This is a genomic window from Streptomyces sp. NPDC036764, from assembly GCF_055609385.1.
This window is the reverse complement of the sequence record NZ_JBVJPT010000019.1, coordinates 1-56,133: the sequence shown is the minus strand read 5'-3', so window position 1 is coordinate 56,133 and position 56,133 is coordinate 1. Positions and strand designations below refer to the sequence as shown.

Below are 56,133 nucleotides of genomic sequence, written 5' to 3'. Positions count from 1 at the left end.
GAGGCGGTCCGGCCAGGCGGCCAGCGCCGGGGCGTAGAGGACCGAGGCGCCCGAGGCCGGGTCGTACAGCCGCAGCGCGACGACCCAGGCGTCGTCGTCCGGGGCGTCGGCGGCGTACCGCGGGCGCTTGGAGGAGACCGGGATGCCGCTGATCCGCAGGCCGCCGGCCGTGCCGTCCAGTGGCTCGTCGCCGCGCCCGGGCAGCTCCCGCCAGGTCACGTCGGTGTACGGCGCGAGGACCTCGCCGAGCCGCAGGCGCTCCAGCAGTGCCTGCCGGACCGGGGCCGTCGCCAGCACCTGGAAGCCGTCCGCCTCGCGGAGCCGGGCGATGCCCAGGGTGTGGTCGAGTTCGGCGTCGGTGAGGATCACTCCGGCGAGCGGGGTCTGCCGGGGGCCGGGCCCCGGGTGGAGCTCGGGCCGGGCCTCGATCTGGTCGCCGATGTCGGGGGTCGCGTTGACGACGTACCAGCGGCCCTCGCCGGTCCGTACGGCGAGCGAGGCGTGCCGGCGGCGCCGGTGCGGGTGGGCGCGTGCCCCGGAGCACCCGGGGCACGCGCAGTTCCACTGGGGGATGCCACCGCCGGCGGCGGTGCCGAGTACCAGCAGCAGCATGACAGCGGCTAGCGGGTGCTGAGCGAGTAGGCGGTGACCTCCAGCGCGGTGTCGACGACCTCGAAGGCGGGGGCCTGCCAGGTGGTCTCGTCCGGTCGCGTCGAGGCGGCCTGCTCGACCGGCTTCAGGGGTTCCTTGGTCTCGTGCATCGGTCGTACGTCCCTTCTTTCGGGGTTACTTGAGGGGGAAGGGGCCGGCGTCACTTGATCGGGACACGGAGGATCTTGTCGTTGCCGTACCCCAGGTCGCTGGTGCCGACCCACAGTTCGTCCGCGCCGGGCACCTTGGCGATGGCGCGCAGCCGGCCGTATGTGCCGGGGTAGAAGGCGGACTTCGTACCGAGGCGCTCGCTGTTGCCGTCGATCGGGACGCGCCACAGCCGCTGGCCGCGCAGCGACGACACGTACAGGACGTTGCGCACGACGGCGAGTTGGGCCGGGACACCCTTCTCGGGGCTGAAGACGGCCTTCGGGCCGGTCATGCCCTTGACGGAGCAGGCGCCCTCGCAGTTCGGCCAGCCGTAGTTGGCGCCGCGCTTGATCAGGTTGAGCTCGTCGTGGGTCTGCTGGCCGATCTCCACCGACCACAGCCGGCCCTTGCGGTCCCAGGCCAGGCCCTGCGGATTGCGGTGGCCGTAGCTGTAGACGTGGTTGCCGAACGGGTTGCCGGGTGCCGGCTTGCCGCTCTTGGTGATCCGCAGGATCTTGCCGTTGACCGAGTTCTTGTCCTGCGCGAGCTTGGGCTGAAGGGCCTCGCCCGTCGTGACGTACAGGTACTTGTCGGGGCCGAAGGCGATCCGGCCGCCGTTGTGGTCCCCGCCCCGCCGGATGCCGGTCAGGACCGGCTTGTAGTTGCGCAGCGAGGAGCCGTCGTAGTCCATCCTGACGACTCGGGTCTCGTTCTTCGTGGTGTGCATGAAGAACACCTGCTTGTCCTTCTTGCCGTCCCACGTCGGCGACGGAGCGACGCCCAGCAGACCACCGGCGCCCTCGTCGTACGGCTCCGGAACCGTGTACGGCACCTCGCCGACCCATTTCTTGGTGCCGTTCCGGTCCAGGCTGTAGACCTGGTAGGACAGCCGCTCGGTGATCAGGGCGGTCCGGCGGTTCGGCAGGAACGAGATGCCCCAGGGGGTGTGCCATCCCTTCGACAGTGTCTTGACGCCGGCCGGTGCGCCGCCGTCGGCGGCCGTCGGGGCGGCAGTCACCGGCTGGGCCAGAGCGGTCGCCAGCAACGCGGTCGCAGTGGCGAGCGAGGCTATGCCGAGCCGGGATGAATGCCGCATCGAGCGGCGTATGTCGGTCATGTGGACGTCCTTCGTCGTTGCTCGGTCTGACGGCCGGGGAGCGCTAGCCGACGGTCACGCGGAGGATCCGGTCGCCGTCCGTCTGTCGCGCGGTGCCCAGCCAGAGCTCGTTCCTGCCGGGGACCTTCGCGAGGGCGCGCAGCGCATATCCGGAGAAGACCTTGGTCTTCGCACTGTCGCCCTTGCCCTGGAGGGCCGCGGCGACCGGGACGCGCCAGAGCTGGTAGCCCCGCAGCGACGACACGTAGAGGTCGTCGCCCACGACGGCGACCTGGGCCGGGGCGGTGGTGTGGTCCCAGGTGGCCTTCGGGTTGGTCATGCCTTTGACGGAGCAGGCGCCCTCGCAGCTCGGCCAGCCGTAGTTGGCACCGCGCTCGATCAGGTTGAGCTCGTCCTTGGCTTCCTGCCCGATCTCCACCGACCACAGCCGGCCCTTGCGGTCCCAGGCCAGGCCCTGCGGATTGCGGTGGCCGTAGCTGTAGACGTGGTTGCCGAACGGGTTGCGGGGCGCCGGCTTGCCGGTCTTCGTGATCCGCAGGATCTTGCCGTTGACCGAGTTCCTGTCCTGCGCGAGCTTCGCGTGCGTGGCCTCGCCGGTGGCGACGTAGAGGTACTTGTCGGGGCCGAAGGCGATCTTGCCGCCGTGGTGGTTGGAGCCCCGCTTGAGACCGCCGAGGACGACGGTGTAGCCGCTCAGCGACCTGCCGTCGTAGTTCATCCGCACCACCCGGCTCTCGGACGCCGTGGTGTGCATGAAGAAGACCTGCCTGTCCTTCTTGCCGTCCCATGTCGGGGACGGAGCGACGCCCAGGAGCCCGCCCTTGGCGGCGTCACCGGGCTGGAAGACGGCGACCTTCGGCACCTTGCCGATCAGGGTCCTGCTGCCGTTGTCGCGCAGGCGGTAGACACGGGCGCTCTCGTTCTCCGTCACCAGTGCCGAGCGCCCGTCCGGCAGGAAGGAGATGGCCCACGGATTCGACCAGCCCGTGGAGAACCGGGTCACGTCGACGGCGGCTCGCGGAGCGAGATCAGTGGCCGCGGCGGTGGTGGACGGCACCGCGCCGGCCAACAGGGCGGCCGCGGCGGTGAGCGAAGTTATGCAGAACCGGGACGAATAACGCACCCAGTGGCCTGAATGTGCCATGCCGACACCTTTCTTGATCCCCCACACAATCTTTGCGAGGCGTGATCGGCATGCCACTTCTGGTGAGCCGCGAGGGTGAGACCTCGATCATCCCGAGCTCGTGACGGTCATTCAGAAACAGCGAAGGGGCCCGTACGACCGAAGTCGTACGGGCCCCTTCAGGAGCTCGCGCTGGAGCTACCAGGTCAAGCCAACAAGCTTACTTGTTGATCTTGGTGACCTGGCCGGCGCCCACGGTCCGGCCACCCTCACGGATGGCGAACTTCAGGCCCTCCTCCATGGCGACGGGCTGGATGAGCTCCACCTTCATCTCGGTGTTGTCACCCGGCATGACCATCTCGGTGCCCTCGGGGAGGGTCACAACGCCGGTCACGTCCGTCGTACGGAAGTAGAACTGCGGACGGTAGTTGTTGAAGAACGGCGTGTGGCGGCCACCCTCGTCCTTGGACAGGATGTAGGCCTGGGCCTCGAACTCGGTGTGCGGCGTGACCGAACCGGGCTTGATGATGACCTGGCCGCGCTCGACGTCCTCGCGCTTGATGCCACGGAGCAGCAGACCGACGTTCTCACCGGCCTGGCCCTCGTCGAGCAGCTTGCGGAACATCTCGATGCCGGTGACCGTGGTGGTGGTCTTCTCCTGCTTGATGCCCACGATGTCGACGGTCTCGTTGACCTTCAGGACACCACGCTCGATACGGCCGGTGACGACCGTACCGCGACCGGTGATCGTGAAGACGTCCTCGATCGGCATCAGGAACGGCTTGTCGACGTCACGCTCGGGCTGCGGGATGTTCTCGTCCACGGCCTTCATGAGCTCGAGGACGGTGTTGCCCCACTCCTTGTCGCCCTCAAGGGCCTTGAGCGCCGAGACCTTGACGACCGGCAGGTCGTCGCCCGGGAACTCGTACTCGGAGAGCAGCTCACGAACCTCGAGCTCGACGAGCTCCAGGATCTCCTCGTCGTCCACCATGTCGGCCTTGTTCAGGGCGACGACGATGTACGGAACGCCGACCTGGCGGGCCAGGAGCACGTGCTCCTTGGTCTGCGGCATCGGGCCGTCGGTGGCGGCGACCACGAGGATGGCGCCGTCCATCTGGGCAGCACCGGTGATCATGTTCTTGATGTAGTCCGCGTGACCGGGGCAGTCGACGTGGGCGTAGTGACGCGTCTCGGTCTGGTACTCGACGTGCGCGATGGAGATGGTGATACCGCGCTGGCGCTCCTCGGGAGCCTTGTCGATCTGGTCGAAGGCCGAGGCCTCGTTCAGGTCCGGGTACGCGTCGTGCAGCACCTTGGTAATGGCGGCCGTAAGGGTCGTCTTACCGTGGTCGATGTGACCGATGGTGCCGATGTTGACGTGGGGCTTAGTCCGCTCGAACTTCGCCTTCGCCACGGGGTCCTCCTGTGGAGTGGTTCTGAACGCCTTGCTTCATCGGCGCCAGGTGATCTTTGCTGGAAAGCCCGGGCCCGAGGGCATTCCCCCACGAATGCGGGTGAATGCCCCTCCAGGCTCCGGAGTCAAGCCTAAAGCGTGTGAACGCGGAGCGTTACTCGCCCTTGGCCTTCGCGATGATCTCCTCGGCGACGTTCCGCGGAACCTCGGCGTAGGAGTCGAACTGCATGGAGTAGCTGGCCCGGCCGGACGTCTTGCTGCGCAGGTCGCCGACGTAACCGAACATCTCCGAGAGGGGCACGAGGCCCTTCACGACGCGAGCACCCGCCCGCTCCTCCATGGCCTGGATCTGGCCACGGCGGGAGTTGATGTCGCCGATGACCTCACCCATGTAGTCCTCGGGCGTGGTGACCTCGACGGCCATCATCGGCTCGAGCAGCACGGGGCTGGCCTTGCGCGCGGCCTCCTTGAAGGCCTGCGAACCGGCGATCTTGAACGCGAGCTCGGAGGAGTCGACCTCGTGGTAGCCACCGTCGATCAGCGTGACACGCACGCCGGTCATCTCGTAGCCCGCGAGGATGCCGAACTGCATGGCCTCCTGCGCACCGGCGTCGACCGAAGGGATGTACTCCTTCGGGATACGGCCACCGGTCACCTTGTTCACGAACTCGTACGAGGCGTCGCCGCCCTCGATCGGCTCGATCGCGATCTGCACCTTCGCGAACTGGCCGGTACCACCAGTCTGCTTCTTGTGCGTGTAGTCGACGCGCTCGACGGCCTTGCGGATCGTCTCGCGGTAGGCCACCTGCGGCTTGCCGACGTTGGCCTCGACCTTGAACTCACGGCGCATACGGTCGACCAGCACCTCGAGGTGCAGCTCGCCCATGCCACCGATGATGGTCTGGCCGGTCTCCTCGTCCGAGTGGACCTGGAAGGAGGGGTCCTCCTCCGCGAGACGCTGGATGGCGACACCCAGCTTCTCCTGGTCACCCTTGGACTTGGGCTCGATGGCGACCTGGATGACCGGCGCCGGGAAGTCCATGGACTCCAGGATCACCGGGGCCTTGTCGTCGCTCAGCGTCTCACCGGTGGTGGTCTGCTTGAGGCCCATGACGGCGACGATGTCGCCGGCGCCCACCGACTCGATCTCCTCACGCTTGTTCGCGTGCATGCGGTAGATCTTGCCGATGCGCTCCTTCTTGCCCTTGACGGAGTTCAGCACGGCGGTGCCGGACTCCAGGCGGCCCGAGTAGACCCGGACGAAGGTGAGCTTGCCGAGGTGCGGGTCGCTCATGATCTTGAACGCCAGCGCGGACAGCGGCTCGTCCTCGGACGGCTTGCGCTTGACGACCAGCTCGGGGTCCTTCACGTCGTGGCCCTCGATGGCCTCGACGTCGAGCGGGGTCGGCAGGTAGCGCACGACCGCGTCGAGCAGGGGCTGGACGCCCTTGTTCTTGAACGCGGTGCCACAGAACACCGGGGTGACCGTGGTGTCGCTGGACTTGCCGGACGCGATGGTGATGCGACGGATCGCGGCGTAGAGCTGCTCCTCGGTGGGCTCCTGGCCCTCCAGGTACAGCTCCATGATCTCTTCGTCGTTCTCGGCGACGCCCTCGATCAGCTTGCCGCGGTACTCCTCGGCAGCCTCGGTGTGCGTGGCCGGGATGTCGACGACGTCGTACATCTCGCCCTTGGCGGCCTCGGCGGACCACACGAGCGCCTTCATGCGGACCAGGTCCACGACGCCCTTGAAGTCGGCCTCGGCACCGATCGGGAGCTGCATGACCAGGGGCTGGGCGCCCAGACGGTCCGAGATCATGTCCACGCAGCGGTGGAACTCGGCGCCGGTACGGTCCAGCTTGTTCACGAAGCAGATACGGGGCACGCCGTAACGGTCGGCCTGACGCCACACCGTCTCGGACTGCGGCTCGACACCCGCGACACCGTCGAACACCGTGACGGCACCGTCGAGCACGCGGAGCGAACGCTCCACCTCGACCGTGAAGTCGACGTGACCCGGGGTGTCGATGATGTTGATCGTGTAGTCGTTGTCCTCAAGCGGCCAGTGACAGGTGGTGGCAGCAGAGGTGATCGTGATGCCACGCTCCTGCTCCTGCTCCATCCAGTCCATGGTGGCAGCGCCGTCGTGGACTTCACCGATCTTGTAGCTGACGCCGGTGTAGAAGAGGATCCGCTCGGTGGTGGTCGTCTTGCCCGCGTCGATGTGGGCCATGATCCCGATGTTGCGGACCCTGGCCAGGTCAAGTGAAGTGGTAGCCATAAGGCTTCAGTCTTCTCTCGGTCTCGATGGGGGTAGCGACTACCAGCGGTAGTGCGCGAAGGCCTTGTTGGACTCGGCCATCTTGTGGGTGTCCTCGCGCTTCTTCACAGCGGCACCGAGGCCGTTGGAGGCGTCGAGGAGCTCGTTGAGCAGACGCTCGGTCATGGTCTTCTCGCGACGGGCGCGGGAGTAACCGACCAGCCAGCGCAGCGCGAGCGTGTTGGCACGACCGGGCTTGACCTCGATCGGAACCTGGTACGTCGCACCACCGACACGGCGGGACTTGACCTCGAGGGTCGGCTTGATGTTCTCCAGAGCGCGCTTCAGCGTGATGATCGGGTCGTTGCCCGTCTTCTCACGCAGGCCCTCCATGGCGCCGTAGACGATGCGCTCGGCGGTGGAGCGCTTGCCGTTCAGCAGCACCTTGTTGATGAGCGACGTGACAAGAGGAGAACCGTAGACCGGGTCGATGATGACCGGGCGCTTCGGGGCGGGGCCCTTACGAGGCATTCTTACTTCTCCTTCTTGGCGCCGTAGCGGCTGCGGGCCTGCTTGCGGTTCTTGACACCCTGGGTGTCAAGCGAACCACGGATGATCTTGTAGCGAACACCCGGCAGGTCCTTAACACGGCCGCCGCGCACGAGCACGATGGAGTGCTCCTGCAGGTTGTGTCCCTCACCCGGAATGTAAGCGGTGACCTCGATCCCGCTGGTCAGACGCACACGCGCGACCTTACGCAGGGCCGAGTTCGGCTTCTTCGGGGTGGTCGTGAACACACGCGTGCAGACGCCACGACGCTGAGGGGAACCCTCGAGTGCGGGCGTCTTGTTCTTCTCGACCTTGTCCTGCCGGCCCTTGCGGACCAGCTGCTGGATCGTAGGCACTACTTCTCCGGTTTCTGTGTGCCGAATGGTGAAGCTAACCTGGAACGTCGCCGACCCACGCGGTCGGGTGTGTCGAATCCGGCGGACTTCCGCCGCGAGGCGAAAAGAGCACAGATTACGGTGGCCACTCACAGCTCGCTATGCGGTTTGAAGGCACGCACGAGAGCCAGGGCACACCCCAGGCACAAGGTCTGAGCGTACCTACCTCATTCGCTGCGGTCAAAACAAATGGGCCTCGCCCGCATCGGCATACAGCCGATGTCAAGACCGCAGGGCGCGTTTGATCTTCGAATCCGTGTTTGTGCGGCTCCGCCGCGTGGGCGCGACCAGCCACGACGAAGGCCGCACACGACCGACGACCCGACGCGGCCCTCCCTGCGGAGCGCTTACGCGGACATCGCGGCGGCCACGAGCATCAGCGTCACCAGGATCGCCCAGGCCGCGTTCGACAGCCACCCGAGCACGAGCCCGGTCAGGGCGAGCGCGTCACCGCCCTCCCCGGTGCGCCGTATCTCGGCACGCGCCGCGTGTCCGAGCACCACGGCCGGGATGCCGGTCAGTCCGAAGCTCACCAGACACAGCACACCGCAGACGGCGGAGCCGACCGCCTTGCCGTTGGTCTGCGGCCGGGCGACGGGCAGAAAGGTCCGGGGCACGGACGTCACGGGTGCAGGCAGCGGAATCGGGCCCTGGGGCAGATCGGCGACGAGGAGGGCCAGTTCGCCCACCGTACGGGCCGTATAGGCGCGCGTGACCCGCTTCTCGAACTCGGGCTGCTCCAGCCGCCCCTCGCCGTAGCCGGCCCTGAGCACGTCCACGGCCCGCTCGCGGTCGGCGTGCGAGGCGAGCATCGCCGGGGTGGCGGACCCGGGCCACGGCTGCGGCGCACCGCCGCCCTGCCAGGCCTGCGGGACGCCCTCGGCGTGCCACGGCCGTGGTGTCCCGCTCCCCTGTCCCGGCTGCCCCGGTTGCCAGGGCTGCCACGACGGTTGCGCCATGGAGAGCACCTCCCCCGTACTGGTCGGAGTCTCTCCATGATGCGCCGAACCGGCATTCCAGGCATCGGGGTCCACCCCGAGAAAACCCCGAGGCCCCCCGGACAACGCCGAAGGGCGGCCACCCCGAGAGGTGACCGCCCTTCAGTGCGTCAAGCGGACGCTCGCTTACTGGTTGTACGGACCGTAGTCGTAGTCCTCCAGCGGAACGGCCTGGCCGGAGCCGGTGCCGAACGGCGAGTAGTCGATGTCGTCGTAGCCGACGGCCGAGTACATCGCGGCCTTGGCCTCCTCGGTCGGCTCGACCCGAATGTTGCGGTAGCGGGACAGACCCGTACCGGCCGGGATGAGCTTACCGATGATGACGTTCTCCTTGAGGCCGATGAGCGAGTCGGACTTGGCGTTGATCGCCGCATCCGTGAGGACTCGCGTCGTCTCCTGGAAGGACGCCGCCGACAGCCAGGACTCCGTGGCCAGCGAGGCCTTGGTGATACCCATGAGCTGCGGACGACCGGAGGCCGGGTGACCGCCCTCCTGGACCACACGACGGTTCTCGGTCTCGAACTTCGAGCGCTCGACCAGCTCGCCGGGCAGCAGCTCGGCGTCGCCGGACTCGATGATCGTCACGCGGCGCAGCATCTGCCGGATGATGATCTCGATGTGCTTGTCGTGGATCGACACACCCTGCGAGTTGTAGACCTTCTGGACCTCGCCGACCAGGTGGACCTGGACGGCACGCTGACCCAGGATGCGCAGCACGTCGTGCGGGTTGGTGGCACCCACGGTGAGCTTCTGGCCCACCTCGACGTGCTCGCCCTCGCTGACCAGGAGTCGGGCACGCTTCGAGATCGGGTACGCCGTCTCGTCGCTGCCGTCGTCCGGGGTGACGACGATCTTCTTGGTCTTCTCGGTCTCCTCGATCCGCACGCGGCCGGTGGCCTCGGAGATCGGGGCGACACCCTTCGGGGTACGGGCCTCGAAGAGCTCGACGACACGCGGCAGACCCTGGGTGATGTCGTCACCGGCCACACCACCGGTGTGGAAGGTACGCATCGTGAGCTGGGTACCGGGCTCACCGATGGACTGGGCGGCGATGATGCCGACCGCCTCACCGATGTCGACCAGCTTGCCGGTGGCCAGCGAACGGCCGTAGCACATCGCGCAGGTGCCGACCTGGGACTCACAGGTCAGGATCGAACGGGTCTTGACCTCCTCGACACCGTGGTGCACGAGCTGGTCGATGAGCACGTCGCCCAGGTCCACGTTGGCCGGCGCGATCACCTTGCCGTCGATGACGACGTCCTCGGCGAGCATGCGGGCGTAGACGCTGGTCTCGACGTCGTCCGCCTTGACCAGGACGCCGTTGGCGTCCTTCGAGGCGATCCGCAGCTTCAGACCGCGCTCGGTGCCGCAGTCCTCCTCGCGGATGATGACGTCCTGGGAGACGTCGACCAGACGACGGGTCAGGTAACCCGAGTCGGCGGTACGAAGGGCGGTGTCCGCCAGACCCTTACGGGCACCGTGCGTGGAGATGAAGTACTCCAGCACGGACAGGCCCTCACGGAACGAGGCCTTGATCGGACGCGGGATCGTCTCGTTCTTGGCGTTCGACACCAGACCACGCATACCGGCGATCTGACGCATCTGCATCATGTTGCCTCGTGCACCCGAGTTCACCATCATGAAGATCGGGTTGGTCTTCGGGAAGTTCTCGTTCATGGCCTCGGCAACCTCGTTGGTCGCCTTGGTCCAGATCGCGATCAGTTCCTGGGTGCGCTCGTCCTTGGTGATCAGACCGCGCTCGTACTGCTTCTGGACCTTCTCGTCCTGCGCCTCGTAGCCCTTGACGATCTCCTTCTTCGCCTCGGGAACGACGACGTCGGAGATGGCCACGGTGACACCGGAACGGGTCGCCCAGTAGAAGCCGGACGCCTTCAGGTTGTCGAGCGTCGCCGCCACGATGACCTTGGGGTACCGCTCGGCGAGGTCGTTGACGATCTCGGAGAGCTGCTTCTTGCCGACCTCGTAGTCGACGAACGGGTAGTCCTCGGGCAGCAGCTCGTTGAAGAGCGCACGGCCCAGGGTCGTCCGCAGACGGAACGAGTCACCCTGCTGCCACTCCGGCTCGCCCTCCTCCTGCGCCGGCGGCATCCAGCCGCGGGGCGGGATGGTGCCGACCGGGAAGCGGATGTCGATCTTCGACTGGAGCGAGAGCTCGCCCGCGTCGAAGGCCATGATCGCCTCGGCCACGGACGCGAAGGAGCGGTCCTCGCCCTTGACGTTGCGCATCTCGGAGTCGGTGGTGAGGAAGAACAGACCGAGGACCATGTCCTGGGTCGGCATCGTCACCGGACGACCGTCGGCGGGCTTGAGGATGTTGTTCGAGGACAGCATCAGGATGCGGGCCTCGGCCTGCGCCTCCGCGGACAGCGGCAGGTGCACGGCCATCTGGTCACCGTCGAAGTCCGCGTTGAACGCGGTGCAGACGAGCGGGTGGATCTGGATGGCCTTGCCCTCGACGAGCTGCGGCTCGAAGGCCTGGATGCCGAGGCGGTGCAGGGTGGGAGCACGGTTCAGCAGAACCGGGTGCTCGGCGATGACCTCTTCGAGGACGTCGTACACGACCGTACGGCCGCGCTCCACCATGCGCTTGGCGCTCTTGATGTTCTGCGCGTGGTTCAGGTCGACCAGGCGCTTCATCACGAACGGCTTGAAGAGCTCCAGCGCCATCGCCTTGGGCAGACCGCACTGGTGCAGCTTGAGCTGCGGACCGACGACGATCACGGAACGCGCGGAGTAGTCCACACGCTTGCCGAGCAGGTTCTGACGGAATCGACCCTGCTTACCCTTCAGCATGTCGCTGAGGGACTTCAGCGGACGGTTACCGGGACCGGTGACCGGGCGACCACGACGACCGTTGTCGAACAGCGCGTCGACGGCCTCCTGGAGCATGCGCTTCTCGTTGTTCACGATGATCTCGGGCGCACCGAGGTCGAGAAGGCGCTTCAGTCGGTTGTTGCGGTTGATCACACGGCGGTACAGGTCGTTCAGGTCGGAGGTCGCGAAGCGGCCACCGTCGAGCTGCACCATCGGGCGAAGGTCCGGCGGGATGACCGGGACGCAGTCCAGCACCATGCCCTTGGGGCTGTTGCTGGTCTGCAGGAACGCGGAGACGACCTTCAGGCGCTTGAGCGCACGGGTCTTCTTCTGGCCCTTGCCGGTACGGATGATCTCGCGGAGCTTCTCGGCCTCCTCGTCGAGGTCGAAGGACTCCAGGCGCTTCTGCAGCGCCGCGGCACCCATCGAACCGTCGAAGTACGTGCCGAAGCGGTCACGCAGCTCGCGGTAGAGGAGCTCGTCGCCCTCGAGGTCCTGGACCTTGAGGTTCTTGAACCGGGTCCACACCTCGTCGAGGCGGTCGATCTCGCGCTGCGCACGGTCGCGCAGTTGCTTCATCTCGCGCTCGGCACCCTCGCGCACCTTGCGGCGCACGTCGGCCTTGGCGCCCTCGGCCTCGAGCTCGGCCAGGTCGGTCTCGAGCTTCTTGGCGCGGGCCTCGAGGTCGGCGTCGCGACGGTTCTCGACCTGCTGACGCTCCACGGAGACGTGCGCCTCCAGGGAGGGCAGGTCGCGGGTACGGCGCTCCTCGTCGACGAACGTGATCATGTACGCCGCGAAGTAGATGACCTTCTCGAGGTCCTTCGGCGCCAGGTCCAGCAGGTAGCCGAGGCGCGAAGGAACACCCTTGAAGTACCAGATGTGCGTGACAGGCGCGGCCAGCTCGATGTGGCCCATCCGCTCACGGCGCACCTTGGCGCGAGTCACCTCGACGCCACAGCGCTCACAGATGATGCCCTTGAACCGGACACGCTTGTACTTGCCGCAGTAGCACTCCCAGTCCCGGGTCGGACCGAAGATCTTCTCGCAGAAGAGTCCGTCCTTTTCGGGCTTGAGGGTGCGGTAGTTGATGGTCTCGGGCTTCTTGACCTCGCCGTGGCTCCACTGACGGATGTCGTCAGCGGTGGCCAGACCGATCCGGAGCTCATCGAAGAAGTTGACGTCGAGCACTATGCGTCAATCCCTCTCAGGGTTGTAAGTCTTGGGGTCTGAAACGGGGGCCTGGGGGTCGGCGGGGCCCTGTGGGTAAGGGCCCCGCCGGACTCCCGTCAGACCTCTTCGACGCTGCTCGGCTCGCGCCGGGACAGGTCGATGCCGAGCTCCTCCGCTGCGCGGAAGACGTCCTCGTCGGTGTCACGCATCTCGATGGACATACCGTCGCTGGACAGCACCTCCACGTTCAGGCAGAGCGACTGCATCTCCTTGATGAGCACCTTGAAGGACTCGGGGATGCCGGGCTCGGGGATGTTCTCGCCCTTGACGATGGCCTCGTAGACCTTCACGCGGCCGGTGACGTCGTCGGACTTGATGGTCAGCAGCTCCTGGAGGGCGTACGCGGCGCCGTAAGCCTCCAGCGCCCACACCTCCATCTCACCGAAGCGCTGGCCACCGAACTGGGCCTTACCACCCAGCGGCTGCTGGGTGATCATGCTGTACGGGCCGGTCGAACGGGCGTGCAGCTTGTCGTCGACCAGGTGGTGCAGCTTCAGGATGTACATGTAGCCGACCGAGATCGGCTCCGGGAACGGCTCGCCGGAGCGGCCGTCGAACAGCGGTGCCTTACCGGTCGGGAGCACCATGCGCTCGCCGTCGCGGTTCGGGATCGTGTGCTCGAGCAGACCGGCGAGCTCGTCCTCACGCGCACCGTCGAAGACCGGGGTGGCGACGTTGGTGCCGGGCTCGACGCTGTCGGCGCCGATCGCCTGGAGGCGCTGCGCCCACTCCTCGCCGAGACCGGAGACGTCCCAGCCGCGGCTGGCGAGCCAGCCGAGGTGGATCTCCAGGACCTGTCCCGGGTTCATTCGGGACGGCACACCCAGCGGGTTGAGGATGATGTCGACCGGGGTGCCGTCCTCCAGGAACGGCATGTCCTCGATCGGCAGGATCTTGGAGATGACACCCTTGTTGCCGTGACGGCCGGCGAGCTTGTCACCGTCGGTGATCTTGCGCTTCTGCGCCACGTACACGCGCACCAACTGGTTCACACCGGGGGGAAGCTCGTCGCCCTCCTCGCGGTCGAAGACGCGAACGCCGATGACCTTGCCGGTCTCGCCGTGCGGCACCTTCAGCGAGGTGTCACGGACCTCACGGGCCTTCTCACCGAAGATCGCGCGCAGCAGGCGCTCCTCCGGCGTCAGCTCGGTCTCACCCTTCGGGGTCACCTTGCCGACGAGGATGTCGCCGGCGATGACCTCGGCACCGATGCGGATGATGCCGCGCTCGTCGAGGTCGGCGAGGACCTCCTCGGAGACGTTCGGGATGTCCCGGGTGATCTCCTCGGGGCCGAGCTTGGTGTCACGGGCGTCGACCTCGTGCTCCTCGATGTGGATCGAGGAGAGGACGTCGTCCTGCACGAGGCGCTGCGACAGGATGATCGCGTCCTCGTAGTTGTGACCCTCCCACGGCATGAACGCGACCAGCAGGTTCTTGCCGAGCGCCATCTCGCCGTTCTGGGTGGCCGGACCGTCGGCGAGGACCTGGCCCTCGATGATCCGGTCGCCCTCGAGGACGATGACCTTCTGGTTGACCGAGGTGCCCTGGTTGGAGCGGGCGAACTTGGCCAGCCGGTAGGTGATGTAGGTGCCGTCGTCGTTGGCGGTGGTGATGTAGTCCGCGGAGACCTCCTGGACCACACCCGCCTTCTCGGCCTTGACCACGTCGCCGGCGTCGACCGCGGAGCGGTACTCCATGCCGGTGCCGACGAGCGGGGCCTCGGACTTAATCAGCGGCACGGCCTGACGCATCATGTTCGCGCCCATGAGGGCACGGTTGGCGTCGTCGTGCTCGAGGAAGGGGATCATGGCGGTCGCGACCGACACCATCTGGCGCGGCGAGACGTCCATGTAGTCCACGTCGTCACCGGCGACGTAGTCGACCTCGCCGCCACGGCGGCGGACCAGGACGCGGTTCTCGGTGAAGCGCAGGTCGTCGTTGAGCGTGGCGTTGGCCTGCGCGATGACGAAGCGGTCTTCCTCGTCGGCCGTCAGGTAGTCCACCTCGTCGGTGACCTGACCGTCGACGACCTTGCGGTACGGCGTCTCCACGAAACCGAACGCGTTGACGCGGCCGTAGGAGGCGAGCGAACCGATCAGACCGATGTTCGGGCCTTCAGGGGTCTCGATGGGGCACATACGGCCGTAGTGAGACGGGTGCACGTCACGGACCTCGAAGCCGGCCCGCTCACGGGAGAGACCACCCGGGCCAAGCGCCGACAGACGGCGCTTGTGGGTGAGACCCGACAGCGGGTTGTTCTGGTCCATGAACTGCGAGAGCTGGCTGGTGCCGAAGAACTCCTTGATGGAGGCGACGACCGGCCGGATGTTGATCAGGGTCTGCGGCGTGATCGCCTCGACGTCCTGGGTCGTCATGCGCTCACGCACGACGCGCTCCATACGAGCCAGACCGGTGCGGACCTGGTTCTGGATGAGCTCGCCGACGCTGCGCAGACGACGGTTGCCGAAGTGGTCGATGTCGTCGGTCTCGACGACGATCGTCTGACCGCTGTCGGCGACCGTCTCGGTCTCGCCCGCGTGCAGCTTGACCAGGTACTTGATCGTCGAGATGACGTCCTCGACGGTCAGGATGCCCGCGTCCAGCGGGGCGTCCGCACCCAGCTTCTTGTTGACCTTGTAGCGGCCGACCTTGGCGAGGTCGTAGCGCTTCGGGTTGAAGTACAGGTTCTCCAGAAGCGTCTGCGCGGCCTCACGCGTGGGGGGCTCGCCCGGACGCAGCTTGCGGTAGATGTCGAGCAGCGCGTCGTCCTGGCCCTGGGTGTGGTCCTTCTCCAGGGTGGCGCGCATGGACTCGTACTCGCCGAACTCCTCAAGGATCTGCTCGGTCGTCCAACCGAGAGCCTTGAGCAGGACGGTCACGGACTGCTTGCGCTTGCGGTCGATGCGGACACCGACCATGTCGCGCTTGTCGATCTCCATCTCCAGCCAGGCACCCCGGGACGGGATGATCTTGGCGGAGAAGATGTCCTTGTCGGACGTCTTGTCGATGGAGGAGTCGAAGTAGACACCGGGCGAACGGACGAGCTGCGACACGACGACACGCTCGGTGCCGTTGATGACGAAGGTGCCCTTGTTCGTCATGAGCGGGAAGTCGCCCATGAAGACCGTCTGGGACTTGATCTCACCGGTCTCGTTGTTGGTGAACTCCGCCGTCACGAAGAGCGGGGCGGCGTAGGTGAAGTCGCGCTCCTTGCACTCGTCGATCGAGTTCTTCGGAGGCTCGAAGCGGTGGTCGCGGAACGTCAGCGACATCGACCCGGAGAAGTCCTCGATCGGAGAGATCTCCTCGAAGATCTCCTCCAGACCGGACTTCGTGGGGACGTCCTGACCGGACTCCAGAGCCGCCTCGACCCGACTCTGCCAGGCGGTGTTCCCGAGCAGCCAGTCAAAGCTCTCGGTCTGCAGCGCGAGCAGGTTGGGAACCTCGAGGGGCTCCTTGATCTTTGCAAAGGAGATGCGCAGCGGGGCGGTGCTGGCGCCGTTGTTCGTATTCGCGGTCGAGGCGTTGCGCGAGGCGGCCAAGAGGGGGTCCTTCCGAGGGCTCGGACTCACTACGCGCGTACCGGCCCCTCACCGGGGCACAGAGACAGGTGTTTCCTTCTCCAACCAAAGAGTGGCCAGGTCAGGGATGGTCCGGTCATCGGTGCTCAAGCGAGGGCATGCCCCTGGTGACGGGCAGGGGACAGCTAACAGGCAGCGCAAAGGGTCAGTGTAGCCACTTGGCACACTGATGTCCAGTGCGGGTTTTTCGCGACCCTCGTTGTTCTCAACGCCCTCGGCCTGCTTGCCCTCAATGCACGTTGATACTGCCCTCTTCGTCGCCGATCCATGCCTCGGATTCGGATCCTTGTGGCGACGCGTCCTGAGAATTGCGCGCTGCGTGCGGTTCGTCAAGGCCCCCATCCCCGAACCCTGGGAGGCCCGGAGACACGACGAAGATCACCATACCCCCCGCCATAGCGGGCGCAAGGCAACCGTGGCCGCGCCCCCAGGAACGCCGAAGAGCGACCACCCGAATGGATGATCGCTCTTCGGTGCGACTGCGTTACAGCCTCAGGAGGCCGGATTCAGCAAGCGCGTCGGTCGTGCTCGACCGAGAGGTGTTACTTGACCTCGACGGAGGCGCCGGCGCCCTTGAGGGACTCGGCGGCCTTCTCGGCGGCGTCCTTGGCGACCTTCTCGAGAACGGGCTTCGGGGCGCCGTCCACGAGGTCCTTGGCCTCCTTCAGACCCAGGGAGGTCAGCTCACGCACGACCTTGATGACCTGGATCTTCTTGTCGCCGGCGCCGGTGAGGATGACGTCGAACTCGTCCTTCTCCTCAGCCTGCTCGGCGGGGGCGGCCGGACCGGCCGGACCGGCCACGGCGACCGCGGCGGCGGCGGTGACGTCGAACTTCTCCTCGAACGCCTTCACGAACTCGGAGAGCTGGATGAGGGTCATGCCCTCGAACTCGGCGAGCAGTTCGTCCTGGGTGAGAGCCACGATGGCTTTCCTTCCACTAATTTCGGCTGGTGCCGGGATGTACATGTCTGGCGGGCGTACGTTCGGCCCGCTACGACCTCTGCCTGCGGCGCGAGCGCCTCAGGCGGCGGTCATTTCGCGAGCCGAATTACTCGGCACCGCCCTGCTCGTCCTGCTTGGCGCGAAGCGCGTCCACGGTGCGGACGAGCTTCGACGGGAGCGCCTGGAAGACCTGAGCAGCCTGGGTCTGCTTGCCCTTCAGGGCGCCCGCCAGCTTGGCGAGCAGAACCTCGCGGGACTCGAGGTCCGCAAGCTTCTTGATCTCGTCGGCGGACAGCGCCTTGCCGTCAAGGACACCGCCCTTGATGACGAGGTTCGGGTTGTCCTTGGCGAAGTCACGAAGACCCTTCGCCGACTCCACCGGGTCACCGGTGACGAAGGCGACCGCCGTCGGACCGTTGAACAGGTCGTCGAGCGTGTCGATCCCGGCCTCGTTGGCCGCAATCTTGGTCAGCGTGTTCTTCACCACGGCGTACTGGGCGTTCTCACCGAGCGAACGACGCAGCGTCTTGAGCTGCGCCACGGTGAGACCCCGGTACTCGGTCAGCACAGCGGCGTTCGAGCTGCGGAACTGCTCCGTCAGCTCGGCTACCGCGGCAGCCTTGTCGGGCCTTGCCATAGAGCGTCGGCCTCCTTCCGGGTGATGGGACCGCTCAGAAGGGGCTGAGGAAAACGAAACGCCCCGGCGCAGGCGCTCGGGGCGTAGCTCGACCGGGCATTCACAGCGTGAGCAGCGAACTCCGGGAGCACTTCCACAGTCACCTGCGCGGGTCGTCCGCGGTTCAGCGGATCCTTCGGTCACCGCACTCTCTTGCGAGCGCACGGCAACGACCAGCGGTCTTTGGCTTCTGTAGGAGAGTACGGGACGCGGTCACCGTGAGGCAAATCGGTCCCTACGGCCGTCAGCTCCCCTTCTTCTCCAGCGGCTTGCGCAGGTCCGCGGTGTCGTCGGGGCGGGGTGCGCGGACCGTCACCGGCTTGCCGTAGTCGAGGAAGGCGAAGGTGAGGTCGAGCTCGCCGTGCCGGCCGAAGCCCTGGGTGCGCAGCCGCCTGACGTGGTCGTCGCCGTCGACCCAGACGTCCAGGGCGAGTTCGTCCACACCCGCCTTCTCGTACTGGTCGAGGCTGCGCTTGCGGCCCTCGCGGGTGGCCTTGTCCTCGATGTCCTTGAGCTCGGCGCGGAGCTCGTCGACGGCGGCCGTTCCCGTGTAGTGCGTGGTCTCGGTGCCGTCGATCCTCTCGCCGCCGACCCGCTTCACGTCCGGCGCGCCGGCCAGGAAGGCGGCCTCCCGGGCCGGGTTGCGGCCGACCGAGTCGCGCAGGGCGCCGACGTCCATGCGCAGCCCGCCGTGGGTGGTGAAGTGGGCGGCCGGGCCGTAGCCGATCCAGTGCCGGCCGCCGATCTCCTCGACCATGTCGCCGGTCGCGCTGCCGTACAGCACCCCGCCGACCAGGCGCAGCTCGGTCTCGCCCCGCTCCTCGCCGCTCAGGTTGGCCGTCGTCAGGCTGGCCGTCAGCGGCTTCGCGCGGACGGTTCCCTCGTCGGCTATGCGCCCCCGCTCCGGGAAGCGGCCGGTCACCTTGTAGTGCAGCGACGTGACGCCCTCGGTCTTCTCCACGGCCCGCGCGACGGCGTCGGCCGCCGAGGAGCCCGCGCCGGCCTGCTCGGCGCCGGCTCCCGTGCCGCAGCCGGCCAGGAGAAGCACGACGACGGGCACTGCGGCCCACGCGGCGGCAGTGACGGAAAGCCTCATCGATTCCCCCCAAGGAACGCTTGGCCGGCGCACGGTGGGCGCCCGGCAAGATCGGGAGCGTAGCCCAGGAACCCCGAACAGCTCTGCGAATACCTACGCGCGCAGGCTCACGTGGTCCCGCCGAGGGTCCCTTCCTTCAGCAGTTGCTCCAGGTCCGCGGTGTCCCCCGCCGGAGGCTTCTCGACCGTGGCCCGCACGCCGTAGTCGCTGTAGTAGGCGGTCTGGGTCAGCCGTCCCGTGGCCGTGCGGCCCTTCTCGACCTTCTTGACCAGCAGGTCCCGGTCGTCGACCCATATGTCGACGGTCTGCGAGGTGGCGTCCGTGACCCGGACCGTGCCGGAGTAGCGCGTGGTGCGCTCACCGCTCACCGTCTCCTCACCGACCTTGCGTACGTCCGTGGAGGACAGCAGCAGCTTCACCGAGGTGTGCGGGGCGGTGCCGCGCATCTGGTCGGCGAGATCGGCTCCGGAGCTGCCTGCGAGGCGCTCCAGGTCGTCGTAGGCGTACTTGATCCAGTGCTTGCCGTCGGTCTTCTCGGCGAAGGCCTCGCCCATGCGGGCGTAGTAGGCGTCGGGGAGATAGCGGGCCTGCATCGAGGTGGTGCCGAGGCGGCGCATCGTCTCGGCCGTGGTGCCGCCGGTGTAGGTGATCGTCAGGGCGCCGGTGAGGCCGTGGTGCCAGGCGAGGGTGCCGTGGGCCTTCATGGACAGGGCCGAGCCGACCGTGGTCGTCGAGCGCACGCGCGCGGAGTCGGCACGGTCGGTGGACCGCTCGACGGTGCGCAGGGCGGCCGTCACGGCCCGGGAGGGCGTCGGGCGGTCCCGCTGCTCCTCGGAGCGGTCGGAGGAGGTGCAGGCGGCCAGGGCCGTCAGCGCGGTCAGCAGCGCTACCCAGAACGCCGACCGGCGCGCCCTCGTGCTCGTCATCCGTCCCCCCTGTGCCAACCCCGTGAATGCACGTTAACCCAGGGCACTGACAAGCGGGGGAGGCAAAGGGGACGGGCCCCGCACCCGGGAAGGGTGCGGGGCCCGTCGTCGAGCCTGGTGAGCCGTTGGCTCAGACCGCGGCCGGGTCCTCCTCGACGAGGAGGTTGCGGGTGCGGTTCGGGTCGAGCGGAATGCCGGGGCCCATCGTGGTGGTGATGGCGGCCTTCTTGATGTAGCGACCCTTGGCGGCGGACGGCTTCAGACGGAGGATCTCCTCCAGCGCGGCGCCGTAGTTCTCCACCAGCTTGGCGTCGTCGAAGGACGCCTTGCCGATGATGAAGTGCAGGTTCGAGTGCTTGTCGACGCGGAACTCGATCTTGCCGCCCTTGATCTCGGTCACGGCCTTGGCCACGTCCGGGGTCACGGTGCCGGTCTTCGGGTTCGGCATCAGACCACGCGGGCCGAGGACACGGCCGAGGCGGCCGACCTTGCCCATGAGGTCCGGGGTGGCGACGACGGCGTCGAAGTCCAGGCGGCCCTTCGAGACCTCGTCGATCAGCTCGTCGGCACCGACGATGTCGGCGCCCGCGGCACGCGCGGCCTCGGCACGGTCACCGGTCGCGAAGACCAGGACCCGGGCGGTCTTACCGGTGCCGTGCGGAAGGTTCACGGTGCCACGGACCATCTGGTCGGCCTTGCGCGGGTCGACACCCAGACGGAAGGCGACCTCGACAGTGCCGTCGAACTTGGTCGTGGACGTCTCCTTGGCGAGACGGACGGCCTCGAGCGGGGCGTAGAGCTTGTCCCGGTCGACCTTGGCGTCCGCAGCGCGGAGAGACTTGCTGCGCTTGCTCACTACTGCTCCTGGGTTTTCTTAGGAGTTGTGGTCCGGGCCGAGCAGGCCCCGCCACTCACTTCTGCTTGGGGGGTTGAGATCAGCCCTCGACCGTGATGCCCATGGAACGGGCGGTGCCGGCGATGATCTTGGACGCGGCGTCCAGGTCATTGGCGTTGAGGTCGGGCATCTTGGTGGTGGCGATCTCGCGGACCTGCGCCTGGGTGATCTTGGCGACCTTGGTCTTGTGCGGCTCGCCGGAGCCCTTCTCGACACCAGCGGCCTTGAGGATCATCTTCGCGGCCGGCGGGGTCTTGGTGATGAAGGTGAAGGAACGGTCCTCGTAGACCGTGATCTCCACCGGGATGACCCAACCGCGCTGCGACTCGGTCGCGGCGTTGTAGGCCTTGCAGAACTCCATGATGTTGACGCCGTGCTGACCCAGCGCGGGGCCGACCGGCGGAGCCGGGTTGGCCGCACCGGCCTGGATCTGGAGCTTGATAAGCCCCGTGACCTTCTTCTTCTTGGGAGGCATGCTCTCTCCGGGTCCTTAGTGAGAGGTGTTCCGCCGCCATCCGTACCGCTGGTCACCTTGGACGGTGAACGACCGGATCATCCGGATGGAGGCATACCGCACAACGATAACGGGTAACGCGTCAGGGCCAAAACCGGCAGCTCAGGCCACCGGTCGCCCGCCCCCTGACAGCGGTCGGCCCATACGGCCCGTGCCCCGGACGGGAACGGGCCCCGGCCGCCACGCGTCGGCCCGGGCCCGCAGGGGGCGGGAGCGGGGTCAGCAGCGCTTGGCCGTGGTGGCCTGGCCCGGTACCGGGTCGCCGGGGGCACGCAGCGAGCCGATGGCCGAGGTGCACTCGCTGATCGTGTCGGCGGGGAAGGACCAGAACTCCTGGCTGTTGGTGGCGTTCCACCAGTCCTGGCCGACGATCTCGTCACGGGAGTAGCTGTAGACACCGGCGCTGACGTCGTAGTCCTTGATCTTGTCGCGGAAGCTCTGCCAGACCCAGACGTAGCCGTAGTTCGCCTTGCACCTGGGCGAGTAGAACTGCTTGACCGAGGCAGCGTGCGCGCCGCCGCGGTTGATGTAGGCGGTGGCGCCGATCTGGTAGGCGTCGGAACAGACTCCGGCCGCCTGCGCCTTGGCGCTCAGCGGGTTGCCCGCCTCGGACGGGGCGGCCGAACGGGCGGTCAGGTTCTGCTTGTTGGGAGACGGGGCGGGCCCGGTGCCGGCGACCGCGGAGGTCGTCGGCAGCAGGACGCAGGCGGACGCGGCCGCCACGACCAGGATGGTGCGAGTGCGCATGAGGAAGTTCCCCCACTTCTTGGTCGGCGCGGGCAGCGAGCAGCGCAGGGCAAACCGCCACAAAGAGTTGGAGATCACCGTGAAGAACGCTGTCCACGCGTTTCGGTCATCAAGTCAGACCGGCAGGGGCGTCCGATGGTTGTGGTGCAGCACACATTTATTGGGAGCGAGGTCGGTACATGCGCTGACGCACACGACGAAAGGGCCCCCCACCAGCGGAATCCGCCGGCCGGAGGCCCTTCGTGAGAGCTGCTGTGCCGCTAGTTCTTCTGAATCTGGTCGAAGGAGAGCTCGACCGGAGTCTCGCGACCGAAGATCTCCACGAGGCCCTTGACCTTCTTGGAGTCGGCGTTGATCTCGTTGATCGTGGCCTGGAGCGTGGCGAACGGGCCGTCGGTGACGGTGACCGAGTCGCCCACCTCGAAGTCCAGGACCTGGACCTCGACCTTGCGCTGCGGGGCGGGCTTGCCCTCGGCCTCGGCGGCCTCGCGGGCGGCCTTCTCCTCGGCCTCCGGGGCGAGCATCTTCACGATCTCGTCCAGGGTCAGCGGGTACGGGTCGTAGGCGTTGCCCACGAAGCCGGTGACGCCGGGGGTGTTGCGGACGACGCCCCAGGACTCGTTCGTCAGGTCCATGCGGACCAGGACGTAACCCGGCAGCTTGTTCTGCTTGATCGTCTTGCGGTCGCCGTTCTTGATCTGGACGACCTCTTCCTGCGGCACCTCGGCCTGGAAGATGTAGTCCTCGACGTTCAGCGAGACGGCGCGCTGCTCCAGGTTCGTCTTCACGCGGTTCTCGTAACCGGCGTAGGTGTGGATGACGTACCACTCACCGGGCAGCGTGCGAAGTTCCTCGCGCAGGGCGGCGACGGGGTCGACCGGCTCGGTCTCTTCCTCGGCGGCCTCTACCGCGTCCTCGACGTCCTCTTCAGCGTCCTCGACGTGCAGCGCGGCCTCCTCGGCCGGCTCACCCGCCTCGGCGTCGGCAACCTCGACCTCGTCCAGGTCCTCGTCCGCGCCCTCGACGATGTCGAGCTCGTCTTCCACGGACTCGTCCGGCTCGACGGCGTCGTTCAGGTTCTGGTCAGACACGGTGGCTGCTTCTTCCTGGATACATAGGGGTGGAACATGCGAAAGGGGCGCCGGTAACCAACGGCGCCCTTCGCTCTCGGCTCAGCCAAAAACGTACTTGGCAGCGTGGTCGAGCCCATAGTCAATCACGGTCACCAGGGCGATCATGATGGCGACGAAGAAGATCACCACGGTGGTGTACGACGTCAACTGATTGCGCGTCGGCCAGACGACCTTGCGAAGCTCCGCGACGATCTGGCGGTAGAAGACGGCGAGCCGCTTCAGCGGGCCCTTCTTCGCGCGCTTACCGCCCTTGCGGGCCTTCTTCTTCTCCTGCGCCTCATCCTGGGCGTCAGGCGTATCGATGGAGCCCACGGCGTCCGCCATCCGTCCTCACCTGATCCCGGGTCGTGGCCGTGCCGCGCCCGGTCTGAGCCGCACGGCGTTGCAGTGCTGTACGTACATGCGCACACATCCTGGCGAAGGTGTGTGTAGCAGGGCCGGAGGGACTTGAACCCCCAACCGCTGGTTTTGGAGACCAGTGCTCTACCAATTGAGCTACGACCCTTTGTGTGCCCCCCAACGTACCGCATCCGGGCGAGTGCTCGCTGTGCACCGTCCGAGTGCGGCCTGCTGAAGGCCAACGAGGTGAGAGTGTACGTGGTCCTGGGCGCGTCGTCGAACAGAAAGTGCCCGCTGGGGGCTTGATAGCCGAAAGATCGCCGGGGGTTCGGCGGGGTCGCGACGCAAGATCGCCCAGGCCGCGGGCCGGATCCGGACGGATGTTCAGCCGGTGTTCAGTCCGTGAAACCCGTGTGCCGCGCGCGTTTCCTGTCTGAAACGATGGGTCCCATGAGCGCTGCAACCCCTTCCACCGAGCGCCGGGTCTCCGCCCGAGTCGGCGCGATCTCCGAGTCCGCCACTCTCGCCGTGGACGCCAAGGCCAAGGCCCTCAAGGCCGCCGGGCGTCCGGTGATCGGCTTCGGCGCCGGTGAGCCCGACTTCGCGACCCCGGACTACATCGTCGAGGCGGCCATCGAGGCCTGCAAGAACCCCAAGTACCACCGCTACACGCCGGCAGGCGGTCTGCCCGAGCTGAAGGCCGCGATCGCCGCGAAGACGCTGCGCGACTCCGGCTACGAGCCCGACGTCTCGCAGATCCTCGTCACCAACGGCGGCAAGCAGGCCATCTACGAGGCCTTCGCCGCGATCCTCGACCCGGGCGACGAGGTCATCGTCCCGGCGCCGTACTGGACGACCTACCCGGAGTCGATCCGCCTCGCGGGCGGTGTCCCGGTCGAGGTCGTCGCCGACGAGACCACCGGCTACCGCGTCTCCGTGGAGCAGCTCGAGGCGGCCCGTACGGAGAAGACGAAGGTCGTCCTCTTCGTTTCGCCGTCCAACCCGACCGGCGCGGTCTACACCGAGGCCGAGACCGAGGCGATCGGCCGCTGGGCCGTCGACAACGGCCTGTGGGTGCTGACCGACGAGATCTACGAACACCTGGTCTACGGCGAGGCGGCCGCGGTCTCCCTGCCGGGGCTGTTCCCCGAGCTGCGGGACAAGTGCATCGTGGTCAACGGCGTCGCCAAGACATACGCCATGACGGGCTGGCGGGTCGGCTGGGTCATCGGCCCGAAGGACGTGGTCAAGGCCGCGACCAACCTCCAGTCCCACGCGACGTCCAACGTCTCGAACGTGGCGCAGGTGGCCGCCCTGGCCGCCGTCTCCGGCGACCTGGAGGCGGTCGCGAAGATGCGCGAGGCCTTCGACCGCCGCCGCAAGACGATCGTGCGGATGCTCAACGAGATCGACGGCGTGGTCTGCCCGGAGCCCGAGGGCGCCTTCTACGCGTACCCGTCGGTGAAGGCCCTGCTCGGCAAGGAGATCCGCGGCAAGCGCCCGCAGAGCAGCGTCGAGCTGGCCGAGCTGATCCTGGAGGAGGCCGAGGTCGCGGTCGTCCCGGGTGAGGCCTTCGGTACGCCGGGCTACCTGCGGCTGTCGTACGCGCTCGGGGACGAGGACCTCGTCGAGGGCGTGAGCCGGATCCAGAAGCTGCTCGCGGAGGCCACGGACTGACGTCCGCCTTCCGCCCATGGGGTCGCCTCCGAAATTTCGGGGGTGACCCCATTTCTTTGTGCGAGCAAGACCACTAATGGGGAAACGGCTACCGGGACGGCGCGGGCGTACGGCAGGATCCTGGAATGGAGCGTGTACGTGATGTCTCTGAGCTGCCGAAAGCCCATCTGCACCTGCACTTCACCGGTTCGATGCGGCCGACGACCGTGCTGGAACTGGCCGACAAATACGGTGTGCGCCTGCCCGACGCGCTGACCGACGCACTGACCAGTGGGGAGCCGCCGAAGCTGCGGGCCACGGACGAGCGCGGTTGGTTCCGCTTCCAGCGCCTGTACGACGCGGCGCGCTCGTGCCTGCGGCAGCCGGAGGACATCCAGCGGCTGGTCAGAGAGGCCGCGGAGGAGGACATCAAGGACGGCTCGGGCTGGCTGGAGATCCAGGTCGACCCGACGTCGTACGCGCCCCGGCTGGGCGGTCTGATCCCGGCGCTGGAGATCATCCTGGACGCGGTGGAGACGGCGTCGCGGGACACGGGCCTCGGGATGCGCGTCCTGGTCGCCGCGAACCGTATGAAGCACCCGCTGGACGCCCGCACACTGGCCCGGCTCGCGGTGCGCTACGCCGACCGCGGGATCGTCGGCTTCGGGCTGTCGAACGACGAACGCCGGGGCATGGCCCGGGACTTCGACCGCGCCTTCCACATCGCCCGCGAGGGCGGCCTGCTGTCGGCCCCGCACGGCGGCGAGCTGACCGGCCCGTTCTCGGTCCGGGACTGCCTGGACGACCTGGACGCGAACCGGATCGGCCACGGGGTGCGGGCGGCTGAGGACCCGCGGCTGCTGAAGCGCCTCGCCGAGCGGGGCGTGACCTGTGAGGTGTGCCCAGCCTCGAACGTCGCCCTCGGCGTGTACGAGAAGCCCGAGGACGTCCCGCTGCGCACCCTGTACGAGGCGGGTGTGCCGATGGCCCTCGGTGCCGACGACCCCCTGCTCTTCGGCTCGCGTCTCGCCGCCCAGTACGACCTCGTGCGCCACCACCACGGCTTCACGGACGAAGAGTTGGCGGAGCTGGCCCGGCAGTCGGTGCGCGCGTCGGCCGCGCCGGAGGACATGAAGGGCAAGCTGCTGGCGGGAGTGGACGACTGGCTCGCCTAGCCCGCGCCGAGACCGGCTAGCCCGATCCGCCCGGCTCACGGGGCGGCGGTCAGTCGGCGATGCCGGCGAGCAGCGTGCGGGCCAGCCGGGCGGCGAACTCGTCCACCGGCGGCCGTACCGCCTCCCTGGTCGCGTCGTAGGCGAACGCCCGCTGCGCGCAGGCCCCCATCAGCAGCGACGCCGCGGCGAACGTGTCCGCGTCCGTACGGACCCGGCCCAGCTCCTGCTCGGCCCGCAGGTATGTGTCGAGTTCCTGGATCGGCACATGCGGGCCGGCGCCCATCTGCCGTATGGCGTCGTCGTGCCGCCGCTTGAGCTCGGTCTGCGCGTACAGCGACGCGGCGATCGGGAAGCTCTGCTCGTAGAACAGCGCTGCCTGGCGGGCGATCTCGGTGAGGTTCTCCTGGAGGGAGTGCCGGCCGGGCTCGGCCGCGAGGTCGCTGATCAGCGGGCGGAGCGGGGGCAGCCGCTCGGTGAGCACGCGGATGAAGAGCTCCTCCTTGCTGGCGAAGTGCTTGTACAGCGCCGCCTCGGAGCACCCGGCCGCACGCGCGATCTCCTTCGTCGTGGTCCGCGCCAGCCCGATGGTGAGCATCAGGTCGTGGGCGGCGTCGAGCAGTCGAACGCGGGTGGGTCGGTTTTCCATGAAACGTCCAATCGCCCTTGACGGGTGGGTGAGTACTTACTCACTCTAGAAGAAATAGGGGTGAGTGAATACTCACCCACCCGAATCCGGGAGGCGTCATGAAACTCACCGTCTTCGGTGCCACCGGAGGCACCGGCAAGGAGATCGTCCGCCAGGCGCTGGACGCCGGTCACGAGGTCACGGCGGTCGTACGGGACCCCGCCCGCTTCCCCGTCACCGGCGACCGTCTGGAGGTGTTCCGCGCGGATCTGACCGACGCCGAGGCGTTGCGCCCCGCCGTCGCCGGACGGGACGCGGTGCTGTCCGGGCTCGGCGCCCGCAGCCGCAAGGACGCCGGGATCGCGGCGCGTCTGACCCGTACGGTGCTCGGCGCCCTGGAGGCCGAGGGGGTGCGGCGGCTGGTCGTGGTGAGCGCGGCGCCGGTCGGCCCCGAGGCGGAGGGCGACGGCTTCGTCGACCGGGCGGTGCGCGGCATCGTCTCGGCGGTCCTCAAGGACATCTACGTCGATCTGCGGGAGATGGAGGCCGAGTTGGCCCGCAGCGCCACGGACTGGACCGCCGTACGGCCGCCGCGCCTTCAGGACAAGCCGCTCACCGGCTCGTACCGGAAGGTCGTGGGCGGGTTCCCGGTGCGGGGACGCTTCCTGGCGCGCGCCGATGTGGCGCACGCCATGCTGGCGGCGGTCGGCGACCGGGCGACCGTGAAGCAGGGGGTGGGCGTCGCCTACTGAGCCGGGGCCGGGGGCCGGGGCTGCGCTACAGGCTGACGCCGACCGTCACCGGCTCGTTGACCAGCGTGATGCCGAAGGTCTCGCGGACGCCGGCGACGACCTCGCGGGCGAGCGCGAGGAGGTCCTCGGTGGTCGCCTCGCCGCGGTTGGTGAGGGCGAGGGTGTGCTTGGTGGAGATACGGGCGGGGCCGGTGCCGTACCCCTTGGTGAAGCCGGCCTTGTCGATGAGCCAGGCCGCGGAGGTCTTGGTGTGCCCATCCCCCGCCGGGTAGGCGGGCGGCTCGGCGCCGTCGCCGAGGTGCTCACGCACGCGCGCGTGGAACGCCGCGAACTGCTCGTCGGTGAGGATCGGGTTGGTGAAGAAGGATCCGGCCGACCAGGTGTCGTGGTCTTCGGGGTCCAGGACCATGCCCTTGCCGGTACGCAGCTTCAGCACCGTCTCGCGGGCGTCGGCCAGGGGCACGCGGTCGCCGACCTCGACGCCGAGGGCGCGGGCCGTCTCGGCGTACTTGACGGGGGCGGAGAGCCCGTCGGCATCCTCCAGCCGGAAGCGCACGCGCAGGACGACGTAGCGCTCGGGGTCGGCCTTGAAGCGGCTGTGGCGGTAGGAGAAGGCGCAGTCGGCGTTCGGGACGACGACCGTCTCGCCGGCCCGGCGGTCGTACGCGATCACCTCGGTGATCGTCGAGGAGACCTCCTGGCCGTAGGCGCCGACGTTCTGGATCGGCGTGGCGCCGGCGGAGCCGGGAATTCCGGCGAGGCACTCGACCCCGGCGAGACCGGCCTCGACGGTGCGGGCGACGGCGTCGGTCCACACCTCGCCGGCGGCCAGTTCGAGCGTGGCGCCGTCCAGCTCGAAGCCCTTGGTGGCGATGACGAGTGCGGTGCCCGCGAAGCCCTTGTCGCCGATGACCAGGTTCGATCCGCCGCCGATGAGCAGCAGCGGGGTCCCGGCGGCGTCGGCCTCGCGCACGACGTCGATCACCTCGGCGTCGGAGGTGGCGGTGACCAGGCGGGTGGCGGGGCCGCCCAGCCGGAAGGTCGTGAACGGGGCGAGGGGGGCGTCGTGGAGTTCCTGCACGCGCTCAAGACTACGAGACGGCACCGACAGCCCCGGCACCCGTGCGGAGTGCCGGGGCCGCCGCGCGCTCCACGCGCGCGTGGCGTTCACGTCAGCCGTCGGAAGGCCTCCGTCCAGTCGATCGGCAGCTCCTCGCTCGGCACCTGCCAGGTGGCGAACTTCGCGTCCCGCATCAGCCCCGCGAGACCCCGCGAGGTCGGGGCATGGGTGCCCGAGCGGGCGAAGTCCTTCAGCGCCGCGGGCGACTCCCATGCGGACAGCGTCCAGAAGGTCCGCTTGAAGGGTTCGGCCTTCAGGGAAGCGCCGTACGCGCCGGGCGCCCGGCTCACCTGCCACCACACGCCCGGCGTGCGGGCGAAGAAGCGGAGCGCCCCCCAGAGGGTGCGGGTCTCGAAGCGGGAGGCGAAGACGTGCGCCTCGGTGCCTGGCGGTGCAGGGTTCGGGACGGTCCAGGGAAGGGTGGGCATGACTGCTCCTCGTGTCCTCGTGGTCCGGGTCGGTATTGCCGTGGGGTGGGCTCAGCCGGCGGCCGTCTCCAGCACCCGCTCCGGGGCCTGCTCGGCCGGGCTCGCGTCGGCACGCCGCCGCGACGGGATGATCAGGGCCGCGACGCCGGCGAGGGCGACGACGGTGGCGCCGGTGACCAGGGCGGGCCGCAGGCCGTCGACGAAGGTCTGGCCGCTCTCGTAGCCGCCCTGCGCGGAGAAGATCGACGCCATGACGGCGATGCCGAGCGCGCCGCCGACCTCGCGCAGGGCGTTGTTGGCGCCGGAGGCGATGCCCTGTTCCGAGGCGCGGACGCTGGACATGACCAGGTGGGCGGCCGGGGCGAAGAACAGGGCCATGCCGACGCCGCTGATGATCAGGCCGGGAAGCTGGGCGGCGTAGGAGACGTCGACGGTGACCGCGGACGCCAGGTAGGCGAGGCCGGCGGCCTGGAGGAACAGTCCGGTGGCGACCACGGGCCGGCCGCCGATGCGGTCGGCGAGGATCCCGGCGATGGGCGCGACGAGCATCGGCATGCCGGTCCACGGCAGCATCCGCAGCCCCGCCTCGGTCGGCGAGTAGCCGAGCACGATCTGCATGTACTGGCTGAGCAGGAAGATCGACCCGAACATGCCGAGGAACATCAGCATGCTCGCGGCGTTGATCCCGGAGAACGCCCGGGAGCGGAACAGCCGCATCGGCAGCATCGGGTTCTTGGCGCGCGTGCTGTAGAGGACGAACCCGACCAGCAGCGCACCTCCGGCGAACAGGCCCGTCAGGACCAGGCGTCCGGTCCAGCCGTCGGCGGGGCCGCGCACCAGGCCGTACACGATCCCGAAGAGACCGCCGCTGGCGAGGAGCGTGCCGGGGATGTCGAGCCGGGCACTGGTGCCGTACGACTCGGCGAGGCGCAGCCGGGCGAGCGGCAGCAGGGCGATGCCCAGCGGAACGTTCAGCCAGAAGATCCACTGCCAGGAGATGTGCTCGGTGAGGCTGCCGCCGATGAGCGGCCCGGACGCGATCGCGAGCCCGTTGACGGCACCCCAGATGCCGTACGCCATCCCGCGCTTGGCCGCGGGCACGGCCGCCGTCAGCAGGGTCAGCGTCAGCGGCATCATGATCGCCGCGCCGGCGCCCTGCACCGCGCGGGCGGCGATCAGGGAGTCGATGCCGGGCGCGAGGGCCGCGGCGGCGGAGGCGACGGTGAAGATCGAGATGCCGATGACGAACAGCCGCCGGCGGCCGAAGCGGTCGCCGAGGGCCGCGCCGAACATCAGCAGGACGGCGAAGGTGAGTGTGTACGCACTCACCGTCCACTCCAGGTCGTGCAGCGCCCCGCCCAGGTCCTCACGGATGGAGGGCAGTGCGGTGGTGACGACGAGATTGTCGAGTGCGGCCATGAACCCGGCGACGCTGGTGATGACGAGAGCCCATACGGCCCCGCCCGCACGGGCTGTCCGCGCGTTCTGAACGGTGTGATGTGACATCGCTCCCCCTGGGGTGATGCGTTCCACTTACATGGATAGTTATTGATCACTAACTTTGGCGGTCATAAAAAAGCAGGGTGACCCTCGCCACCCCGCTCCTACTCCCGCTCCTCGTCCTGCCCCGCCGGATCCATCCCGGCCCAGACTCGGTGATCCGGCGGAAAACCCATGGCCACCAGGCAGTTGATGAGCATTCCGTACGCCATGAAGGTCGTCGTCTCGCCGACGTCGGCCCCCAGCGGCACATGGACGGTGTCCCACAGACGGGTCCAGCCGGCCCGCACCACCTCGCCGAACTCGTGGTCGCCCTCCTGCTCGGCGGCCGCCACGGCGAGATACATCTGCATCTGCATCATCAGCCGCTCGGGCTCTTCCGAGACGACCTTCCGGTAGGCGTCACCCATGGCATGCAGGGCCTCTTCACCCTCCAGCCCCTCGGAGGCCTCCTCGAACATCCGGATGGTGTCCTCCACGCAGCGCGCGGCCGCCGCCAGGAAGATCGCCTTCTTGCCCGGGAAGAGCCGGAAGAGATACGGCTGAGAGACCCCGACCCGCTTGGCGATCGCCTCGGTGGACGTGCCGTAGTAGCCGCCGCGGGCGAACTCGGTCATCGCCGCACGGACGACGCTCTCGCGCCTCTCCTCTGCACTCATCCTGGCCATGCAAGTAAGTTAGTACTCAATCACTAACTACGTCAAGAGGGCGGCTCACCGGCATGCGTAAGGGGCGCCCCACCATGGAGAACGCCCCTTACCTCGCGGCACGCGCGTGCCGTTCACGCGAGCTGTACGACCGCCCGCGACATGCCGAGCACCTTGCGGCCCTCGCTGACCACGGTCAGGTCCACGCGGACCTTGTTGTCGTCGAGCTTGGCCGCGACCTTGCCACTGACCTCGATCGTGGCGCCCTGGTCGTCGTTCGGCACGACGACGGGCTTGGTGAAGCGGACGCCGTACTCGACGACCGCGGCCGGGTCGCCGGTCCAGTCGGTGACCACACGGATCGCCTCGGCCATGGTGAACATGCCGTGCGCGATGACGTCCGGCAGCCCGACCTCCTTGGCGAACTTCTCGTTCCAGTGGATCGGGTTGAAGTCCCCGGAGGCGCCCGCGTACTGAACGAGCGTGGCACGGGTCACGGGGAAGCTCTGGGCGGGCAGTTCGGTGCCGACCTCGACGTCACCGTATGCAATCTTCGCCGTCATGGCCGCTCAGCCCTCTCCCTCTTCGGCGTCCGCCCCACGGGCCACGAGCTTCGTCCAGGCGGTCACGACGTGCTCCCCCGCCTCGTCGTGGACCTCGCCGCGGATGTCCACGATCTCGTTGCCCGCCATGGACTTGACGGCCTCGATGGTCGAGGTGACGGACAGCCGGTCGCCGGCGCGCACCGGGCGGCTGTAGGCGAACTTCTGGTCACCGTGCACGACCCGGCTGTAGTCCAGCCCGAGCTGGGGGTCTTCGACGACCTGTCCAGCGGCCTTGAAGGTGATGGAGAAGACAAAGGTCGGCGGGGCGATCACATCGGGGTGACCGAGCGCCTTGGCGGCCTCCGGGTCGATGTACGCCGGGTTGGTGTCCCCCACGGCCTCCGCGAACTCACGGATCTTCTCCCGGCCCACCTCATAGGGCTCGGTGGGCGGGTAGCTCCGCCCCACGAAGGACTGGTCGAGCGCCATGGCTCGGTACCTCCTGCTGTCTGCTGCGGTTGACCTGCTGGTTCGCCTGACTGATGCGCCTGGCTGATGCGCCTGGGCCGGCCGGAACCGGCCGGTAACCGGGCCCGAAACGACGCGAGGCCGCCCCCACTGTGGGGGCGGCCTCGCGTACGAGCCTGATTTATCGCGTTTCGCGGTGCGCGGTGTGCGCGTTGCAACGCGGGCAGTGCTTCTTCATCTCAAGACGGTCCGGGTTGTTACGCCGGTTCTTCTTGGTGATGTAGTTCCGCTCCTTGCACTCCACGCAGGCCAGCGTGATCTTCGGGCGGACGTCGGTGGCAGCCACGTGAGTGCTCCTTGACGAACGGATGGGACGGTTTAACGCATAAAAGAGTAGCCGATCGAAGGACCGACCCCGCAATCGGCTACTGTCAGTAGCGGTGACCGGACTTGAACCGGTGACACAGCGATTATGAGCCGCTTGCTCTACCGACTGAGCTACACCGCTGTGATGCGATCGGTCCCCGCCGAACGACGGGAACCTCCCACACCAGAGCCCCAATACGGAATCGAACCGTAGACCTTCTCCTTACCATGGAGACGCTCTACCGACTGAGCTATTGGGGCGAGCGATGAAGACATTACACGCTCAGCCGCCGTTCACCCAAATCCGTTTCGCGGCCCGGTTCTGCGGCCGATCGGCGGACGGCACGGACGCCTCGCAGGCCACCGCGGTACCGCGGACACGGTCCCGTTCGGCGGACCACACCGGTACGACTATTGCGCACCTGCGCTCCAGTGCCCCCTCGCCACCCTAGGCTCGACTCACTCTGCGTGATCTTGCCTCTGGAGCGCGATGCCCGACAGCCACCCCCAGCCGCCCCATTCGTCGTCCTCGTCGGGCTCGTCCGGACCGGCCGACCCTGGTGCTCTGCTGCTGTGCGGGGCACGGCTCACCGACGGACGGACCGTGGACGTACGGCTGGACGGCGGACGCATCGAGGCGGTCGGCACGGCCGGCAGCCTGGCGGGCGGCACACGCGCGTGCGGTACGCGCGTGGACCTCGGCGGCTATCTGCTCCTGCCGGCCCCGGCCGAACCGCACGCGCATGGCGACACCGCGCTCTCCGCCGACGAGGGCGGACCGGTCTCCTACGACCCCCATGACGTGCAGCGCCGCGCCACCGAGGCCGCCCTGCTCCAGCTCGGACACGGGGCGACCGTGGTCCGGGCACACGTGCGCGTGGACGAGATCCAGGAGCTGAACGCGCTCGCCGCCGTACTCCAGGCACGGCGTTCGCTGCGCGGGCTCACCGAGTTGACGACCGTGGCCATGCCCCGGCTGCTGACCGGCGTCGCCGGGGCCGACGGGCTCGCGATGCTGCGGGACGCCTTGAAGATGGGCGCGTCGGTGGTCGGCGGCTGTCCCGACCTGGACCCGGATCCGACGGGCTATGTGGAGGCCGTACTGGAGGTCGCCTCGGAGCACGGCTGCCCCGTCGACCTGCACACCGACGCCACCGACCCGGCGCGGTTGTCCCGCGTCGCCGCGATGGCCGGCGGACTGCGCCCCGGCGTGACGCTCGGTCCGTGCGGTGGCCTGGGGCGCCTGCCCGCCCAGGTGGCCTCCCGCGCCGCGGACCAGCTCGCCGCGGCCGGCGTGACGGTGGTGTGCCTGCCGCAGGGCGGCTGCGGGGGCGTGGAAAGGCGAGCGACGGCGCCCGTACGACTGCTGCGCTCCGCCGGCGTACGCGTCGCCGCCGGAAGCGGTGCCCTGCGGGACGTGTCGAACCCGGTCGGCCGCGGGGACCCGCTGGAGGCCGCGTACCTGCTGGCCTCCCGCCATGGGCTGCGCCCGGAGGACGCCTACGACTGTGTCAGCGCGTCGGCGCGTGCGGCGCTGGGTCTGTCCGAGGTGCGGGTGGAGGCGGGCTTCCCGGCCGAACTGCTGGCGGTCCGCGGGGACCGGCTGTCGGGCGCGCTGTCACTGGCGTACAGCCGCATCGTGGTGCACCGCGGGCGCGTGGTGGCGCGGACGAGCGCGGTGCGGGAGTACTGCAACTCGGCCGTGGACGCGGAGTTGGGGCTGCCCCGGCAGGGGCGGGGGGAGTTGTCGTGAGGCCGTGCGGGCGGACGTGGCTTGAGGGGCGCATGGCCGGGCGCGCGGCCACACGCACGCAGCCGTGCCAGACGTGGCTTGAGGGGCGCATGGCCGGGCGCGCGACCACACGCACGCGGCCGTGCCAGACGTGGCTTGAGGGGCGCATGGCCGGGGACGCGGCGACACGCACGCGGCCGTGCCGGACGTGGCTTGAGGGGCGCATGGCCGGGCGCGCGGCGACACGCACGCGCCGATGACTCGCGCCCCTGGCACCTACGCATGATGTGCGCGCCTCCAAGGCCACTGAGGCGTGGCTGAAGTCGTGCGGCGGATGCGGCTGTCCGGGCGTACGGTCGGAATCATGCGCATTGTCATCGCTGGTGGTCATGGTCAGATCGCGCTGCGGCTGGAGAAGCTGCTCGCCGCGCGCGGAGACGAGGTCGCGGGGATCATCCGCAAGGCCGAACAGGGCGACGATCTGCGGGCGGCCGGTGCCGAACCCGTCGTACTGGACCTGGAATCGGCCTCGGTCGAGGAGGTCGCCGCCCATCTCCAGGGCGCGGACGCGGCGGTCTTCGCGGCCGGCGCGGGCCCTGGCAGCGGAACGAACCGCAAGGACACGGTGGACAAGGGCGCGGCCGTCCTGTTCGCGGACGCGGCGGTCCGGGCGGGCGTACGGCGCTTCCTGGTGGTGTCGTCGATGGGTGCGAACCCGCAGCACAAGGGCGACGAGATCTTCGACGTCTACCTGCGCGCCAAGGGCGCTGCCGACGAGTACGTCCGGGGCCTGGACGCCCTGGACTGGACGATCCTGCGCCCCGGAATGCTGACGAACGACGCCGGAAACGGCCAGGTGCGCCTGGAGGCCCACACCGGACGCGGGCCGATCCCGCGAGACGACGTGGCCGCCGTACTGGCGGAGTTGCTCGACACCCCGGCGACGCACGGCCTGACACTCGAACTCATCAGCGGCTCGGCCCCGGTGGCGGTGGCGGTGAAGTCGGTGGCGGGGAACTGAGGATGGACGCCGCCGGGGCCCGATGCGGTCCCGGCGAAATCCGAACGAAGTACGGCCGCAGTACGGCGGCGAGGCGGTACGCGCGTACAGGGCACGGCAGTTCACTGCTGGGCGAGCCCGGCGTTCGGAACAGCGTCCCGGGCAGCCTTCAGAACAGCGGAAGCTGACCGGGGAACTCGGGCACGGCGTACCCGTCCAACGCGGGCTGAGCTGCCCCCAGTTCCGCCTGCCGACGCGAGCCGGGGCACGACACGAGCTCCCCGCTCTCCCGGGCGCCCGGCGGGTCGTGCCGTGCGAACCGGCCGGCGACGACCGCGATCTCCCGCCGGCACTCGGGGCAACTTCTGCGACGCGTGCTCATGGGATCAGTGTGCCCCCGGCGCACCCCGGGAACGCGAAAACCCCTCCGCGCTGCGTTTCCGCAGATCGGAGGGGTTTTCCCCAGTGTGGCGGCGCCAGGATTCGAACCTGGGAAGGCTGAGCCGGCAGATTTACAGTCTGCTCCCTTTGGCCGCTCGGGCACACCGCCGGGGTTTGCTGCCGTTCGAACCGCTCTATCGGCGGTGCTCCCTGGCAACGACGTAAACAATACCCGATGCGGAGGGGTGCTTCGCCACCCGATTGATCGCCTCCCGGGGGACGCGGGGTGGCTAGGCTTGTCCGGATGCGGTCCGGGGCCTGCCCCGGGCTCGGCGGCCACCCCCACGCCCGCCGATTCGCACCCCACACGCACCCCGATACAAGGAGCCACAGGACATGGCCGACTCCAGTTTCGACATCGTCTCGAAGGTCGAGCGGCAGGAGGTCGACAACGCCCTCAACCAGGCCGCCAAGGAGATCTCGCAGCGCTACGACTTCAAGGGCGTGGGTGCCTCGATCTCGTGGTCCGGTGAAAAGATCCTGATGGAGGCGAACTCCGAGGACCGGGTGAACGCTGTCCTCGACGTCTTCCAGTCCAAGCTGATCAAGCGCGGGATCTCCCTGAAGGCCCTGGACGCGGGCGAGCCCCAGCTCTCGGGCAAGGAGTACAAGATCTTCGCGACGATCCAGGAGGGCATCTCCCAGGAGAACGCGAAGAAGGTGGCGAAGATCATTCGCGACGAGGGCCCCAAGGGTGTGAAGGCCCAGGTTCAGGGCGACGAGCTGCGGGTCAGCTCCAAGAGCCGGGACGACCTCCAGGCCATCATCGCCCTGCTGAAGGGCCAGGACTTCGACTTCGCGCTCCAGTTCGTGAACTACCGGTAAGCGACCCTCAGGGCCACGAGAAAGGGTGGGCATCCCGCTTTGGGTGCCCACCCTTCTCGCCTGCTGGCTGCGGTCCGGAGGTATCGATCTGCGCCTGTCACGCTCAGCTTCGGGAATGCCCGAACAGGATGCGGTAGGCGATCAGGAGCACGAGGGAGCCGCCGATCGCCGAGGCCCAGGTCGCACCGTCGTAGAAGTCCTTGGTGATCGGGTGGTCCAGCCAGCGGGCCGAGATCCAGCCGCCGATGAACGCGCCCGCGACGCCGATGATCGTGGTGCCGATGAAGCCGCCCGGGTCACGGCCCGGCAGCAGGAACTTGGCGATGGCCCCGGCCAACAGCCCCAGAATGATCCAGCCGATGATCGTCATGCCTTGAACCTGCCCCTCCGCGCTGTGCCTGCACTCTTCCGGCACTGTGATCTCGGGCGCGCTTGTTTGTGCTTTGTTGATGAGCAGGACGTCACGGGGGCACCGCTCGGTTGCAGCGATCAGTAGGGTTCCGGCCATGACACAGTCCAGCCCATCTGCCTCCGAGCTGCGGCGCACCCTGGGGGTCGGGGACGCCGTGGTGATCGGGCTCGGCTCGATGATCGGGGCCGGGATCTTCGCCGCGCTGGGGCCCGCCGCACGCGCCGCCGGTACCGGACTACTCCTCGGGCTGGCGGTCGCGGCTGTGGTCGCCTACTGCAACGCCACGTCTTCGGCGCGCCTGGCCGCCCTGTATCCCGCGTCGGGCGGCACATACGTCTATGGGCGCGAACGGCTCGGCCCGTTCTGGGGGTATCTCGCGGGCTGGTCGTTCGTGGTCGGCAAGACGGCCTCCTGTGCGGCGATGGCCCTCACCGTGGGCGCCTACGTCTGGCCCGAGCAGGCGCACGCGGTGGCGGTGGCGGCCGTGGTGGCGCTGACCGCGGTGAACTACGGCGGCGTCCAGAAGTCCGCCTGGCTGACGCGGGCGATCGTGGCGGTGGTCCTCGCTGTCCTCGCTTGTGTGGTGGTCGTGTGCCTGGGGTCCGGGGAGTCCGACGTCGGGCGGCTGGACATCGGGGCCTCGGGCGGCCTCGGCGGGGTGCTTCAGGCGGCGGGGCTGCTGTTCTTCGCGTTCGCCGGGTACGCGCGGATCGCGACCCTGGGCGAGGAGGTGCGGGACCCCGCGCGGACCATCCCCCGGGCGATTCCGCTGGCCCTGGGCATCGCGCTGGTGGTGTACGCGTTTGTGGCGGTGGCTGTCGTCTCTGTTCTGGGGGCGGAGGGCCTCGGGCAGGCGAGCGCGCCGCTGGCCGACGCGGTGCGGGCGGCCGGGGTGCCGGGGCTGGCACCGGTGGTACGGGTCGGTGCCGCCGTCGCCGCGCTCGGCTCGTTGCTCGCCCTGATCCTGGGCGTCTCCCGGACGACGCTGGCCATGGCCCGAGACCGGCATCTGCCCGGCGCCCTGGCGGCCGTGCATCCGCGGTTCCAGGTACCCCACCGGGCCGAACTCGCCGTGGGCGCGGTGGTCGCGGTCCTGGCCGCCACGGTGGATGTGCGGGGCGCGATCGGGTTCTCCTCCTTCGGCGTGCTGGCGTACTACGCGGTTGCCAACGCGTCGGCCTGGACTCTCGACTCGGCGCCGGCATCACGCGTCGTACCCGCGATCGGGCTTCTCGGGTGTGTGGTGCTTGCCTTCTCCCTTCCTGGGGTCTCCGTGGCTGTCGGTGCGGGCGTGCTGGCGGCGGGCGTGATCGCGTACGGCGTACGACGGTGGGTGGCGGCTCGGTCGGAAGTGCGGGGGCGCTAGCCGGTAGGTGGTGCTGCGGGGGCGTTAGCCGGTAAGTGCCGGCGTGGGGGCAGTAGCCGGTAGCTGGCGGCGTGGGAGCGCTAGCCGGTAGGTGGCGGGGGCGCGGCAGCATTGGCCGGCAAGCGGTGGAGCGCGGCAGCGTAGGGCTGGCCGGGCCGGGCGGAATCGCGGGGCGGGCGGAGACCGTCAGGGCGCGGGTGCCGCCGCCGTGCGTATCGGGCGGGGCCCGTCAGGACGCAGGTGCTGACGCCGTGCGTATGCGGAAGTCGGCCCAAGGGGCCATCTCCAGCTCCTCGTTCATCTCCTCGTACCAGCCCTTGCCGTCGATCCAGGCGCGCAGCCAGTGCGCCAGGCTGGGGGCGTCCACGTACCAGGCGTGGTCGGCATCGTCGGCGTTCGGTTCGAAGAGCAGGACGGTGGACTCAGGGACGCGGCAGTCGACGCAGGCGTACATCGCGCAGCCCCAGTGGGATATCGGCAGGACGCCCTCAGGCCAGGGCCAGTCGGGGTCCTTGCGGGCGCTCTCGCGGTTGGCGAGGTACTGCGTGACGGCGGCGGGCTCGCCGGCCGGAGGGCTGTCGAGGAGGGGCAGCAGCCCGTACTCCGGACCGAATCCGCCGTCTCCTATCCGGAGGTAGAGGTCGGCGAGCAGCGGCGGCAGACGGAAGCCGAGGGCGGCCTCGGCACGGGCCACGGTGGCCGCGTCCACGGGCTCGGGCAGTGAAGTCCAGCCCCACGGTCGGGTGTTGCGGGCCTTGTCCGCGACCCTCGTCAGCAACTGCTCGTTCTCGGTCATGCGTTCATGATGCAAGCCGCCACTGACAATGGAGCCGGGCTGTGGACAACTGCCGGGTTGTGGAAAACCCTCGGCTGTCACTCGACTCCGGCTCGGCCCCGGCCGCTCGAAACCGCTCGGACGGCCCCGGCCGCTCGGACCGCTCGGACCGCTCGGACCGCTCGGACCGCTCGGCCACCAGCCCTACCAACTCGACGCGAACGGCCTGTCGGTCGGGACGATTTCGCGGCCCAGCGGGAACAGCGACACCGGGATCAGCTTGAAGTTGGCGATGCCGAACGGGATGCCGATGATCGTGACGCACAACAGCAGGCCGGTGACGATGTGCCCGATGGCGAGCCACCAGCCTGCCAGGACCAGCCACAGGACGTTGCCGACACAGGAGGGGGCTCCGGCGTCGCGGCGCTCGACCGTCGTGTATCCGAAGGGCCACAGGGCATAGACGCCGATGCGGAAGGCGGCGATGCCGAACGGGATGCCGATGATGGTGATGCACAGCAGCAAGCCGGCGGCCAGGTAGGCGAGGAACAGCCAGAAGCCGCTCAGGACGAGCCAGATGACGTTCAGAATGGTTTTCACCGAGGACCAGCCATCCTCTCGAGCCGGGCGATGCGTTCCGCCATGGGCGGGTGGGTGGAGAACATCTTGGAGAACCCCTGACCTGGTCGGAACGGGTTTGCGATCATCATGTGGCTGGCGGTCTCGATGCGCGGCTCGGGCGGCAGCGGGAGTTGCTTGGTGCCGGCGTCGAGCTTACGCAGGGCGCTGGCGAGGGCGAGGGGGTCGCCGGTGAGCTGGGCGCCGGACGTGTCGGCCTCGTACTCTCTGGAGCGGCTGATCGCCAGTTGGATGAGGGAGGCGGCGAGCGGCCCGAGGATCATGATCAGCAGCAGGCCGAGGATGCCGGGGCCGTCGTCGTCATCGGAGCGGCCGATCGGGATCAGCCACGCGAAGTTGACCAGGAACATGATCACCGAGGCGAGGGCCCCGGCGACCGACGAGATCAGGATGTCGCGGTTGTAGACGTGGCTCAACTCGTGGCCGATGACGCCGCGCAGTTCGCGCTCGTCGAGGATGCGCAGGATTCCTTCTGTGCAGCACACGGCGGCGTTGCGCGGGTTGCGGCCCGTAGCGAACGCGTTCGGCGCCTCCGTCGGTGAGATGTACAGGCGCGGCATCGGCTGGCGGGCCTGGGTGGAGAGGTCGCGGACCATGCGGTACAGCCCCGGGGCCTCGAACTCGCTGACCGGGCGGGCGCGCATCGCGCGTAGCGCCAGCTTGTCGCTGTTCCAGTACGCGTACGCGTTCGTGCCCAGCGCGATGACCACCGCGATGACGAGCCCCATGCGGCCGAAGAAACTGCCGATGACGATGATGAGTGCGGACAGTCCCCCGAGGAGGACTGCGGTCCTGAGCCCGTTGTGCCGGCGGTGCACGGTACGCCCTCCAAGTGGTGCGGCAGGGGAACCCTTTGCTGGTCGATCTCCGATGCCACTGGAACCGTGGTGTCACGTCCAGTGGACCCTTCTGTACTGGTCAACGCCAGGCGAGGGCCACGGGTTCCCTTGTGCGTACGGCGGCGGGCGTGGGCCGTACGGGTGAACGCGCCCGCGCGCGTGGGAGGCGGGTTGTCCCACGCGCGCGCGTACGGAACGCGCCCCAGGGCTGCACCCTGGGGCGCCCCGGTGGGTCAGAAGAGCCCGGTGTCGGCGAACCGCAGGACGAGCTGGGGGGCTCCGGACACGGCGATGCCTACGACCCCGGTGAGCGCCATCGCGGCCGTGACCGGCGCGGGGACGAGGTGCCTGACGGGCTCGCCCTCGGGGGCGCGGAACAGCAGGGCCGTCCACTGGAGGTAGTAGAAGAGCGCGATCACGACGTTGACGGCCATGACCACGGCGAGCCAGCCGAGACCGGCGTCCACGGCGGCGGAGAAGACGGTGACCTTGGCGAAGAGGCCGATGATGCCCGGCGGAAGTCCGGCGAGGCAGAGCAGGAAGAAGGCCAGGATCAGGGCGGACAGCGGGTTGCGCGCGTACAGGCCGCGGTAGTCGCTGAGGCGGTTGAGGGTCTTCGTACGGCCGACGAGTGCGGCCACCGCGAAGGCGCCGAGGTTCACGGCGGCGTACATGAGGGCGTAGGCGACGGTGGAGCCGATGGAGCGCTCGGCGTCGTCGGAGTACGCGGCGGCGGCGATCGGCACCAGCAGGTAGCCGGCCTGTCCGACGGAGGACCAGGCAAGCAGGCGTACCGCGCTGTACGCGCGCGTGGCCTGCTGGCGCAGGGCGCCGACGTTGCCGACGGTCATGGTGAGGGCGGCGAGGGCCGCGAGGGCGGGGCCCCAGACGTCGGCGTACGACGGCAGGGCGATGACGGTGATGAGGATCAGGCCGGTGAAGCCGACCGCCTTGCCGACGACCGACAGATAGGCGGCGACCGGCAGCGGCGCCCCTACGTAGGTGTCCGGCACCCAGAAGTGGAAGGGCACGGCGGCCGTCTTGAAGGCGAAGCCGACCAGGGTGAGCACGACTCCGGTCTGGACGAGGGTCTGGAGCTGCCCGTCGACGTTCTGGACGCGGTCGGCGATCTGCGTCAGGTAGAGGGTGCCCGTGGAGGCGTACACGAAGCTGATGCCCATGAGGCTGACCGCGGTCGCGGTGACCGAGGACAGGAAGAACTTCAGTGCCGCTTCGGAGGACTTGCGGTCGCCGTGGCGCAGGCCGACGAGGGCGAAGGCCGGGAGCGAGGCCACTTCCAGGGCGACGATGAGGGTCGCCAGGTCCCGGGAGGCGGGCAGCAGGGCTGCTCCGGCGGCGGAGGAGAGGAGCAGGAACCAGAACTCCCCTTCGGGAAGTTGCTTGTTCGCGTCCTTGAGGGCGGTGACGGACAGGAGGGCGGCGAGGAGTGCGCCGCCGAGAACGAGGAACTGGATGACGAGGGTGAAGCGGTCGGCCGTGTAGCTGCACAGGCCGGCGTCGCCGGACAGGCAGAACGTGGAGCGGTCGCCGTCCAACAGGGGCAGTAGCAGAAGAGCGGAGGCGGCCAGGCCGGCCACGGACGTCCAGCCGAGCACCGCCTTCTTGTTCTGCGCGATGAACAGGTCGGCGACGAGGACCACGAGCGCGACGACCGCCGCGATGGTGGGCGGCGCGATGGCGAGCCAGTCGACGGACTGGACGAGGTTCGCGGTCGACGGCTGGGCCAGGGCGCTCATCGGGTGCCTCCTGCGAGGAGCTGCTGCACGGCCGGGTCGGTCAGGCCGAGGAGTGTCTTCGGCCACAGTCCGGCGACGACGGTGAGGGCGACGAGCGGGGTCCAGGCCGCGAACTCGTAGCTCTGGACGTCGGCGAGCTTCGGGGCGTCCTGCGGTGCGGCGCCCATGCAGACGCGGCGGACCACGACGAGCAGGTACGCGGCGGTGAGCAGGGTGCCGAAGGCGCCGATCGCCATGAAGGTGAGGAAGGCCGGGCGGCTGAGTTCGGGGGCGGGCTCGAACGCGCCGAAGAGCGCGAGCATCTCGCCCCAGAATCCGGCGAGTCCGGGCAGCCCGAGCGAGGCGACCGCGGCGAAGGCGAGCAGGCCGCCGAGTCGCGGGGCCTTGCCGTACAGCGCGGCGCCGGTCTGCTCGGCGAGGGCGTCGAGGTCGGTCGTGCCCGTACGGTCCTTCAGGGCGCCGACCAGGAAGAAGAGCAGGCCGGTGATGAGGCCGTGGGCGATGTTGGCGAACAGGGCGCCGTTCACGCCGGTCGGCGTCATCGTGGCGATGCCGAGCAGGACGAAGCCCATGTGGCCGACGGAGGAGTAGGCGATGAGGCGCTTGAGGTCGCCCTTCGCGCCCTGCTTGGCCAGGGCGAGGCAGGCCAGGGATCCGTAGATGATCCCGACGACGGCGAAGGCGGCGAGGTAGGGCGCGAAGTCGGCGAAGCCGTCGGGGGCGATCGGCAGCAGGATCCGGACGAACCCGTACGTACCCATCTTCAGCAGCACGCCGGCCAGCAGCACCGAGCCGACGGTCGGCGCGGCGGTGTGGGCGTCGGGCAGCCAGCTATGCAGCGGCCACATCGGCGTCTTGACCGCGAGCCCGAGCCCGATCGCCAAAACGGCGATGACCTGCACGGATGTGGTCAGTGACCGGCCGTTGTCAGTGGCGAGTGCCACCATGTCGAATGTGCCCGCCTTGATTCCGATCAGGAGCAGGCCGAGCAGCATGACCACGGAGCCGAGCAGTGTGTAGAGGATGAATTTCCAGGCCGCCGCGGCCCTGCCCTCGCCGCCCCAGCGGGCGATGAGGAAGTACATCGGGATCAGGACCATCTCGAAGGCGAGGAAGAAGAGCAGCAGGTCGAGGACGGCGAAGGTGGCGAGGGTGCCGGACTCCAGGACGAGCAGCAGTGCGACGAATGCCTTCGGGGTCGGGCCCGCGGGCATCTTGAAGTACGAGTAGAGCGCGCAGAGGAAGGTCAGCAGCGCGGTCAGGACCAGAAGGGGGAGGGAAATGCCGTCGACGCCGAGGTGGATGCGCACGTCGAGTGCGGGGATCCAACTGATGTCCGTGCTGGCCTGCATCTTCGACGGCTGGTCGTGGTCGAAGCCGAGCGCGAGGACGATCGCCGCGATGAGGATGGCGCCGGTGACGGTGACGCCGTGCCGGAGCACGGCCTGCTCGGGCGACTTCCCCTTCAGCCCGGGCGGGGCGGGCAGCAGAGCGGCGGCCGCGCCGAGAAGCGGGCCGACGACGACGAACGCCAGAAGGAACTGCATCACGGACTCGTTGATATCGATCACGCCTGCTCACGCTCCCGTGGCGACGAGGACGGCGGCGACCGCGAGGACGACGGTGCCGGCGAGCAGCGCGCTCACATAGGTCTGCACATTGCCGGTCTGGGCGCGCCGTACGGCGATGCCGAGCCAGCGGGGTAGGGCCCCCGCGCCGCGTACGTAGGTGTCGACGACCTCGCGGTCGAGGAACCGGACGAGACTCGCGCCGGCCTGGACCGGGCGGACGAACAGTGCCTGGTACACGGCGTCGAGGTGGAAGCCGACGGCGGCGTGCCGGTGCAGGGGGCCGAGCAGCAGCCGGCCGGGGTCCGCCGGGTCGGGTGCGTAGGCCACTCCCCCGTACACGGGCGCGTGGCTGGCGATGGCCTCGGCCTCGACGGCGCCGGCGTCGCCCTCGGGGTGGGCCGCGACCGCGCCGAGCGGGACACGGGCCGCGAGTGAGGTGGTGTGGCGCCAGGCCCCGTACATGACGATGCCGCCGACGAGAGCCACACCCGTGCCGAGGACTGAGGTGGTGAGGGTCGGGGTGAGGTCGCGGCCGTCGAACCAGTCGGGCAGCACGCGGTAGGCGAACGCCCCGACGGCGAGTGACGGCACGGCGAGCACCCACAGCACGACGGTCATCGTCAGCGGCTGCCTGCCGTGGTCGGGGGCCTCGGCGCCGCGGCCGCGGAAGGCCAGCAACCACAGGCGCATCGCGTACCCGGCGGTGAGCAGGGCCGTGACCAGGCCGGAGACGAGGACGAGCCAGCCCGAGGCGCCGGGGGCGTGCTCGGTGTGGCCGGTGGCGACGTGCTCGGCGGCGCCGAGGACGGACTCCTTGGAGAAGAAGCCGCTGAACGGCGGGATCGCGGCGAGCGCGAGGAGCGCCACGGTCATCGTCCAGAAGGCGTCCGGGACACGGTCGCGCAGGTGGCTCATGCGGGACATGGCGGCCAGCGAGTTGGTGCCGGAGGCGTGGATGATCACGCCGGCGGCGAGGAACAGCAGCGCCTTGAAGGCGCCGTGGGACAGGAGGTGGAAGACGGCGGCACCGCGGTCGGCGACCGCGAGGGCGCCGGTCATGTAGCCGAGCTGGCCGATCGTCGAGTAGGCGAGGACGCGCTTGATGTCGTCCTGGGCGAGCGCGGCGAGACCGGAGCCGATCATCGTGACGGCGGCCATCGCGGCGAGGACGATCATCGCGGCCTGAGAGGCCTCGAAGACCGGGAGGAGACGGGCGACGAAGTAGACACCGGCGGCGACCATCGTCGCGGCGTGGATCAGCGCGGAGACGGGCGTCGGGCCCGCCATCGCGTCCGGGAGCCAGGTGTGCAGCGGGAACTGCGCCGACTTGCCGGCCACGCCCGCGAGCAGCAGCAGGGCGATCAGGGTCGGGTTGTCGAGTCCGCCGTTCGCGACGGTGTCGAGGACCTTCGTGATGCGGAAGGAACCGGCGTCGGTCGCCAGCGCGAACAGGCCGATGAGGAAGGGGACGTCACCGAGCTTGGTCACCAGGAAGGCCTTGATGGAGGCGGCGCGGGCCTCCGGGGTCTCCCAGTAGTGGCCGACCAGGAAGTACGAGCAGATGCCCATGACCTCCCAGCCGACCAGCAGCACCATCAGGTCGCCGGAGTAGACGACGAGCAGCATCGCGGAGGTGAACAGGGAGACGAGCGCGGCGTAGGAGGGGTAGCGCGGGTCGTCGCGCAGGTAGCCGGTCGAGTAGATCTGCACGCAGGTGGCGACGACGCCGACGAGTACGGCGACCAGGGCGGCGAAGCCGTCGATGTGCAGGGCGAGTTCGATCGGGACCGAGCCGGTGGGCGTGAGCTCGGTGGCGGAGTTGATCGCCTGGCCGCCGCCCTGGCGCACGGCGACGACCGTGGCGAGCACGAGCGACGCGAGCGTCGGCAGGACGGCGAGCGGGCGGACGAAGCCGGGGGCCGTACGGCCCAGGAGCAGGCCGGCCGCGGCGCCGAGGAAGGGAAGGAGGGGGACGAGTACGGCGAGGGTGGTCGTGGTCACGCGGTGGCCTCAGCCTTCTCGGCCTGCCCGGCGGTGAGGGCGTCGTGGTCGGGGCCGTCGGTCTCGTGGCCTTCGGCGGTGTCGCGGAGCTTGTCGATGTCCGAGGTGCCGCGGTTGCGGTGGACGGCGAGCACGATCGCCAGGCCGATGCCGATCTCGGCGGCGGCGATGGTGATGGTGAACAGGGTCAGGGCCTGGCCGGAGTGCAGGGTCTCCTCGGCGGCCTTGCTGAGCCAGACGTCGAAGGCGACCAGGTTGAGGTTGACGGCGTTGAGCATCAGCTCGACCGACATCAGGACCAGGATCGCGTTGCGGCGGGCGAGGACGCCGTACAGGCCGGTGCAGAAGAGGAGGGCGGAGAGTACGGCGGGATAGGCGAGATGCATCAGCGCGGCTCCTTCTCGCTCGGGGCGCCGGGCTCGGGGGCGGTCTCCTTCGCCTTGCGGGACAGGACGATCGCGCCGACCAGGGCGGCGAGGAGGAGGACGGAGAGGGCCTCGAAGGGGAGGACCCAGTTCTGGAAGAGGCTCTCGCCGGTGGCCCGGGTGGAGCCGGCGGCGGGGCCGTCGAGGTCGATCCAGGTCGTGCGGAAGGCGTCGACGACCACCCAGACCAGGGTGGCCGCGGCGACGACGGCCACGGTGAGGGCGGCCCAGCGGTTGCCGGAGTCGGCGTCCGGGGAGCGGCCGATGGGGGCCCTGGTGAGCATCAGACCGAAGAGAAGGAGAACGACGACGGAACCGACGTAGATGAGGACCTGCACCCAGGCGATGAACTCGGCGGTGAGCAGGAGGTACTCGACGGCGAGGCCGCCGAGGGCGACGACCAGCCACAGGGCGGCGTGTACGAGCTGCCGGGTGGTGACGGTGATCAGGGCGGCGCCGAAGGTGACCAGGCCGACGAGGAGGAAGGCGATCTCGACGCCGGTCGGTGAGAGGAAGCCGTGTGCTTCGGCCGCGGTGGTGGTCGTGGCGTGTGCCGTCGCGGCGGTTGCGGCAAGGCTCACGACTCTCCCTCCTGCGGTTCCGCCTGGGCGGCCGCCAGCTTCTCGGCGGTCTTGCGGGCGGCGGCGATCTCCTTGGGCTCCTCCGCGGCGGGGTCCAGGGCGGGCGGGGCCGGGACGGTCCACATCCACTCGCGGAGCTTGTCGCGCTCGTGGGTGAGTTCGCGGATGTCGGTCTCGGCGTACTCGAACTCCGGGGACCAGAACAGGGCGTCGAAAGGACAGACCTCGATGCAGATACCGCAGTACATGCACAGGGAGAAGTCGATGGCGAAGCGGTCGAGGACGTTGCGGCTGCGCTCGCGGCCGCCCGGGGTCGCGGCCGGGACGGTCTCCTTGTGGGAGTCGATGTAGATGCACCAGTCCGGGCACTCGCGGGCGCACAGCATGCAGACCGTGCAGTTCTCCTCGAACAGGCCGATCACACCGCGGGTGCGGGGCGGGAGGTCGGGCTGGGTGTCCGGGTACTGCGCGGTGACGGACTTCTTCGTCATCGTGCGGAGGGTGACGGCCAGGCCCTTGGCCAGGCCGCTACCAGGAATGGGGGCCATGGTTACTGGATCACCACCTTGACGACGCCGGTGAGGGCGATCTGGGCGAGGGAGAGGGGGACGAGGAGGGTCCAGGAGAGCTTCTGGAGCTGGTCCTCGCGCAGTCGGGGGTAGGTGACGCGGAGCCAGATCACGATGAAGGCGAGCACGGCTGTCTTCAGCAGGGTCCAGACCCAGCCGAGGCCGTCGGCGCCCCAGGGGCCGTGCCAGCCGCCCAGGAAGAGGACGGTGGTCAGGCCGCACAGGACGACGATCCCGGCGTACTCGGCGAGGAGGAAGAGGGCGAAGCGCAGGCCGGTGTACTCGGTGTAGGCGCCGAAGATGATCTCCGAGTCGGCGACCGGCATGTCGAAGGGCGGGCGCTGGAGTTCGGCCAGTCCGGCGACGAAGAAGACGATCGCTCCGACGATCTGCCAGGGCAGCCACCACCACTCGAAGGCGTCGAGGATGCCGGGCAGGGAGACGGTGCCGGCGGCCATCGCCACGGAGGCGGCGGTGAGCAGCATCGGGAGTTCGTAGGCGAGGAGCTGGGCGGCGGTGCGCAGGCCGCCGAGGAGGGAGAACTTGTTGGCGGAGGCCCAGCCGGCCATGAGCGAGCCGAGGACGCCGACACCCATCACGGCGAGGACGAAGAAGATGCCCGCGTCGATGACCTCGCCGACCGCGCCCTCGCTCGGGCCGATGGGGATGGCCAGGAGGACGAGTAGATAAGGGAGGAGCGCCACGGCGGGGGCGAGCTGGAAGATACGGCGGTCCGCGCCCGCCGGGACGACGTCCTCCTTCTGCGCGAACTTCACGCCGTCGGCGACTAGCTGGGCCCAGCCGTGGAAGCCGCCGGCGTACATCGGGCCGAGGCGACCCTGCATGTGGGCCATCACCTTGTGCTCGGTCTGGCCGATGATCAGGGGGAACGTGAGGAAGACGACGAAGACGATCAGGAGTCGCAGGGTGACGTCGAGCGCGTCGTTCACTGCGGGCCTCCTGCGGGGTCGGTGGGGTCTGCGGGGTCCGTGCGGTCCGCTGGCTTGGCCCCTGTGCGATCTGCGTTCTCGGTGCGGTCCGTCGAGTCGTCCTCGGGTTCCGGGGACTGGTCGGGGGTGGCTGCCCGATCCGCTTCGGGGGCGGGCTCGACGGCGGTCGCCGCCCGGCCGGGGTCGGTCTGCTCGGGTGCCGCCTCCGGTTGCGGCTCAGGCTCGGGCTCGGCCCGGTTCTCGGGCTCGGCCCGGTGCTCGGGCTCGGGCTCGGCCCGGTGCTCGGGCTCCGGCTCAGCCCGGTGCTCGGGCTCCGGCTCAGCCCGGTGCTCGGGCTCCGGCTCGTCGAAGGCGGGGCGGGCGTGGTGCCACGGGGCGTCAGAGCTACGGGCGGCCCTGGGTGACGCCGCCTTGGCGACGACCGCGTCCGACGCCGACTCGTCAGGTGCGGCGGGTTCGGGCGCCGAGCCATCGAGAGCTGCGGCTTCGGGTGCCGAGCCATCGGGGGCAGCGGCTTCGGACGCTGGCCGCTCGGGAGTGGCCGGTTCGGGCGCCGACCCGGCAGATACGGCAGGTTCGGGCGCCGAGTCACCGGGCGCGTCCCGTTCCGGTGCCGCGGCCTCAGGCGTGGTCCTCTGACTCGCCGAGCCCTGAGAGACGCTGCGGGAGCGACGGGGGCCGGGCGGGGTGGTGGTGCCGGGTGCCGGCCGTTGTGCTTCCGAGGCCTCGGCTCCAGCAGCGCCGGCAGCCTGGCTGACCGAACCCTCCGCCGCCGTACGAGCGCGCCGCACCGGAGCAGCGCCCTCCGCCACACCAGCCTCCGGCACCGCCTGACTCGCAGAACCCTCCGCCGCCGAACGAGCACGCCGCACCGGGCGGTCCCCCGCCGGCCTCGCCGGGCGGTCGCCCGCTGCCCTCGCCGGGCGGTCTCCCGCCGCGCGGGCCGCGCCTCTGGCCGGGCGGGCCGGGGCAGGGGGGAGTTGGCCCTTCAGGGGGCCCCATTCGTTCGGGTCGGGGACACCCGGCGGGAGCATCTGGCGGCGCTTGGGGCCGCCGTGTTCGGACTCGCCGGGTTCCTTGGCGCCGGGCCAGGACTTGGCGACGCGGGCCGCCAGGACGAAGTCCTTGCGCAGGGGATGGCCCTCGAAGTTGTCCGGGAGGAGCAGGTGGTCCAGGGCCGGGTGGTCGGTGAAGACCACGCCGAACATCTCGTGCGTCTCGCGCTCGTGCCAGGCCGCGCCCGCGTACACACCCACCGCCGAGGGCAGCGTCGGCGCCTCGTGCGGGACGGTCGTACGGACCAGCAGGCGCCGTACCGGAGACAGGGCCGCGACGTGGGCCGCGACGCGGAAGCCGGTGCCCGGTTCGTCGACCGCGCTCAGCCAGTCGAAGTAGGTGCAGCCCAGCTCGTCGCGGGCCGCCTCAAGTGCGGCGATCCAGGAGGCCGGGGGCACGTCGACCGTCAGGACCTCGTACGATTCCTCGGCCGTGGCCTGCGGGCCGAAGAGGTCCTCGACGGGGGCGGGCAGCCAGCCGAGCGTCGTCATCGGGCCGCCTCCCCCGAGCCGGAGGCATCCACGCCGGAGGCACCCGCCTCGCCGGCACCCGGCGCCTGCGGCCCCCGCACCAGGCCGCTCTGCAACGCCGCCGCCGAGGGCCGGGCCGACCCGCTGCCGTACCGCTCGCCCAGCGACTCCCGCGCGATCTTCTCCTGGAGCTTCAGGATCCCCTGGAGCAGTGCCTCGGGGCGCGGCGGGCAGCCGGGGACGTAGACGTCGACGGGGATGATCTGGTCGACGCCCTTGGTGACGGAGTAGGAGTCCCAGTACGGGCCGCCGCAGTTCGAGCACGCCCCGAAGGAGATGACGTACTTCGGCTCGGGCATCTGCTCGTACAGGCGCTTGACGGCCGGGGCCATCTTGTCCGTGACCGTGCCCGAGACGACCATGAGGTCGGCCTGGCGCGGGCCCGGCGCGAAGGGGATCACGCCGAGGCGGATGAAGTCGTGGCGGGCCATCGACGCGGCGATGAACTCGATCGCGCAGCAGGCGAGGCCGAAGTTGAAGACCCAGAGGGAGTAGCGGCGTCCCCAGTTGAGGATCACCTTCATCGGCTCCGGCGCGAGACGGGCGAGCGCGCCCAGCCGCTTCGGCTCCGGCAGCAGAACCGGCTGCCCTTCGGTGTCTGGCGTCACGTCCATGCCAGGACGCCCTTCTTGTATGCGTAGAGCAGGCCCACGGCGAGGAAGCCGAGGAAGACGAACATCTCGACGAGGGTGGTCGCGCCGTAGCCCGGGGCGGCGAAGACCGTCGCCCAGGGGAACAGGAAGATCGAGTCGATGGCGAAGATCACGTACAGGAAGGCGTAGACGTAGTAGCGGACCTGGGTGTGTGCCCAGCCCTCGCCGACGGGGTCGACGCCGCACTCGTACGTCATGAGCTTCTCGGGTGTGGGGACCACGGGGCGCAGCAGCCGGCCGGCCCCGAAGGCGACGGCGACGAACAGCACGCCGATGACGGCGAGCAGTCCGACGACCGAGTAGGACTGGAAGTAGTCCGCCGAGACGACGACGTTGTGCGCATCCGCCGCGACGACGACGGTCTGATCCGACACGTCCGCCCCTCGCTCCCTGACCTCGTGACCGATGCCCCAGGAACAGGCCCTGGGACCAGTGTCCTGCGATATGTGATCTCGTGAACACCACTGTTCGACGATCTGTACGCACGGGAGTCTAGGCCCTGCTAAAGAGACCGTAAGCAGCCCGTCACGCGTTGAGATCCCGTCGAGACGCGCGACGTGATGCGGCGCGGCTCGCGAGCGCTGTGCGTGGTCCGGCACGGGGTGGGGTTTTCCCCCGGAGATCGCGGCGGCCCGCTCCATGGCGCGGCGGCCCGCCGCGCGGCACGCTAGCCCATATGACCGAACGCCCCAGCCCTGCGAGGGACGCCTCCCGGCGGTCCGAACGCGAGCAGCAGCCGCTGCCACCGGCCCGTTTCGCCTACGACCGGCAGACCTGGAAGGAGATCGCCCACCTTCTGGCGAACCTTCCGGTGGCTCTGCTCGGCTTCACCTACGTCGCGGTGGTGCTGTTCACCGGTGCCTTGCTGACGTTGACGGTGATCGGCTTCCCGCTGCTCGCGGCGGGCCTGTTGGGCGCGCGGCAGCTCGGCAAGCTGGAGCGGGCACGCGCGCGTGCGCTGCTGAACCTGGAGGTGGCCGAGCCGAGCCCGCTGCCGTTGCGCGGCGGCAGGGACGGCTTCTTCCCGCAGCTTTGGCAGGCGCTGAAGGACCCGGTCGGCTGGCGCACGATCCTGTACGACTTCATCCGCCTGCCCTGGGGCATCCTCACCTTCGTCATCACGCTGACCTCGCTGTTCGTGCTGTGGCCGGTGCTGCCGTTCATCGCGCGGGGCCTGGCCAACGCGGACCGGGCGATGGTGCGCGGCCTGCTGTCGCCATCCGACGAGCTGGAGCGCCGGATCGCCGAACTGGAGTCGGACCGGGGGGTCGTCGTGGACACGGCGGCCGCCGATCTGCGGCGCATCGAGCGCGATCTGCACGACGGCGCGCAGGCCCGGCTGGTCAGCCTCGCCATGGGCCTTGGCCTGGCCAAGGAGAAGCTCCTGGAGGACCCCGACACCGCGGCCTCGATGGTCGAGGAGGCGCACGGCGAGGTGAAGCTCGCGCTCCAGGAACTGCGTGATCTGGCCCGCGGCATCCATCCGGCCGTCCTGACCGACCGCGGCCTCGACGCCGCGCTGTCGGCCGTGGCCTCGCGCTGCACGGTGCCGGTGAAAGTGACGGTCGACCTGCTGTCCAGACCGGTCGCGGCCATCGAGGGCATCGCCTATTTCACCGTCTCCGAGCTGCTTCAGAACATCAGCAAGCACAGCATGGCGAAGTCGGCGTCGGTCGATGTGTGGCGGTCGGACGACCGGCTGCTCATCCAGGTCTGGGACGACGGCCGCGGCGGCGCGAGCCTGGACGGCGGCACCGGCATGCGCGGGCTCGCCGACCGGCTGGACGCGGTGGACGGGCTGTTCGTGATCGAGTCGCCGCCCGGCGGCCCCACGACGGTGACGGCCGAGCTGCCCTGGCGGGACCGCATCCCCGGGCAGGGGTAGGGAAAACCCCCCGTTCAAGACGCCGACGGCCTCCATGTCGCGTGGACCTGCGGTGAAGGAGGGTGGAGGTACGACGGCACAGCCCCGGCGGGGCTGACGGGACGAGGAGAACGGACGACACCGATGGCCACGGAGTACGGACAGGGTTACGGGCACGGGCACGGTCTCGGTCTCCCCGAGCGCGGCCTCCCCGAGCACGACGGCGAGCGACGGCACCGGCTGCCGGCCGGGCTGCGGGCGCCGTTCGAGGCGCGTAGCTGGCGCGAGTTCGGCTATGTACTGCTGAGCCTGCCGATCAGCATCCTGCTGTTCGTGTACGCCATCACGATGGTGTCGCTGGGCGCGGGCCTGCTGGTGACGTTCCTCGGCATCCCGGTGCTGGCGGCGGGCCTGGCCGGCTGCCGAGGCTTCGGGGCGCTGGAGCGGGTACGCGCGCGTGCGCTGCTCGACCTGGAGGTGGCCGACCCTGAGCCGCTGCGGATGCGCCGGCGCGGCTTCATGGCGTGGATGGGCGCCGTACTGAAGAGCGGGACGTCGTGGCGGGCTCTGCTGTACGCGGTGCTGCACTTCCCGTGGGCGGTGTTCTCGTTCGTCGTCGCCCTGAACGTGTGGGTGTACGGCTGGGCGCTGCTGACGTACCCGCTGTGGTTCTGGGTCTTTCCGATGTGGGCCGGTCAGGACGGTCTTCAGATCTACGGCGACGAGACGCACCGCTTCTACCTCGACAACCCCTTCGAGATCACGGTCACCGCGCTGGTGGGCCTGCTGTTCACGCTGGCCACGCCCTGGATCGTGCGGGCGCTGACGACGGTGGACCGGCTGCTGGTGCACGGCCTGCTCGGGCCGTCGAAGCTGGCCACGCGCGTGGTGGAGCTGGAGTCCGACCGCGGTGTCGTCGTCGATACGGCCGCTGCCGACCTGCGGCGCATCGAGCGCGACCTGCACGACGGCGCCCAGGCCCGGCTGGTGGCCCTGGCCATGGATCTGGGCCTGGCGAAGGAGAAGCTGACGGAGGACCCGCAGGCGGCGGCGCGCATGGTCGATGAAGCTCACGGCGAGGTGAAGACGGCGCTCCAGGAGCTGCGCGATCTGGCACGCGGCATCCATCCTGCGGTCCTGACCGACCGCGGTCTGGACGCGGCCCTGTCGGCGGTGGCCTCGCGGTGCACGGTGCCTGTGGAGGTCCAGGTGGATCTGGTGGAGCGGCCGGTGCCGGCGATCGAGGGGATCGCGTACTTCACGGTGTCGGAGCTGCTCCAGAACATCAGCAAGCATTCGCGGGCCACGTGGGCGGCCGTGGATGTGTGGCGGGTGGAGAACCGGCTGATGTTGCAGGTCGTGGACAACGGGATAGGCGGCGCGGCCACCTCGGGCGGCTCGGGCCTGTCGGGGCTGGCCGAAAGGCTGGACGCGGTGGACGGGATTCTGGTCGTGGACTCGCCGGCCGGGGGGCCGACCCGGGTCACGGCGGAGCTGCCCTGGCGGACCGTGTAGGTCGGGCGGACCGTGTTGGTCGGGCGGGCCGTGTTGTCGGGGGACCGCGTTGCCGGGGGACCGCGTTGCCGGGGGACCGCGTTGTCGGGGGACCGCGTTGCACTTCGGGCGGACCGCGTTGCCGTTCGGGCCGACCGTGACCTTCCGGGCCGACCGTTACCGTTCTGGCGCACCGTTGTCATTCGGGGCGTGCCGTTGTCGCCGGGGGCGTGCCGTTCGACCGCGCGCCCACCGAGGTGGGATCCGGCTCCGGTTGGTTCGGGGCCGGATTTCCGCGTGCCGGATTTCAGTTCCCCGGGTTCCGTTCCCCGGGTTCCGTTCCCCGGGTTCCGTTCCCCGGGTTCCGTCTCCCGGAGTTCCGGTCGCCCGCTTTCCCGTCGGCTGAGTTCCGGTCGCCGAGCTTCCGGTCGCCGGCCCTCCGTTTACCGGCTTTCCTTTCGCCGGCTTTTCGTTTGTTTGCAAGCACTCCCTGAGCACGCGCCCCGAAGTTCGCCCCCTTTGTACCCACGCGATCCGAACCGCGCCGGACGGGTTATCCACAGGCCCGGTACGGAAGAGCCGATCGCGGGATACTGATCTCGCGAGGGACGACAGGGCCGGGGCACGCTCGGCCGAACGCCAAGGCTCGGGGGGCCGAGGATCGTGGAGGACAGGGTGCGGGTGGTCATCGCCGAGGATTCGGTGCTGCTCAGGGAGGGGCTGACCCGGCTGTTGACCGACCGTGGGCATGAGGTCGTGGCGGGGGTGGGAGACGGCGACGCGCTGGTCAAGACCATCACGGAGCTGGACGGTCAGGGCGAGCTGCCGGACGTGGTGGTCGCGGACGTACGGATGCCGCCGACGCACACCGACGAGGGAGTGCGGGCGGCGGTGCTGCTGCGCAAGGCACACCCCGGTCTCGGGGTACTCGTGCTGTCGCAGTACGTGGAGGAGCGGTACGCCACGGAGCTGCTGGCCGGCTCCAGCCGAGGCGTCGGCTATCTGCTGAAGGACCGCGTGGCCGAGGTCAGGGAGTTCGTGGACGCGGTGGTGCGGGTGGCCCGGGGAGGTACGGCGCTCGACCCGGAGGTCGTCGCCCAGCTTCTGGGCCGCAGCCGCAAGCAGGACGTGCTCGCGGGGCTCACCCCAAGAGAGCGGGAGGTCCTGGGGCTGATGGCCGAGGGGCGGACCAACTCGGCCATCGCCCGGCAGCTCGTGGTGAGCGACGGCGCAGTCGAGAAGCACGTCAGCAACATCTTCCTCAAGCTCGGGCTGTCCCAGAGCGACGGGGATCACCGGCGCGTGCTCGCGGTTCTCACCTACCTGAACTCCTGACGGGCCGACCCCGTGTCAGGCAAGTGGGTGACCGCTCCACGAGCGTCCACCGGACGGACGCGAACACGGCAACCGAACAAACAACAGGGAGCGTCTTCAAAAGCAGCGCCGGGGGGCGCGTAAATCATGACAAGTCAGGGTGGCGAACCGGCTCAAATCCATGTCCGTCATGCGAATGGCCCAGGGAGGGCGACCTTTGCGGACGTAGGGTTGATCCTGGGAAGGCTTGCGGGAAGGCCATGCCCAGACAGCCGCCTCGAAGGAGGTCCAGTTCAGTGACCAGCCAGGTCAGTAGCCCATCGGAGCAGGCCGACGAAGCCGTCGTGGGAGAGCAGCGCAAACCGGCAGGGACGAAGGACGTCCGCCGGCTGGACCGGGTGATCATTCGTTTCGCGGGGGACTCGGGTGACGGTATGCAGCTCACCGGGGACCGTTTCACTTCGGAGACGGCGACGTTCGG

The 56,133-nt window shown here is 69.2% G+C and carries 54 protein-coding genes and 4 tRNA genes (1 of these 58 only partly in view); 11 read left to right on the top strand and 47 right to left on the bottom strand.

The genetic code is table 11. The features are described from left to right. From pqqB to ACZ69Q_RS41230, 21 genes are all read right to left on the bottom strand, one after another. Positions 1–612 carry the 5' portion of a pyrroloquinoline quinone biosynthesis protein PqqB gene (gene pqqB / locus ACZ69Q_RS41330; protein ID WP_471052988.1) on the bottom strand. 288 nt of this gene lie to the left of the window's left edge, so 612 of the gene's 900 nt are visible here — the first part of the coding sequence; it begins with the start codon at positions 610–612; the stop codon falls past the left edge of the window. Positions 613–620: 8 nt separating this feature from the next. Then, positions 621–761, bottom strand: coding sequence for a pyrroloquinoline quinone precursor peptide PqqA (gene pqqA, locus ACZ69Q_RS41325; protein WP_471052985.1), 141 nt, complete (start codon positions 759–761; stop codon positions 621–623). Between the two features lie 50 nt (positions 762–811). Continuing rightward, positions 812–1,918, bottom strand: coding sequence for a PQQ-dependent sugar dehydrogenase (locus ACZ69Q_RS41320; protein ID WP_471052982.1), 1,107 nt, complete (start codon positions 1,916–1,918; stop codon positions 812–814). Positions 1,919–1,961: 43 nt separating this feature from the next. Further along, positions 1,962–3,062, bottom strand: coding sequence for a PQQ-dependent sugar dehydrogenase (locus ACZ69Q_RS41315; RefSeq protein ID WP_471052980.1), 1,101 nt, complete (start codon positions 3,060–3,062; stop codon positions 1,962–1,964). Positions 3,063–3,261: 199 nt separating this feature from the next. Continuing rightward, a complete protein-coding gene (gene tuf / locus ACZ69Q_RS41310) occupies positions 3,262–4,455 on the bottom strand; it encodes an elongation factor Tu (protein WP_030046358.1) in 1,194 nt (397 codons plus the stop codon). A gap of 154 nt (positions 4,456–4,609) precedes the next feature. Next, a complete protein-coding gene (fusA, locus tag ACZ69Q_RS41305) occupies positions 4,610–6,736 on the bottom strand; it encodes an elongation factor G (protein ID WP_471052978.1) in 2,127 nt (708 codons plus the stop codon). A 39-nt stretch (positions 6,737–6,775) separates the two neighbouring features. Continuing rightward, the gene (gene rpsG / locus ACZ69Q_RS41300) at positions 6,776–7,246 is read right to left on the bottom strand and encodes a 30S ribosomal protein S7 (RefSeq protein WP_003992340.1); all 471 of its coding nucleotides are present in this window, start codon (positions 7,244–7,246) and stop codon (positions 6,776–6,778) included. A gap of 2 nt (positions 7,247–7,248) precedes the next feature. Next, a complete protein-coding gene (gene rpsL, locus ACZ69Q_RS41295; RefSeq protein WP_003948652.1) occupies positions 7,249–7,620 on the bottom strand; it encodes a 30S ribosomal protein S12 in 372 nt (123 codons plus the stop codon). A 386-nt stretch (positions 7,621–8,006) separates the two neighbouring features. Next, on the bottom strand, positions 8,007–8,618 hold the full coding sequence (locus tag ACZ69Q_RS41290; protein WP_471052975.1) for a DUF1707 and DUF4190 domain-containing protein: 612 nt from the start codon (positions 8,616–8,618) through the stop codon (positions 8,007–8,009). A gap of 165 nt (positions 8,619–8,783) precedes the next feature. Further along, positions 8,784–12,683 (bottom strand): DNA-directed RNA polymerase subunit beta', encoded by a 3,900-nt coding sequence (locus ACZ69Q_RS41285; RefSeq protein ID WP_471052973.1) that lies wholly within the window; start codon positions 12,681–12,683, stop codon positions 8,784–8,786. 98 nt (positions 12,684–12,781) lie between these two features. Continuing rightward, a complete protein-coding gene (rpoB, locus tag ACZ69Q_RS41280) occupies positions 12,782–16,267 on the bottom strand; it encodes a DNA-directed RNA polymerase subunit beta (protein ID WP_471052970.1) in 3,486 nt (1,161 codons plus the stop codon). 581 nt (positions 16,268–16,848) lie between these two features. Further along, positions 16,849–17,232, bottom strand: a complete 384-nt coding sequence (gene rplL, locus ACZ69Q_RS41275; RefSeq protein ID WP_393512789.1) for a 50S ribosomal protein L7/L12 — start codon at positions 17,230–17,232, stop codon at positions 16,849–16,851. Between the two features lie 124 nt (positions 17,233–17,356). After that, positions 17,357–17,887 carry a 50S ribosomal protein L10 gene (gene rplJ, locus ACZ69Q_RS41270; protein ID WP_147995144.1) on the bottom strand — a complete coding sequence of 177 codons (531 nt, stop codon included), beginning with the start codon at positions 17,885–17,887 and terminating at the stop codon, positions 17,357–17,359. 283 nt (positions 17,888–18,170) lie between these two features. Further along, entirely contained in the window at positions 18,171–19,022 is an 852-nt protein-coding gene (locus tag ACZ69Q_RS41265; protein WP_471052967.1) for an SCO4651 family lipoprotein, read from the bottom strand. Positions 19,023–19,129: 107 nt separating this feature from the next. After that, entirely contained in the window at positions 19,130–19,948 is an 819-nt protein-coding gene (locus ACZ69Q_RS41260) for an SCO4651 family lipoprotein (protein WP_471052963.1), read from the bottom strand. 130 nt (positions 19,949–20,078) lie between these two features. Then, positions 20,079–20,804, bottom strand: a complete 726-nt coding sequence (gene rplA / locus ACZ69Q_RS41255) for a 50S ribosomal protein L1 (RefSeq protein ID WP_471052960.1) — start codon at positions 20,802–20,804, stop codon at positions 20,079–20,081. Positions 20,805–20,883: 79 nt separating this feature from the next. Continuing rightward, positions 20,884–21,318, bottom strand: a complete 435-nt coding sequence (rplK, locus tag ACZ69Q_RS41250; RefSeq protein ID WP_030359033.1) for a 50S ribosomal protein L11 — start codon at positions 21,316–21,318, stop codon at positions 20,884–20,886. Between the two features lie 258 nt (positions 21,319–21,576). After that, complete coding sequence (locus tag ACZ69Q_RS41245; RefSeq protein WP_471052957.1) at positions 21,577–22,104, bottom strand: hypothetical protein; 528 nt, start codon at positions 22,102–22,104, stop codon at positions 21,577–21,579. A gap of 260 nt (positions 22,105–22,364) precedes the next feature. Next, the gene (nusG, locus tag ACZ69Q_RS41240; RefSeq protein WP_471052954.1) at positions 22,365–23,195 is read right to left on the bottom strand and encodes a transcription termination/antitermination protein NusG; all 831 of its coding nucleotides are present in this window, start codon (positions 23,193–23,195) and stop codon (positions 22,365–22,367) included. An 81-nt stretch (positions 23,196–23,276) separates the two neighbouring features. Further along, a complete protein-coding gene (gene secE / locus ACZ69Q_RS41235; RefSeq protein ID WP_471052952.1) occupies positions 23,277–23,561 on the bottom strand; it encodes a preprotein translocase subunit SecE in 285 nt (94 codons plus the stop codon). A 108-nt stretch (positions 23,562–23,669) separates the two neighbouring features. After that, positions 23,670–23,742: transfer RNA gene (locus tag ACZ69Q_RS41230), tRNA-Trp, on the bottom strand. A gap of 284 nt (positions 23,743–24,026) precedes the next feature. Here ACZ69Q_RS41230 and ACZ69Q_RS41225 point away from each other — a divergent pair. Both ACZ69Q_RS41225 and ACZ69Q_RS41220 read left to right on the top strand, forming a co-directional pair. Further along, positions 24,027–25,253 carry a pyridoxal phosphate-dependent aminotransferase gene (locus ACZ69Q_RS41225; RefSeq protein ID WP_471052949.1) on the top strand — a complete coding sequence of 409 codons (1,227 nt, stop codon included), beginning with the start codon at positions 24,027–24,029 and terminating at the stop codon, positions 25,251–25,253. Between the two features lie 125 nt (positions 25,254–25,378). Beyond that, positions 25,379–26,407: an adenosine deaminase gene (locus ACZ69Q_RS41220; protein ID WP_471052946.1), complete on the top strand. Its 1,029-nt coding sequence runs from the start codon at positions 25,379–25,381 to the stop codon at positions 26,405–26,407. A gap of 49 nt (positions 26,408–26,456) precedes the next feature. Here the strand turns inward: ACZ69Q_RS41220 and ACZ69Q_RS41215 are convergent, their stop codons facing one another. Further along, on the bottom strand, positions 26,457–27,053 hold the full coding sequence (locus ACZ69Q_RS41215) for a TetR/AcrR family transcriptional regulator (RefSeq protein ID WP_471052943.1): 597 nt from the start codon (positions 27,051–27,053) through the stop codon (positions 26,457–26,459). A 98-nt stretch (positions 27,054–27,151) separates the two neighbouring features. On the opposite strand from ACZ69Q_RS41215, the gene ACZ69Q_RS41210 reads away from it, so the two are divergent. Further along, positions 27,152–27,784, top strand: a complete 633-nt coding sequence (locus ACZ69Q_RS41210; protein WP_471052940.1) for an NAD(P)-dependent oxidoreductase — start codon at positions 27,152–27,154, stop codon at positions 27,782–27,784. 25 nt (positions 27,785–27,809) lie between these two features. On the opposite strand, the gene ACZ69Q_RS41205 is transcribed toward ACZ69Q_RS41210, so the two are convergent. From ACZ69Q_RS41205 to ACZ69Q_RS41165, 9 genes are all read right to left on the bottom strand, one after another. Then, positions 27,810–28,865, bottom strand: a complete 1,056-nt coding sequence (locus ACZ69Q_RS41205; protein WP_471052938.1) for a UDP-N-acetylmuramate dehydrogenase — start codon at positions 28,863–28,865, stop codon at positions 27,810–27,812. Positions 28,866–28,951: 86 nt separating this feature from the next. Further along, positions 28,952–29,332, bottom strand: a complete 381-nt coding sequence (locus ACZ69Q_RS41200; RefSeq protein WP_471052935.1) for a DUF3291 domain-containing protein — start codon at positions 29,330–29,332, stop codon at positions 28,952–28,954. Positions 29,333–29,383: 51 nt separating this feature from the next. Further along, positions 29,384–30,838, bottom strand: coding sequence for a DHA2 family efflux MFS transporter permease subunit (locus ACZ69Q_RS41195; RefSeq protein WP_471052932.1), 1,455 nt, complete (start codon positions 30,836–30,838; stop codon positions 29,384–29,386). Positions 30,839–30,936: 98 nt separating this feature from the next. Next, positions 30,937–31,500 (bottom strand): TetR/AcrR family transcriptional regulator, encoded by a 564-nt coding sequence (locus ACZ69Q_RS41190; protein WP_471052929.1) that lies wholly within the window; start codon positions 31,498–31,500, stop codon positions 30,937–30,939. Between the two features lie 113 nt (positions 31,501–31,613). After that, entirely contained in the window at positions 31,614–32,042 is a 429-nt protein-coding gene (locus ACZ69Q_RS41185; RefSeq protein ID WP_432193417.1) for a MaoC family dehydratase, read from the bottom strand. Between the two features lie 6 nt (positions 32,043–32,048). After that, the gene (locus ACZ69Q_RS41180; RefSeq protein WP_471052926.1) at positions 32,049–32,513 is read right to left on the bottom strand and encodes an FAS1-like dehydratase domain-containing protein; all 465 of its coding nucleotides are present in this window, start codon (positions 32,511–32,513) and stop codon (positions 32,049–32,051) included. 160 nt (positions 32,514–32,673) lie between these two features. After that, positions 32,674–32,838 (bottom strand): 50S ribosomal protein L33, encoded by a 165-nt coding sequence (gene rpmG / locus ACZ69Q_RS41175; RefSeq protein ID WP_003948671.1) that lies wholly within the window; start codon positions 32,836–32,838, stop codon positions 32,674–32,676. An 89-nt stretch (positions 32,839–32,927) separates the two neighbouring features. Continuing rightward, a tRNA-Met gene (locus ACZ69Q_RS41170) sits at positions 32,928–33,000 on the bottom strand. Positions 33,001–33,046: 46 nt separating this feature from the next. Further along, positions 33,047–33,119 (bottom strand) — tRNA-Thr (locus ACZ69Q_RS41165). Positions 33,120–33,348: 229 nt separating this feature from the next. Between ACZ69Q_RS41165 and ACZ69Q_RS41160 the strand changes: the two genes are divergently transcribed. Then, on the top strand, positions 33,349–34,611 hold the full coding sequence (locus ACZ69Q_RS41160) for an amidohydrolase family protein (RefSeq protein WP_471052924.1): 1,263 nt from the start codon (positions 33,349–33,351) through the stop codon (positions 34,609–34,611). Between the two features lie 343 nt (positions 34,612–34,954). Continuing rightward, positions 34,955–35,611 (top strand): SDR family oxidoreductase, encoded by a 657-nt coding sequence (locus ACZ69Q_RS41155; protein WP_471052921.1) that lies wholly within the window; start codon positions 34,955–34,957, stop codon positions 35,609–35,611. Positions 35,612–35,759: 148 nt separating this feature from the next. Here ACZ69Q_RS41155 and ACZ69Q_RS41150 read toward each other — a convergent pair whose 3' ends face one another. Then, entirely contained in the window at positions 35,760–35,972 is a 213-nt protein-coding gene (locus ACZ69Q_RS41150) for a hypothetical protein (protein ID WP_471052919.1), read from the bottom strand. A gap of 86 nt (positions 35,973–36,058) precedes the next feature. Then, positions 36,059–36,140 (bottom strand) — tRNA-Tyr (locus ACZ69Q_RS41145). Positions 36,141–36,367: 227 nt separating this feature from the next. On the opposite strand from ACZ69Q_RS41145, the gene ACZ69Q_RS41140 reads away from it, so the two are divergent. After that, positions 36,368–36,856, top strand: coding sequence for a YajQ family cyclic di-GMP-binding protein (locus ACZ69Q_RS41140; RefSeq protein WP_471052916.1), 489 nt, complete (start codon positions 36,368–36,370; stop codon positions 36,854–36,856). Positions 36,857–36,959: 103 nt separating this feature from the next. Here the strand turns inward: ACZ69Q_RS41140 and ACZ69Q_RS41135 are convergent, their stop codons facing one another. Next, entirely contained in the window at positions 36,960–37,226 is a 267-nt protein-coding gene (locus tag ACZ69Q_RS41135; protein WP_471053194.1) for a GlsB/YeaQ/YmgE family stress response membrane protein, read from the bottom strand. Between the two features lie 136 nt (positions 37,227–37,362). On the opposite strand from ACZ69Q_RS41135, the gene ACZ69Q_RS41130 reads away from it, so the two are divergent. After that, positions 37,363–38,634: an APC family permease gene (locus ACZ69Q_RS41130; protein WP_471052913.1), complete on the top strand. Its 1,272-nt coding sequence runs from the start codon at positions 37,363–37,365 to the stop codon at positions 38,632–38,634. Between the two features lie 229 nt (positions 38,635–38,863). Here the strand turns inward: ACZ69Q_RS41130 and ACZ69Q_RS41125 are convergent, their stop codons facing one another. The 13 genes from ACZ69Q_RS41125 to ACZ69Q_RS41065 all read right to left on the bottom strand — a co-directional run bounded on the left by ACZ69Q_RS41125 (position 38,864) and on the right by ACZ69Q_RS41065 (position 51,354). Then, positions 38,864–39,430: an SMI1/KNR4 family protein gene (locus ACZ69Q_RS41125; RefSeq protein WP_471052911.1), complete on the bottom strand. Its 567-nt coding sequence runs from the start codon at positions 39,428–39,430 to the stop codon at positions 38,864–38,866. Positions 39,431–39,613: 183 nt separating this feature from the next. Then, complete coding sequence (locus tag ACZ69Q_RS41120; RefSeq protein ID WP_471052908.1) at positions 39,614–40,009, bottom strand: YccF domain-containing protein; 396 nt, start codon at positions 40,007–40,009, stop codon at positions 39,614–39,616. Continuing rightward, the gene (gene htpX, locus ACZ69Q_RS41115) at positions 40,006–40,866 is read right to left on the bottom strand and encodes a zinc metalloprotease HtpX (protein ID WP_471052905.1); all 861 of its coding nucleotides are present in this window, start codon (positions 40,864–40,866) and stop codon (positions 40,006–40,008) included. Before htpX ends, ACZ69Q_RS41120 begins: the two co-directional genes overlap by 4 nt. A gap of 254 nt (positions 40,867–41,120) precedes the next feature. After that, a complete protein-coding gene (locus tag ACZ69Q_RS41110) occupies positions 41,121–42,644 on the bottom strand; it encodes an NADH-quinone oxidoreductase subunit N (RefSeq protein WP_471052903.1) in 1,524 nt (507 codons plus the stop codon). Next, positions 42,641–44,215, bottom strand: a complete 1,575-nt coding sequence (locus ACZ69Q_RS41105) for a complex I subunit 4 family protein (protein ID WP_471052900.1) — start codon at positions 44,213–44,215, stop codon at positions 42,641–42,643. The genes ACZ69Q_RS41110 and ACZ69Q_RS41105 overlap by 4 nt, the downstream gene beginning before the upstream one ends. A 6-nt stretch (positions 44,216–44,221) precedes the next feature. Then, positions 44,222–46,216 carry an NADH-quinone oxidoreductase subunit 5 family protein gene (locus tag ACZ69Q_RS41100; RefSeq protein WP_471052897.1) on the bottom strand — a complete coding sequence of 665 codons (1,995 nt, stop codon included), beginning with the start codon at positions 46,214–46,216 and terminating at the stop codon, positions 44,222–44,224. Beyond that, a complete protein-coding gene (gene nuoK / locus ACZ69Q_RS41095) occupies positions 46,213–46,602 on the bottom strand; it encodes an NADH-quinone oxidoreductase subunit NuoK (protein WP_383420548.1) in 390 nt (129 codons plus the stop codon). The genes ACZ69Q_RS41100 and nuoK overlap by 4 nt, the downstream gene beginning before the upstream one ends. After that, positions 46,602–47,222: an NADH-quinone oxidoreductase subunit J family protein gene (locus tag ACZ69Q_RS41090; RefSeq protein WP_471052894.1), complete on the bottom strand. Its 621-nt coding sequence runs from the start codon at positions 47,220–47,222 to the stop codon at positions 46,602–46,604. Before ACZ69Q_RS41090 ends, nuoK begins: the two co-directional genes overlap by 1 nt. Then, on the bottom strand, positions 47,219–47,770 hold the full coding sequence (locus ACZ69Q_RS41085; RefSeq protein ID WP_471052891.1) for a NuoI/complex I 23 kDa subunit family protein: 552 nt from the start codon (positions 47,768–47,770) through the stop codon (positions 47,219–47,221). The genes ACZ69Q_RS41090 and ACZ69Q_RS41085 overlap by 4 nt, the downstream gene beginning before the upstream one ends. Before the next feature lie 2 nt (positions 47,771–47,772). After that, positions 47,773–48,741, bottom strand: a complete 969-nt coding sequence (locus tag ACZ69Q_RS41080; RefSeq protein WP_030947592.1) for a complex I subunit 1/NuoH family protein — start codon at positions 48,739–48,741, stop codon at positions 47,773–47,775. After that, positions 48,738–50,288, bottom strand: coding sequence for an NADH-quinone oxidoreductase subunit C (locus tag ACZ69Q_RS41075; RefSeq protein ID WP_471052889.1), 1,551 nt, complete (start codon positions 50,286–50,288; stop codon positions 48,738–48,740). Before ACZ69Q_RS41075 ends, ACZ69Q_RS41080 begins: the two co-directional genes overlap by 4 nt. Continuing rightward, entirely contained in the window at positions 50,285–50,941 is a 657-nt protein-coding gene (locus tag ACZ69Q_RS41070) for an NADH-quinone oxidoreductase subunit B (protein ID WP_471052886.1), read from the bottom strand. The genes ACZ69Q_RS41075 and ACZ69Q_RS41070 overlap by 4 nt, the downstream gene beginning before the upstream one ends. Then, positions 50,932–51,354, bottom strand: a complete 423-nt coding sequence (locus tag ACZ69Q_RS41065; RefSeq protein ID WP_346184950.1) for an NADH-quinone oxidoreductase subunit A — start codon at positions 51,352–51,354, stop codon at positions 50,932–50,934. The genes ACZ69Q_RS41070 and ACZ69Q_RS41065 overlap by 10 nt, the downstream gene beginning before the upstream one ends. 302 nt (positions 51,355–51,656) lie before the next feature. Between ACZ69Q_RS41065 and ACZ69Q_RS41060 the strand changes: the two genes are divergently transcribed. The 4 genes from ACZ69Q_RS41060 to ACZ69Q_RS41045 form a co-directional block, all read left to right on the top strand. Then, positions 51,657–52,865, top strand: coding sequence for a sensor histidine kinase (locus ACZ69Q_RS41060; RefSeq protein ID WP_471052882.1), 1,209 nt, complete (start codon positions 51,657–51,659; stop codon positions 52,863–52,865). A 123-nt stretch (positions 52,866–52,988) separates the two neighbouring features. Continuing rightward, positions 52,989–54,359 (top strand): sensor histidine kinase, encoded by a 1,371-nt coding sequence (locus tag ACZ69Q_RS41055; RefSeq protein ID WP_471052879.1) that lies wholly within the window; start codon positions 52,989–52,991, stop codon positions 54,357–54,359. Between the two features lie 654 nt (positions 54,360–55,013). Then, positions 55,014–55,673 (top strand): LuxR C-terminal-related transcriptional regulator, encoded by a 660-nt coding sequence (locus ACZ69Q_RS41050; protein ID WP_471053191.1) that lies wholly within the window; start codon positions 55,014–55,016, stop codon positions 55,671–55,673. Positions 55,674–55,948: 275 nt separating this feature from the next. Continuing rightward, positions 55,949–56,133 (top strand): hypothetical protein (locus tag ACZ69Q_RS41045; protein ID WP_471052877.1); only part of this gene is annotated, 185 nt, incomplete at its 3' end.

Bases quoted from the DNA above. Each gene is read 5' to 3' on its own strand.
- pqqA (WP_471052985.1), bottom strand. From the start codon at position 761: ATGCACGAGACCAAGGAACCCCTGAAGCCGGTCGAGCAGGCCGCCTCG.
- ACZ69Q_RS41315 (WP_471052980.1), bottom strand. From the start codon at position 3,062: ATGGCACATTCAGGCCACTGGGTGCGTTATTCGTCCCGGTTCTGCATA.
- ACZ69Q_RS41185 (WP_432193417.1), bottom strand. From the start codon at position 32,042: ATGACGGCGAAGATTGCATACGGTGACGTCGAGGTCGGCACCGAACTG.
- ACZ69Q_RS41290 (WP_471052975.1), bottom strand. From the start codon at position 8,618: ATGGCGCAACCGTCGTGGCAGCCCTGGCAACCGGGGCAGCCGGGACAG.
- nuoK (WP_383420548.1), bottom strand. From the start codon at position 46,602: ATGCATCTCGCCTATCCCGCCGTACTCTCCGCCCTCCTCTTCTGCACC.
- ACZ69Q_RS41260 (WP_471052963.1), bottom strand. From the start codon at position 19,948: ATGACGAGCACGAGGGCGCGCCGGTCGGCGTTCTGGGTAGCGCTGCTG.
- fusA (WP_471052978.1), bottom strand. From the start codon at position 6,736: ATGGCTACCACTTCACTTGACCTGGCCAGGGTCCGCAACATCGGGATC.
- ACZ69Q_RS41130 (WP_471052913.1), top strand. From the start codon at position 37,363: ATGACACAGTCCAGCCCATCTGCCTCCGAGCTGCGGCGCACCCTGGGG.
- rplK (WP_030359033.1), bottom strand. From the start codon at position 21,318: ATGCCTCCCAAGAAGAAGAAGGTCACGGGGCTTATCAAGCTCCAGATC.
- ACZ69Q_RS41160 (WP_471052924.1), top strand. From the start codon at position 33,349: ATGCCCGACAGCCACCCCCAGCCGCCCCATTCGTCGTCCTCGTCGGGC.
- rplJ (WP_147995144.1), bottom strand. From the start codon at position 17,887: ATGGCAAGGCCCGACAAGGCTGCCGCGGTAGCCGAGCTGACGGAGCAG.
- ACZ69Q_RS41245 (WP_471052957.1), bottom strand. From the start codon at position 22,104: ATGCGCACTCGCACCATCCTGGTCGTGGCGGCCGCGTCCGCCTGCGTC.
- ACZ69Q_RS41190 (WP_471052929.1), bottom strand. From the start codon at position 31,500: ATGGCCAGGATGAGTGCAGAGGAGAGGCGCGAGAGCGTCGTCCGTGCG.
- ACZ69Q_RS41140 (WP_471052916.1), top strand. From the start codon at position 36,368: ATGGCCGACTCCAGTTTCGACATCGTCTCGAAGGTCGAGCGGCAGGAG.
- rpsG (WP_003992340.1), bottom strand. From the start codon at position 7,246: ATGCCTCGTAAGGGCCCCGCCCCGAAGCGCCCGGTCATCATCGACCCG.
- ACZ69Q_RS41195 (WP_471052932.1), bottom strand. From the start codon at position 30,838: ATGTCACATCACACCGTTCAGAACGCGCGGACAGCCCGTGCGGGCGGG.
- ACZ69Q_RS41075 (WP_471052889.1), bottom strand. From the start codon at position 50,288: ATGACGACGCTCGGCTGGCTGCCCGCCCCCGTCGAGGACCTCTTCGGC.
- ACZ69Q_RS41220 (WP_471052946.1), top strand. From the start codon at position 25,379: ATGGAGCGTGTACGTGATGTCTCTGAGCTGCCGAAAGCCCATCTGCAC.
- ACZ69Q_RS41180 (WP_471052926.1), bottom strand. From the start codon at position 32,513: ATGGCGCTCGACCAGTCCTTCGTGGGGCGGAGCTACCCGCCCACCGAG.
- ACZ69Q_RS41055 (WP_471052879.1), top strand. From the start codon at position 52,989: ATGGCCACGGAGTACGGACAGGGTTACGGGCACGGGCACGGTCTCGGT.
- ACZ69Q_RS41210 (WP_471052940.1), top strand. From the start codon at position 27,152: ATGAAACTCACCGTCTTCGGTGCCACCGGAGGCACCGGCAAGGAGATC.
- ACZ69Q_RS41085 (WP_471052891.1), bottom strand. From the start codon at position 47,770: ATGGCCCCCATTCCTGGTAGCGGCCTGGCCAAGGGCCTGGCCGTCACC.
- ACZ69Q_RS41060 (WP_471052882.1), top strand. From the start codon at position 51,657: ATGACCGAACGCCCCAGCCCTGCGAGGGACGCCTCCCGGCGGTCCGAA.
- ACZ69Q_RS41135 (WP_471053194.1), bottom strand. From the start codon at position 37,226: ATGACGATCATCGGCTGGATCATTCTGGGGCTGTTGGCCGGGGCCATC.
- ACZ69Q_RS41200 (WP_471052935.1), bottom strand. From the start codon at position 29,332: ATGCCCACCCTTCCCTGGACCGTCCCGAACCCTGCACCGCCAGGCACC.
- ACZ69Q_RS41265 (WP_471052967.1), bottom strand. From the start codon at position 19,022: ATGAGGCTTTCCGTCACTGCCGCCGCGTGGGCCGCAGTGCCCGTCGTC.
- ACZ69Q_RS41225 (WP_471052949.1), top strand. From the start codon at position 24,027: ATGAGCGCTGCAACCCCTTCCACCGAGCGCCGGGTCTCCGCCCGAGTC.
- ACZ69Q_RS41215 (WP_471052943.1), bottom strand. From the start codon at position 27,053: ATGGAAAACCGACCCACCCGCGTTCGACTGCTCGACGCCGCCCACGAC.
- ACZ69Q_RS41110 (WP_471052903.1), bottom strand. From the start codon at position 42,644: ATGAGCGCCCTGGCCCAGCCGTCGACCGCGAACCTCGTCCAGTCCGTC.
- secE (WP_471052952.1), bottom strand. From the start codon at position 23,561: ATGGCGGACGCCGTGGGCTCCATCGATACGCCTGACGCCCAGGATGAG.
- ACZ69Q_RS41150 (WP_471052919.1), bottom strand. From the start codon at position 35,972: ATGAGCACGCGTCGCAGAAGTTGCCCCGAGTGCCGGCGGGAGATCGCG.
- ACZ69Q_RS41155 (WP_471052921.1), top strand. From the start codon at position 34,955: ATGCGCATTGTCATCGCTGGTGGTCATGGTCAGATCGCGCTGCGGCTG.
- ACZ69Q_RS41070 (WP_471052886.1), bottom strand. From the start codon at position 50,941: ATGGACGTGACGCCAGACACCGAAGGGCAGCCGGTTCTGCTGCCGGAG.
- ACZ69Q_RS41125 (WP_471052911.1), bottom strand. From the start codon at position 39,430: ATGACCGAGAACGAGCAGTTGCTGACGAGGGTCGCGGACAAGGCCCGC.
- ACZ69Q_RS41320 (WP_471052982.1), bottom strand. From the start codon at position 1,918: ATGACCGACATACGCCGCTCGATGCGGCATTCATCCCGGCTCGGCATA.